We start from the raw sequence: 55,401 nt of genomic DNA on the forward strand, positions 1-55,401 counted from the left end.
CACAGGATCTGCGTCGCGCACAAAATTGATGAATGACGCGGTCAACGTAGGAGCTGAGCTTGCTCGCGAAGGCGCCCGCTCATCCCCCCTCATTCAACAGGTTTGCCGCTAGGGTTCGTTATCTTTGTCGTTTGAACCGGCCTCTTCGCTGGCAAGCCAGGCTCCCACAGGATCTGCGTCGCGCACAAAATTGATGAATGACGCGGTCAACGTAGGAGCTGAGCTTGCTCGCGAAGGCGCCCCCTCATTCAACAGGTTCGCCGCTAGGGCTCGATATCTTTGTCGTTTGAACCGGCCTCTTCGCTGGCAAGCCAGGCTCCCACAGTGACCGCGCCGATCACAAAATCTGTGTACGACGCAGAACACTGTGGGAGCCTGGCTTGCCAGCGATGGCGTCAGTTCAGTCACAGCCGATTTGGGCGAATGCCACTCGTAATCGTGCGGCACTCTCGCGCTGACAATTGAGCTGTACCCGCGCAAGCCCCAACCAATCCGCCATCCGCCGTAAATCCACCGCCAGCGCCAGCATCCCCGCCTCATCCAGCCCCGGCTCCTCCTCGTGCACCGCATGCACCGCCAACCGCCCCGCCGCCCGTTCGGCACGCAGATCAACCCGCGCCGCAATCCGTTCATTGTGCAAAAACGGCAACACGTAATAGCCGTAAACGCGCTTGTTTTGCGGCGTGTAAATCTCCAGCCAATAGCGGAAATCAAACAACCGCTCCGTCCTGCTGCGCTCCCAGATCAATGAATCGAATGGCGACAACAGCGCACTCGCCGTCACCTTACGTGGGACTTTCGGCTCGGGGAGGCAATAAGCGATCTGACGCCAACCAACCACTTCGCACATCTGCAACTGCCCCGCCTCGACCAGCTCAGCCAGTCGCGGACGCGCATCCGCCGGATTCAAACGAAAGTAATCGCGCAGGTCTTTCTCCGTACCCACGCCCAACGCCTGTGCTGCATGCAACAGCAAACCACGCTGCGCCTCAGCCTCATCGGGCAACGCTTGCTGCAGAATGGACGAAGGAATCACTCGCTCCGGCAAATCATACAAACGCTCAAACCCACGCCGCCCCGCCACCGTCACTTCACCGGCAGCAAACAACCACTCCAGCGCGTGCTTTTCCGCGCTCCAGTCCCACCATGGCCCGGCCTTGTCTTCGCGGGTCGACAGACTGCCGGCGCCGATTGCGCCCTGCTCTTCCACCGAACTCAACACGCGACGTACAACGTCTTGCTGCTCGCGACCAAACTTGGCCAGTTGCTGATAAATATCTTCGCCGCGCCTGGCGCGTTGCATGCGCCAGCCCATCAACGGATACATCGACAGCGGCAACAACGACGCCTCATGCCCCCAATATTCGAACAACGAACGACGACGCCCCGAACTCCAGGCAGCCTGGTCGAGCAAGTCAGAAGGATAGTTACCGAGACGTGAAAACAGCGGCAGATAGTGCGAGCGCACCACGGCGTTGACGGAATCAATTTGCAGCAAGCCCAGCCGTTCGATCAGCCGGTTGAGGTGAGCGGCCTTGACGGTCGGCGGCTGGCGCCCGTTGAACCCTTGGGCGGCCAGCGCCAGACGTCGCGCCTGTTTGAGGGAAAAGGCCAGTGTCGCGGGCATGAGCATCTCCTTGTCTGCTCGCAACCTACCTCACCTGAAAGTGTTTTGTGTAGCACTGGCGTCATCATTTATGCATCGGATCATCCCAGAACGGCCGCACAGACTCGTGTTCGACGTCGGCACGACTGACCCCGATGTCTTTCAACGCCTCGTCGCTCAGACTGGCGAGCAACTCGCGTTCACGGTGCAATTCATACCAGCGGCTAAACTTGTGCAGCAGGTCGGAAACGATATGGCCGTGGCCGTCAAATTTGTCTTCGCTTACATACTCTCTTTGACCTTTCATCGTGTTGCCCTCCATGTGGATGGCTCAAGTCTCGCGCCAGCGCTAAGATCAATCCAACGAATGTTTCTGATGGCATGCATCACGGAGATTCATCAATTGTCGGCCTACCCCAGTATCGATACCGATGTGTTGCGCACCTTTGTCGCGATTGCCGATCAGGGCGGTTTTACCCGCGCCGGTGAAATGGTCAACCGCACGCAATCGGCGGTGAGCATGCAGATGAAGCGTCTGGAAGAGGACGTGTTGCAGCGCCAATTGTTCGAGCGCGACGGCCGACAGGTACGCCTGACTGCCGAAGGCCAGGTGCTGCTCGGTTACGCGCGGCGCATCCTCAAGCTGCACAGCGAAGTGTTCAACACTCTGCGCGAACCGCACATGGTCGGCACGGTGCGCATTGGTACACCGGACGATTATGTGATGCGTTTTCTGCCGGGGATTCTGTCGCGATTCGCCCAGTTCTATCCGTTGATCCAGATCGAAGTGCATTGCGAGTCGACCAAACAACTGTTGCAGCGCACCGATCTGGATCTGTCGATCGTTACCCGCGAACCGGGCAACGAGATCGGCCAACTGCTGCGCAAGGAGCGTTTCGTCTGGGCCGAGGCGCAAAATTTCAGCGCCCATGAACAAACGCCGCTGCCGCTGGCGATGTTCAACAGTGATTGTTTCTGCCGCTTGTGGGCGTGCAATGCGCTGGACGCGATGGGCCGCGATTACCGCATCGCCTATAACAGCACCAGTTTGTCGGCGCTGATGGCCGTGGTGAGCGCGGGTCTGGCGATCACCGCGCAACTGGAAAGCCTGATCACCCCGGACATGCGCATTCTCGGCGCTGCCGAAGATCTGCCGCTGTTGCCCGAGGCCAGCATCATGCTGATCCGCAACCTGAACAACCCGTCGCCGATCACCGAGTGCCTGGCCGAGCACATCGTCGAAGGCTTCAAACTTTAAACGCGAGCATCACCGCACACAGCACCAGAAAGCCGCAGAACAACCCGCGCAGGAGTTTTTCCGGCATCGCGTGGGCGACTTTCACGCCCCAACTGATGCTGGCCAGCCCGCCAATGGCCAGCGGCAAACCGATCATCCAGTCCACCTCGTGATGCACTGCGTAGGTCACCAGGGTCACGCCGGTACTTGGCAGCGCCAGCGCCAGCGACAAACCCTGCGCGACGACTTGTGTGGTGCCGAACAGGCTGGTCAGCACTGGCGTCGCCACCACCGCCCCGCCGACACCAAACAATCCGCCCATGGTCCCGGACGCCGCGCCGAGCACACCCAGCCACGGCCACGAATAGCGCATTTCGGAAGTCGTAGCGGGTTGCTTGCCGAACATCTTCAACAGGTTGTAAGCCGACAACACCACAAGGAACGCAACGAAACCGATACGCATGGTTTGCGCATCGATGCCGACCGCCCAGATCGAACCGATCCAGGCAAAACAAAAGCCCATCAGCGCCAGTGGCAGCGCGTGGCGCAGTTCGATGCGATTGCGCTGGTGATAGCGCCACAGCGCGAGCATTACGTTGGGCACCACCATGACCAGCGCCGTGCCTTGAGCGATCTGTTGATCGAGGCCGAACCACACGCCCAGCAACGGAATCGCGATCAAACCGCCGCCGATGCCAAAAATGCCACCCAAGGTGCCGAGTGCGGCGCCAAACAGCAGGTACAACAAAAACTCCATCACAGCCCAATTCCTCTAACGTCAGGCAACTCATCCTACGCAGTCGCCGCTGGCGGGGAAACGCACAGCAACGCACAATGGCTATGCCGATTTCGCACAAACACCGGGCCGAACATGAATCCCAATCAATTGACCGACCAACTCGGGCTGTTTCTCGACGTGTTGGAGAGTGGCAGTTTTTCCGCCGCCTCGCGCCGTCATCCGCTGACGCCCTCAGCGGTCGCGCGGCGTATCGACAGCCTGGAAAATGCAGTGGGCAGCCAGTTGTTCATTCGCAGCACCCACGCCGTACTCGCCACGCCGGCCGGTCTGGCGTTCGCCGAGCGGGCGCGGCGCATCGTCGCCGAATTGCAACTGGCCCGGGCTGAAGCAGTGTCCTTGAGCAGCGCCCCCGAAGGCTTGATCCGCATCGATGCCCCGGCCGCGTTCGGGCGGCGACATCTGGCGCCGGTGATTGCCGACTTCCTCGTCCTCTATCCGGGGCTGGATGTGCAATTGCACCTGATCGACAGCTTCGTCGACATGGGCGGCTCGAATCTGGGCAAGGTTGATCTGGTGTTGCGCGCAGGGCAACTGGCCGATACGCGGCTGGTGGCCACGCCGTTGGCGAGCATGGTGCGCATTGCCTGCGCCAGCCCGGACTACCTCAAGCGTCGCGGCATCCCCAAGCATCCCGCACAGTTGAGCGAACATGACGGCCTGGATTGGGAAGGACTCGCCCCGCCCTTCGCCTGGCGATTCGAACAGGACGGTCAGATGCAATTGCACCGTCCGGCGCGGATCCGCATGAGCGCCAACAATGCCGAGGCGCTGGTATGTGGCGCATTGGCCGGGCTAGGCATCGCCCATTTACCCACTTGGCTGGCCAGCGAATACCTGCTGCGCGGCGAGTTACTGCCGCTGTTTTGCGAAAGTGGCCTGCCGAAGGCGGAATCCACGGGTATCTACGCACTGCGTATGGAGCAGCAAACCAACTCCCGCAGTCGCTTGCTGCTGGAGTATCTGAAGACGCGGTTCAGCCCGGTGCCCCCTTGGGATCTGGCGCTGCAGCGGGACCTGGGTCGTCATTAGCGCCGGCGAATTATCTGGCGCATTAAACATTCGGGCGCTAGATTCATGACCATTACCGATCAAGGCTTTGATATGACTTCCGACCGCAACACCCCCGACGTCTGCGAAGAACTGCTGCTGGACAATCAGGCGTGCTTCGCCCTGCACTCCACTTCGCTGATGATGACCAAGGTCTACAAGCCGCTGTTGCAGGCGCTGGGCCTGACGTATCCGCAGTACCTGGCGATGATGGTGCTGTGGGAAAAGGACGGTTTGACGGTCGGAGAGATCAGCACAAAGCTGCTGACTGATCCGGGTTCGCTGACGCCGCTGCTGAAACGGCTAGAGGGCGAAGGCCTGCTCAGCCGCACGCGCAGCCGAGAGGATGAGCGGGTAGTCATCGTCGAATTGACCGAACAGGGCCGAGCGCTAAAAGATCGGGCGCGCACGGTTCCCCCTTGCATCCTCGGCGCCAGCGGTTTCTCCATCGAGCGCCTGCAAAATCTGCAAGCAGAACTCCAGGCACTGCGCAGCCACCTGCAAAACAGCCTTTCCTGAATCCACCCTCCCCTTGTGGGCGCTGCGGCACGTTGCGATCTTTGGATTTTTGGCTTTTTCAAGATCAAAAGATCGCAGCGTGCCGCAGCTCCTACAAGTGTTTCAGTGCACCTATCACGAATAATTTTCCAAAATTATCTTGCGCGCAAGATATTTGCGCTATACATTTGCCTCGTACTTACTTAGCGCGCAAACAATTAGCGCAAACCATGACACCCAACGAGGCTCACATCATGCAAACGCTCTACACCGCAATCGCAACCTCCACTGGCGGCCGTGATGGTCGTGCGATCTCCAGCGACAATATTCTCGACGTCAAACTCGCCACCCCCAAAGAACTCGGCGGTGCTGGCGGCGCGGCGACCAACCCTGAGCAGCTGTTCGCAGCCGGTTACTCGGCCTGCTTCATCGGCGCGCTGAAATTCGTTGCCAGCCAGACCCAACGCAAAATCCCCGACAATGCCTCGATCACCGCCCACGTCGGCATTGGTCAGATCCCTGGCGGTTTTGGTCTGGACATCGATCTGCACATCAGCCTGCCCGGCCTGGAACAAGCCGACGCGCAATCGCTGGTCGACGCCGCTCACCAGGTTTGCCCGTACTCCAACGCCACCCGTGGCAACGTCGACGTACGCCTGCACGTCACTGTCTGAACAAAGCAAAAGATCGCAGCCTGCGGCAGCTCCTACAGGGGTACATATGTAGGAGCTGCCGCAGGCTGCGATCTTTTGATCTTACTGACAGGCACAAAAAAGCCCGACTCAATGGTCGGGCTTTTTCTTTCCGCAAAAAGCAGTGCTTATTTAGCACGGCCTTTGTAGGAACCGCCTTCGCGGGTGTCGATTTCGATCTTGTCACCGATTTCGATGAAGTCAGCAACCTGCAGCTCAGTACCGTTGGCCAGTTTGGCTGGCTTCATGACTTTGCCGGAAGTGTCGCCGCGAGCCGAACCTTCGGTGTAGTCAACTACACGTACGATGGTGGTCGGCAGCTCTACGGAAACCAGACGCTCTTCGAAGAAGATCGCTTCGCAAACATCGGTCATGCCTTCTTCAACGAAAGGCAGAACGGCTTCGATGTCTTCAGCGTTCAGCTCGTACATGGTGTAGTCGGTGGTGTCCATGAACGTGTAGGTGTCGCCGCTGATGAAGGACAGGGTCGCTTCTTTGCGGTCGAGGATTACGTCGTCCAGTTTGTCGTCAGCGCTGTAAACGATCTCGGTCTTGTAACCGGTCAGCAGGTTTTTCAGCTTGGTCTTCATGATCGCGCTGTTACGGCCCGATTTGGTGAATTCAGCTTTCTGAACCAGCCAAGGATCGTTTTCGAGACGGATCACGGTACCGGGTTTCAGTTCTTTACCAGTTTTCATTGCGAATATCCGAATTTGGATGGGATTTACAAAAATCTAGGCCGCGTATCATATCCAATTTAGGTAAAACTGTACCAGCGCTGCGGCAAGATCGGCCTGCAAGCCTTGTTCCAGACACCATTTTTCGGCATTTTCCTGCAGTTCGCGCCAGTGTTTGCGGCTTGCCAACCAGTGTTCACCGATCGGTTGCCCGGCACTCCAGGCTCGCCACAGACCGTTCATCGCCTCAGCGGCGGCCGGCGACAGGCCTTTGGTGTACAGCGCCAGAAAGGCGTCGAGCTTGTCCAGATGGATGTCTTCGTCCTGCTGATAGATGTGCCAGAGCATCGGCCGCCCCGCCCATTGCGCGCGAACGAAAGAATCCTCGCCGCGCACGGCGTTGAAATCGCAGCACCACAGCAGGTGATCATATTGATCCTGTCGGACGAACGGCAGCACCTGCACGGTCAATGACTGCCGTACATGGATCGCACCGACCGTCAGGGTTTCAACCCCGAGCCAGCGCGCAACATCGCCAAGAATGCGCCCTTCCGGCACCAACAGATGGGTTGGCGTGGCGTCCGCTGCCAATACGTCCAGCCAACTGGCCAGCCCGGCATTCTCGTAGGCAAATAACGAAATCAGCTGCGCCTCAGGCGCGCGATCAATGCCCAGGCCTTGCAGGAATTGTCGCTGCGCCTCGGGATCCAGCTGAAACTGCTGACGCTGTTCAAGCAATCCACGCTCACGCAGCAAGCCGCCAGTACCGGGCTGGAAGCCGGGGAAAAAGAAGATCTTCTGCACCGATTTGTATTTCACCGATGGCAGGCCGTGGCAACCGACCACCCAATCCTCGGCGCTGAGGTAGTCGAGGTTCATCCATAACGGTGGCTTTTCGCGCGCGGCCATGGCGTCCATGTAATCACTGGGCAACTGACAGGCGAACGCGGCGATGACCACATCCGCCGCGTCAGTCTGTGCCCACTCACTCGGCCAGAGGCGCACTTCGACGCCCTGCTGCGATTGCTGCGCAGCGTTGACGTCGATGTCCGGGCAGATCCGTTCGAACGCACGCAGGTCATCGACCCACAGGCGCACCGCCAAAGAGTGCTCGGCGACCAGTTGCCGGGCCAGGCGCCAGGTCACGCCAATGTCGCCATAGTTGTCGACCACGGTGCAGAAAATATCCCAGCGGGTGTTCACTTCCGGCATTCAAGACTCCCGTTGGCAAAAGCAGCGATTGTCCGCATAAATCACCTCGCGCAGAAGAGCCGACGGCGATTAATCTTCGTGCGACAATCGCCACTTGCCCGCAATCATCCGCCAGGAGGCAGCCATGCCCTATCGTCCCAACCCGCGTCGCCCCTTGCCTGTTCAGCTTAGCGCGCTGCACCTGACCGGCAGTATTGCCTTGGGCCTGTGGCTGGGGTTTCTCGCCATTGCGCTGACCTGCTGGCTGCTGTCGCGTTTTCTGTTCACCGAACAGTTGGCACCGGTTGCTCAGGCGGTGCAGCAACTGGCCAAGCCGCCGGTGACCGTCCAGGTGCAACCGGATATCCCGCCGCAAAGTCCGCTGTTCGACCAGTACGAAGAAAACCTGCGCAAGAACGAACAGCAGGTTCGACTCGATCAAGCGCGCAGCAGCTCGCGAAACCAATCCAACCCTAAATGCCAGTTCTGGCTGCAACAGGATCAGACCGCCCCGAGCGAAAAGAGCCGCGCCAACGTCCTACAATTCTGCGATTGATCATGAACAAGCACACGGTTCACCAACTGATTCTCGACAAGCTGCGCGTTGATCTCGACATCGCCGAACGCGCCGCGCAAACCGCCTACGAAACCGCGACTCACGAAGAGAACATCGCCGAAAACAAGTACGACACGCTGGGGCTTGAGGCGTCGTATCTGGCAGCGGGCCAAGCAAAACGCGTCGAGGAAATTCGTCAGTCACTGGCGCTGTGCCAGAACTTGACGCTGCGCGCCTATGATGAAAACCGTGGAATCGAGATAGGCGCCCTGCTCGGTCTGGAAGACGAAAAGGGTCGCGAGCAATGGCTGTTTCTGGCGCCGGATGCGGCCGGCCTGAAAGTCGATGTGGTGGGTCAGCCGATTACCGTCATCACCCCGCGCTCACCACTGGGCAAAAGCCTGCTGGGCAAGTTCGAAGGCGATGAGGTGGAGATTCTGGTGGCGGGCACCCGGCAACAGTTTGCTGTCACCGAAGTGCTTTAAGAGGGTTGCTTAGTGAACGGGCAGTTCGACGCCGTCGAACAGCTCTTCCAGCTCTTGCTTGTTGTGGCACTGAATGGCTTTGGCCATCACTTCGCGGGTCAGGTGCGGCGCAAACTTCTCGATGAAGTCGCACATGAAACCGCGCAGGAACGTGCCGCGACGGAAACCGATCTTGGTGATGCTCGATTCGAACAATTCGCTGGCATCCAGTACCACCAGATCGCTGTCGAGTTTAGTGTCGACCGCCATTTTCGCCACGATGCCCACGCCCAGACCCAGGCGCACGTAGGTTTTGATCACGTCGGCGTCGGCGGCGGTGAACACCACTTTCGGCGTCAGGCCACGATGGCTGAACGCTTCGTCGAGTTTCGAACGGCCGGTGAAACCGAACACGTAAGTCACGATCGGGTATTCAGCCAGCGCTTCGAGCGTCAGCTTCGGCAGTTTGGTCAGCGGGTGACCCTGCGGCACGACCACGCAGCGGTTCCAGCGGTAGCACGGCATCATCACCAGATCGCCGAACAGCTCCAGTGCTTCAGTGGCGATCGCAAAATCGACGGTGCCGTCTGCGGCCATCTCGGCGATCTGCATCGGCGAACCCTGGTGCATGTGCAGCGCCACGTCCGGGTATTGCTTGATGAAATTGCTGATCACCGGCGGCAGGGCATAACGCGCCTGGGTGTGCGTGGTGGCAATCGACAGGGTGCCCTTCTTCTCGTTGGAGAATTCCTGGGCGATCTGCTTGATGCTTTCTACCTTGCGCAGAATCTCACCGGCAGTGGTGATGATGCGCTCGCCGGCCGGGGTGACGCGGGTCAGGTGCTTGCCGCTGCGGGCAAACACTTCAACGCCGAGTTCGTCTTCCAGCAAGCGGATTTGTTTACTGATGCCCGGTTGCGAGGTGTACAGGCTTTGGGCTGTAGCGGAAACGTTGAGGTCGTGGTGCGCCACTTCCCAGATGTAGCGCAATTGTTGAAGCTTCATATGTATCCCTCAAAGCAAGTAGACGCCACGGGCATCAGCGACGGTATATAACTATATTAATGGTTTGAAGAATAAATCTAGAACTTTTTTATCAAAGTGCCATTATTCCCGCTTCAGCGATCTTCCCGCCGCCGGCGCTCCACCAACGGCACCAGATAAACCGGCACCTTGGCCAACTGCAGGACCCGAGCCGCCGTGCGCCCCAACGGCGTTTCCGCGCCCACCCCGTGACTGTGGCTACCTACGATCAGCAAATCGACCGAGAGTTTCTGCGCCTGGTCGAGAATCACCTGCGACGGATCGCCTTGCAGCACGCGCACCGCGCGAATGCGTTGCAGATCCTGCTCGCCGTCCTCGCCCAATTCTTCACGAAAGCTTTCCAGCACCCGCTGTTCAATATTGGCGATGACTGTTTTCAGACCCTGGCTGTGAAAATCGTTCAATGCCTGCTCGTCGAGATAGCTCTGCAACACCGATTCGGCGAACAGCCCCATCGGTTCTACCGCGTGCACCACATACAAGTCGGCATTGAACGTTCGCGCCAACGCCAGGGCATGCTGCATCACTAACGGTGCGTACAGACCGAGGTCAGTGGCATACAGCATCGAACGAATCATATGACCTCCTCGCAAGCCAACAATGGCGGAGATTTGATTCAGCTTAGCAGTGCCTTGGCGAGTACGACGTGCGGCGCAACGTCTTGAACCGTTTGGGCTTTAGACCGACGGTTCGTTGCTGATGCCGTGCGGCACATGGCCGGTGGCAACCACTTCGCGGGCGAGTTCGCAATGCCCCGCCTGATCGTCGAAGAACACGTCGGCTGCGAATGCTTCGAGAAACGCCGATTTGGTCAGACCACCGAGAAACAGTGATTCGTCGAGGCGAATATCCCACTCGCGCAAGGTGCGGATCACCCGCTCATGCGCAGGTGCCGAACGTGCGGTGACCAGCGCAGTGCGGATCGGGCAATCGTCGTCGGGAAACTCGCGCTGCAGCAGATTGAGCGCTGCGAGGAAGCCCTTGAACGGCCCGCCACGCAGCGGTTCGCGTGCAGATTCACGCTCCTTGGCCTGAAACGCTTCGAGCCCGCCGGATTGATAGACGCGCTCCGACTCGTCGGAGAAAATCACCGCGTCACCGTCGAATGCGATGCGCAATTCGTCGCTGGCCGCACGGCTGGCGCCACCGGACAAAATGGTCGCGGCGGCAAAACCGGCGTCCAGCGCCGCACGCACGTCTTCGGCATGGGTCGACAGAAACAGGTCGCAACCAAACGCTTTCAGATACGGATACGGACTGCGCCCGCCAACAAACGCCGCGCGGGAAATCGCCAGCCCGTAATGATGAATCGAGTTGAACACGCGCAGCCCGGTATCGGCGCTGTTGCGCGACACCAGAATCACCTCGACCCGCGCGCGGCCGAGGCGGCTGTTGAGTTTCAGGAGTTTTTCCACCAGCGGGAAGGCATCGCCGGGCGCCAAAATCTCGTCTTCGTGCTCGATCTGATATTGCCGATAGGCCTCGACGCCGCTCGACAGGTACACCTTGTGACTCTCGCTCAAGTCGAACAAGGCGCGCGACGAAATCGCCAGCACCAGTTTGTCATCGATGTTCTTGGCCATGCATTCCCCCAAAGCGACCGGCTTAAACGTTGCGTCGGTCGATAAAACGTAAAGTGCGATACAGCGCTTCGATGCGCGGCAACTGACAACCCGCCGCTTTTGCTGCCGCCAGTGGTCGAGCGTAGATCGCGTCCAGCTCCAGCGGTCGCTTATGTAGAAAGTCGTGGTACATGCTCGGCCAGTAGTCGGGCATTTTCTCGGTCATCGTGAACAGGAAATCGGCATAACCGGCCGGCACCTCCAGGCCACACGCCTTGGCGCCCTGCACGACCTCAGCCATCAACGCCTGAATCAGCGCGCGACTGTCGCCATCGGCCATCAGCGGCGTGGTACCCGCACCGAGGAGCACCGATAGGCCATTGTAGGGAATATTCCAGACCAGTTTCTGCCAGCGCGCCTGATGCAGATTGGGCATTGCCTGCGAATCGAGACCGGCGGCGCGGAACAGGCCAGCGCCTTCTTCAACGATGGCCATGCGCGCCACTTCATCAAGCGCCGGACCGCTGTGATAGCCGACGTTCACCGCCCCCAGGGCTTGATGGGTTATCAGCCCGGGCTCCTCGCGATGCACACAGATCAGACACAAGCCGCCGAGCAGATGGAGGGAATCGGGAAGCAGTTCACGCAGGCTGTCTTCGACATCAAGACCGTTTTGCAGAACCAGCACTTTCGCATCAGCCTTGGCCGCCTGAACGATTGCAGGCGCGAGGCCAGCGTTGCTGGTGGTTTTCGCGCCGACCAGCAGCCAGTCACACTTGGGCATGTCCTCGGCCGCTGAATAGGCTTGCACCGGATTCAGCGTCAGTTGACCGTGCACCGCACTATTTACCTGCAACCCGCGCTCGGCGACGGCCGAGAACTCGCTGCGCAACAGAAAGTGCACATCGAACCCGGCACGCGCCAGCATCAATCCGTAGAAACCACCAATTGCGCCGGTGCCAATAATCCCCACTTTCGGTTTATCAAAGCCTGGTTTATCCACTGTCCCGATCATGGCAACTCCTCTGCAATTCGACCCAGTGCCTGCGCCAACGCCGCGTTCAGCGCATCGGCCGTCAGGCGCGTGTGCAATGCCCCAAAGAACTCACCGTCGCGCACCACAAACAGCGCCGGCAAATGAAAGACCTGATAACGCTCGACCAACCCGCCGTTGTCACCGGCATCGATCCAGCACAGGCGATCGATGGCCAGTTCGAGCCCCGGCAACACTTCGCGGGCATAACGGCAACTGGCGCAGCCGACACTGGTGAAAATCACCAACGAAACGCCGCTCATCGCCAACAGCCGTTGGTCGGCGTCGAAATCGGTCAGTTCGGATTCGACCACTATACTGGGGGAAACAATGTCAAATGGCCGACACAGGGAGTCTGTGCTCATGGGACGTTTCATTCCTCATCCGGACGAGGTGCCGGTTGAATTAACCTTGCTCAAGCCTGAGTGTATTTCCAGGCAACAGCTGCACACTATCAGCCTCGGCGGCATCGCTTGCAATTACCACCGTGCCTGGCGCCATGGCACGGCGCTGCAAGTGCGCATGCCGACACTCAATGCCGACATCTGTTATCCGGGCTATGTGGCGTGGTGCCTGCGGCGCAAAAAGGGTTATCTGGTGGGGATCGCATTTACCGATGAACAGACGCTGTTCAGCGCGCGAATGGGTGAGCAGGTGTGTCAGATCGAGCGCTACTGCCGCATGCACGAAACCCACGATGACCTGCAAGAAATTCAGGCAGTGGCCCTGCAATGGGTCGAGCAACACGCCGACGAGTTCTCCCACGACAGCGTGCGCAAGGCTTTTGCGCAGCCAGCGCTGGACTAAAGCACCTTTTGCCCATTGTCTAGCAGGCGCTTTACGCGCTAAGGTTCCGCTCCCCGACGCGCTTAAATCTGCTGTGCTCCGCCGCGCGGGGATCGCTGGCGGCCGGCACCCGTGACCTGACGAGTAAACGATGGCTGATTTACCGATCAACGACCTAAACGTCGCCTCTAACGAGACCCTGATCACTCCTGATCAGCTCAAGCGTGATATCCCTCTGAGCGACTCCGCCCTGCGCACCGTCACCAAGGGCCGCGAAGTCATTCGCAACATTCTTGATGGCACTGACCACCGTCTGTTCGTAGTGATCGGCCCGTGCTCGATCCACGATATCAAGGCTGCCCACGAATACGCCGATCGCCTCAAGGTGCTGGCGGAGGAAGTCTCCGACACCCTGTATCTGGTCATGCGCGTGTATTTCGAGAAGCCACGCACCACCGTCGGCTGGAAAGGCCTGATCAACGATCCATACCTGGACGACTCGTTCAAGATTCAGGACGGCCTGCACATCGGTCGTCAGCTGCTGCTGGATCTGGCCGAAAAAGGCCTGCCGACCGCCACCGAAGCCCTCGACCCGATCTCCCCGCAGTATCTGCAGGACCTGATCAGCTGGTCGGCCATCGGCGCGCGCACCACTGAATCGCAGACTCACCGTGAAATGGCCTCTGGCCTGTCCTCGGCAGTCGGCTTCAAGAACGGCACCGACGGCGGCCTGACCGTGGCGATCAACGCCCTGCAGTCGGTCTCCAGCCCGCACCGTTTCCTCGGCATCAACCAGGAAGGTGGCGTGTCGATCGTCACCACCAAAGGCAACGCCTACGGTCACGTGGTGCTGCGCGGCGGTAACGGCAAGCCGAACTACGATTCGGTCAGCGTCGCCCTGTGCGAGCAGGCGCTGAACAAGGCCAAGATCAAGCCGAACATCATGGTCGATTGCAGCCACGCCAACTCCAACAAGGACCCGGCCCTGCAACCGCTGGTGATGGAAAACGTCGCCAACCAGATCCTCGAAGGCAACCAGTCGATCATCGGCCTGATGGTCGAAAGTCACCTGAACTGGGGCTGCCAGGCGATTCCCAAAGACCTCGCCGACCTGCAATACGGCGTGTCGATCACCGATGCCTGCATCGACTGGTCTGCCACCGAGAACACCTTGCGCAGCATGCACGCCAAGCTCAAGGATGTTCTGCCGAAACGTCAGCGCAACTGATTCAGCGTTTCGCAGGCATAAAAAAACGCCGGGCATTGCCCGGCGTTTTTGTGTGTGCGGTTCAGATCTTCGCGGCGCGGCGCTGATGACGCTCCATGTAGCGCTCGACGTAGGAGCACGACGGGATCACCGTGTAGCCCATTTCTTCGGCGTACTGCAGCGCGCTTTCGGTCAGCGCAGCGGCAATGCCACGCCCGCGCAGGGCGTTGGGCACAAACGTGCGGTAAATATCCAGGGTCTGTTTCCCCAGATCCATATAGGTCAGGTAGGCACGATGACCGTCCACATTGGTCTCGAACTGATGACCAGCCTGGTCATGGTGGATGGACAACGCCTCGCTCATCACTACTCCTCGCGGGTCTTGGATTCTGACCCCTACCTTACCGATGTTTTTCCGGCGAAGGAACATCTACGCCACCCCGTGCCTGTTGGACACCGAGAAGAGCCACACCGATCTCGCGCAACCGAGCACCTGATAAATAGTAGGCTCCATTGGCAAAAATGCTCAAGGTGCGCTCGTCATCAAGCCGGTTGACGGGGGTTGCTCCGATGGACGCAGGGGTGGAGGGGGAGAAGATCTTCCCAAGCCGCTCACCTGAACATTGCCGGATGTTGAGACTTAAGACGTGCAACCTTTTTTAAAGTCACCTCAACATGGACAAAAGATAAGCGAAGCAGCACGCAAAATCGGAACAAAAGTGTGGACGAATTCATCTAGAAAGACTTTAGCCAAGACTGCAAAAACAGCACATCGTAACGGGAACTTTTTCTGATTAACTCGCTCAGTGCGGGGCTTGCAGCTGGATATTTTTTATACAGTGCAGTTAAAAGTTGCTCGAAAAAGAATCAGCGCCTACAATTTTTTTTGCTTCTTGCGCTACGTCAGTTTACTTACTACAAGTAATGGGTAGTATGTACGCCGGCTATTTCCTCAATCGTGAGGAGACAGCCACTTAATTTGAAAGTCCTTGAAGGGGAACACGATGAACAACGTTCTGAAATTCTCTGCTCTGGCTCTGGCCGCAGTTCTGGCTACCGGTTGCAGCAGCGCATCGAAAGAAACCGAAGCACGTCTGACCGCTACTGAAGACGCAGCTGCTCGCTCCCAGGCTCGTGCAGACGAAGCTTACCGTAAAGCTGATGAAGCTCTGGCTGCTGCTCAAAAAGCACAACAGACTGCTGACGAAGCTAACGAGCGTGCTCTGCGCATGCTGGACAAAGCTAGCCGCAAGTAATAATCCCTCGGGATTGTTATCAAGCCGATCCGATGTCTGGGTCGGCTTTTTTGTGCCCGATGCTTTTGTCCAGGCAATAAAAAACCCGCCGGCGCGTGAAGCGTCGGCGGGTTTTTTATTGCCTTATTGCTGCAAATCGATTGGCGCACTCGAAACAATCGGTGCCGAGGTAGTCGGCGTGCCGATTTCCGTAGGCAGGCCATCTTCAGCCGCCACCACATCGCGCACCACATCCCAGTTCATGCGCAGGTTGTTGGTGACGTCTTCACGCTTGAGCATCGCGTTGATCACTGCAGTGTGCTTGTCGACTACCGACGGGTTGCCCTTGTCGTCGATCGGCGTGTGCGCTTCCAGATAAACCTTGCCGCCACTGCGACCGAACTTGTAGGCGTCGTTGAGGATGCGCACCGACGTGCCGACCGGCACCATGCTGGCCATCTCCAGCACATTGTTGTTGAACATGCGGAAGCAGCCGTGGCTGGTGCGCATGCCGATCCCGAATTTCTTGTTCGAACCGTGGATCAGATAACCCGGCGTGCCCAGCGTGAACTTGAACGGGCCCAATGGATTGTCCGGGCCGGCCGGCACTACGTTTGGCAGCGGATCACCGTCGGCGGCGTGTTCAGCCTTGATCGATGCGGGCGGTGTCCAGGTCGGATTTGGCGTCTTGGCGATGATCGAGGTGTGGGCGATCGGCGAACCCCAACCTTCACGACCGATACCCAGCGGGAACGTGTAAACCACGTTCTTGCCTTTCGGGAAGTAGTAGAGGCGGTACTCGGCGAGGTTGATCACGATGCCTTCGCGCGGGCCCGGCGGCAGTATGAAGCGGGTCGGCAAGACGATTTCAGTGCCGGCGCCCGGCAACCAGGCATCGACGCCCGGGTTGGCCGCGACCATTTCCGAATAACCCAGATCGTAGGTCGTGCCCAGATCGGCGAAGGTGTCTTCGTACTTGGCCTTGATCACCTGGACCTGGCCGATGATGTCTTCACCGGGCGGTGGCAGGGGGAACTCCAATGCAGCAACGGGACCGGCCACACACAGGGCGGCAAGTGACAGGCAGCGGGTGACGGCAGGAAAGCGCGGCAACATCCGGAAAATCCTTCGCATGATCAACAAGGGTATAAGAGCGCGATTGTACACCGCACTTTGAATATTCGGGGAGCCACGCCGATGGACCGTGCTGAATGCGAAAAGATCGCAGCCTTCGGCAGCTCCTACAGGTGTACGCCCTTCCTTGTAGGAGCTGCCGAAGGCTCGGGCCGCGATCGGACGATCTTTTGACCTTAAAGCTCGAATCGCAGCTCAGGCCAGATCGGCGAGGTGCCGCGCTTCTGCGATTCCAGAATCGCCCGGCACAGCGAACACAGGCGCTGATCCTGGAACACCCGGCGATCAACGCTCGACCAGCGCGGTTGCGCCGGGAGCAAGCTGCCGCACAGGGTGCGATCAGCCGAACCACCGAGTTCGAGTTGCCGGGTCACCAGATGCACCCGCACTTCCTGGCAGGCGAACAGATCCAGCTGCTCGTCAGGCTCGATCAGTTGGTAGGCAAACAGGGACCAGGCAGAACGCGACATCGGGGGCTCCAAATAAGGGGGCGCCACATTAGCCGAAAGCCTGCCCTTAGAAAAGCCTCATAACAGCGGTTTTAGCGTCGGCCAGACATTTTCCAGCAACTTGCCCTGAGCCCCGGCTGCCGGGTGCAGTCCATCGGCCTGCATCAAGTCCGGATGACCGCCGACGCCGTCGAGGAAAAACGGTACCAGCGGGATCTTTTTATCGTCGGCGAGTTTGCCGTAGACCTCAGCGAAAGCATCGGTGTAGCGCTTGCCGTAATTGGGCGGCAACTGCATGCCGAGCAGCAGGACCTTGGCGCCGCTCTGACGGGAGCTGTCGATCATCGAGGCAAGATTTTGTTGCAATTGAGTTGGCAGCATTCCGCGCAAGCCATCGTTGCCACCCAGTTCAAGGATCACCAGCGCCGGTTTATGCTCTGCAAGCAGCGCCGGCAGCCGCGCCTGGCCTCCGGCACTGGTGTCGCCGCTGATCGAGGCGTTGACCACTTTATCGTCGAAACCCTCCTGTTTGAGCCGTTGCTCCAGCAACGACACCCACCCCAAGCGGGTATCCAGGCCGAAACCGGCGCTGATACTATCGCCAACGATCAGGACAGTACCCGCCGCTGCGTTCTGGGCCATGCACATGACGGCCAGGCCAGCACTCAAAAACCATACACGCATCGGATTCTCCATGGGCGCAAGCATTCTCACCGCGAAGAACCTCAGCAAAGTGGTTCCCAGCGCGGAAGGTGAACTGACTATCCTGCACGAACTCAGCCTGGAACTGAACAAGGGCGACAGCCTGGCCATTGTGGGCGCGTCCGGTTCCGGCAAATCCACCCTCCTCGGCCTGCTCGCCGGCCTCGACCTGCCGAGCAGTGGCGAAGTCATCCTCGCCGGACAGAGCCTGAGCAATCTCGATGAAGACCAGCGCGCGCGCATTCGTGCCGAGCACGTCGGTTTCGTCTTTCAATCGTTTCAACTGCTCGACAGCCTCAATGCGCTGGAAAACGTCATGCTGCCGCTGGAGCTTGATGGCCGCAAAGACGCGCGCGAGCGTGCGACGGAACTGCTTCAGCGCGTCGGCCTCGGCCAGCGCCTGACGCACTCGCCGCGCCAGCTCTCCGGTGGCGAGCAACAACGTGTAGCGATTGCCCGAGCGTTTGCCGCCGAGCCCGATGTGCTGTTTGCCGATGAACCCACCGGCAACCTCGACAGCCACACCGGCGAGCGCATCAGCGACTTGCTCTTCGAACTGAACAAGGAACGCGGCACCACCCTGGTGCTGGTGACCCACGACGAACGCCTGGCCCATCGCTGCCGGCGCCTGATCCGTCTTGAAGCCGGGCTGTTGGTCGCCCCTCTGGAGCCTTGATGGCACGCTTGCCGCTGTTGCGTCTGTTCAGTCTCGCCATTCGCCAATTGATGCGCGATGCCCGCGCCGGGGAATTGCGGGTGTTGTTCTTCGCGTTGGTCGTGGCGGTGGCGGCGAGTACCGCCATCGGTTACTTCGGCGCCCGCCTCAACGGCGCGATGATGTTGCGCGCCACTGAGTTTCTCGGCGCCGATCTGGTCCTTGAAGGCAGCTCGCCGACCCGCGAAGAACAAATCAAGAGCGGCACCGAGTTGCGCCTGCAGCATGCACAGGTGGTGGAGTTCTCCAGCGTCATTGCCACTGACAACGGTATTCAGTTGTCGAGCATCAAGGCGGTCGACCGCACCTATCCGTTGCGCGGCGAACTTAAAAGCGCCCCGGCGCCCTTTGCTGCGGAAGACGTTGGCGGCGAGCCGCAACCCGGCGAAGCGTGGGTCGAAGCGCGCCTGCTGACGGCGCTCGATCTGAAGATCGGCGACAGTATCGATGTCGGCATGAAGACACTGAAGCTGGCCCGCGTGCTGACTTACGAGCCGGATCGCGCCGGTAACTTCTACAGCCTGACACCGCGGGTGATGATCAACCTCGACGACCTCGCTGCCACTGGCGTGGTGCAGCCCGGTAGCCGCGTGAGTTACCGCGAACTGTGGCGCGGCGAACCGCAGGCGCTGGAAACCTATCGGCAACTGATCAAACCAGGCCTTGCAGCCAACCAGCGGATTCAGGATGCCCGCGATGGCAACCGGCAGATTGGCGGTGCGCTGGGCAAGGCCGAACGTTATCTGAACATGGCCAGTCTGGTCGCTGTGTTGTTGGCCGGTGTAGCGGTAGCGTTGTCGGCGAACCGTTTTGCCAGCCGCCGTTTTGATGCCAGTGCGCTACTGCGTTGCCTGGGATTGTCGCGGCGGGAAACCATGCTGCTGTTCAGCATTCAACTGACGGTACTCGGTTTGCTCGCTGCCCTTAGCGGTGCGCTGCTCGGCTGGCTGGCGCAATTGGGCCTGTTTGCCCTGCTGCATGATCTGTTGCCAAGCGACGTTCCAGCGGGCGGTCTGTTCCCGGCGATCGCCGGGATCGGCACCGGGCTGGTCGCACTGGCCGGGTTTGCTTTGCCGCCTTTGGCAGCGTTGGGTCGTGTGCCGCCGCTGCGGGTTTTGCGTCGCGACATGTTGCCGATCCCATCGAGCACCTGGATGGTTTACGGGGCGGCGCTCGGCGCACTCGGTTTGATCATGTGGCGCCTGAGCCTGGATCTGCTGCTGACGTTCGCCTTGCTTGGCGGTGGCGTGATCGCCGCGCTGGTGCTCGGCGGCTTGCTGCTGTTGCTGCTCAATAGCCTGCGGCGAATGCTCGCCCGCGCTTCGTTGCCATGGCGGCTGGGCTTGGGTCAGTTGCTGCGTCATCCATTGGCCGCGGCGGGCCAATCGCTGGCATTCGGCCTGATCCTGTTGTCGATGGCCTTGATCGCCCTGCTGCGCGGCGAACTGCTCGACACCTGGCAAAACCAGTTGCCGAAAAACGCGCCCAACTATTTCGCCCTGAACATTCTGCCCGCAGACAAACAGGCCTTCACTGATCACCTTGTCAACGTGTCGGCTCAGGCGGCGCCGTTGTATCCGGTGGTGCCGGGCCGATTGATCAGCATCAATGGTGAAGCGGTGCAGCAAATCGTCAGCAAGGATTCCGCTGGCGACCGTGCAGTACAACGCGACCTGAGCCTGACCTGGGCCGCCGATCTGCCAGCGGGCAACAAACTGACGGCGGGCACGTGGTGGAGCGAACAACCAGCGGACGACGTTCCGGGTGTCTCGGTCGAAGGCAAAGTCGCCGAGAGCCTGAAACTGAAACTCGGCGACCACATGGTGTTCAGCGTCGGCGGGGTCAATCGTGAAGCGAGGGTCACCAGCCTGCGCGAGATCAACTGGGATAACTTCCAGCCGAACTTCTTCATGATCTTCCAGCCCGGCACCCTCAAGGACCTGCCGGCGACCTACCTGACCAGCTTCTACCTGGCGCCCGGTCACGACCAACAGATTGTCGAGCTGTCGCGCGCATTCCCGGCCGTGACCATTCTCCAGGTCGAAGCCCTGCTCGAACAACTGCGCAGCATCCTCGCCCAGGTCACCCTGGCCGTGGAATATGTGTTGTTGTTTGTGCTGGCGGCGGGAATGGCGGTGCTGTTCTCTGGCCTGCAAGCGACGCTGGATGAGCGCATCCGCCAAGGCGCGTTGCTGCGTGCGCTGGGCGCCGAGCGGCAATTGCTGATCAAGGCGCGGCGCATCGAGTTTGGTTTGCTTGGTGCAGTCAGCGGTTTGCTCGCAGCCATTGGCTCGGAAGTGGTCAGTCTGGTGCTCTATCGTTTCGCCTTCGACTTGCCATGGCATCCGCATCCCTGGTTGCTGGTGCTGCCATTGATTGGCGCTGTACTGATCGGTGGTGCGGGCGTATTCGGTACGCGTCGGGCGCTCAATGCAAGTCCACTGACAGTGTTGCGCGAGGGTTGATAGACTCCAGCGGTCTTAATCACAAGAAGTTGCCATGAGCCGTTATCGCCCTCCCCGCACCGCCGGCACCGCGCTGATCACCCCTGAAGGTGAAGCGCGGATGCGTGCCGAATTCCATGAGCTGTGGCATGTGCGTCGCCCGCAGGTCACGCAATCGGTCAGCGAGGCTGCAGCGCAAGGTGACCGTTCGGAAAACGCCGAATACACCTACGGCAAAAAGATGCTGCGCGAGATCGACAGCCGCGTGCGCTTTCTGACCAAACGTCTGGAAGCGCTCAAGGTGGTCAGCGAAAAGCCCAGCGATCCGAACAAGGTCTACTTCGGCGCCTGGGTGACCATCGAGGACGAAGACGGCAAGCAATCGCGCTACCGCATCGTCGGCCCCGATGAACTGGATCTTAAACTGGGTTTGATCAGCATCGATTCACCGCTGGCCCGCGCCTTGATCGGCAAGGCGCTGGATGCTGAAGTGCGGGTGCAGACGCCGACCGGCGAGCAATTCGTCTACATCGTCGCAATCGAATACCTCTGACACCGTCAGCGGCGGGTGATCAGACCTTGCCGCGCCACGCGGGTCAGCTGCTTGATCATTTCCGGGGCATCTTCCGTGCTTGGCGCCTGAATCACCGCCAGATCAAAGCTGTCACTGGCAAACCGCGCCAGTGACTCGCCGTCTTCAACGAACTGGATCAGGAACGCGGCAGGGCCGCCACTGCGACGTGGCCAGCCATCGAGATAACGCAACAGCGTCGGCTGATGTTTGCCGCCAAGCAGGATTTTCGGGTTGCGTTGAGTGATATGCGCAGTGATCGGCGCGGGACGTGCAGGAGGGCGTAGTGCATTCATTGGTCGTGTCTCTGCCTCAAAAGTCTGCATGGCAGGTGAGAGGCAACACCGAACCAGCGCTTTAGCGGTATTTCGAAGCCCTGTTCCGGCTTCTGACGGCAACTGATTGAGTCACCTGGCGCCCCGCAAGTAGCTGTTTAAATCGGCGCATGACCACATGCTAGATAACGTGACCGTACAGTGTCAAGAATCAGAAGCTATAAGCGCTGTCACCACTGCAAGGTGATACGGCTCTCGAATTCACGCGCCTCCCCAGTGACTGGATCAATGAAGCGCAGGCCCTGCGCCAACAGTTTCAGCGGATTGGCGTAATCATCCTCGACGTCCTTCAACACGTCCGGGTAAAACGGGTCGTTGCAAATGCTCGCGCCCAATGCGGTCATGTGCACACGCAGTTGATGTTTTTTGCCGGTGACCGGGTACAGGCCATAGCGCCACAGATCGCCACTTCTCTCGCGAACTTCCACGGCGGTTTCGGTATTGCTGACGCCCGGCCCTTCCTGCATGCGGAAAAACGGTTCGCCATCGACCAGGCGGCTCTTGTGTACCAAGGGGAAGTTCAGTTCAGGCAGTGCAGGCGCGATCGCCTCGTAGCGCTTGTCGATCTGCCGGGTCGGGAACAGTGACTGATACGCCGAACGGGTTTGCGGATTGGCCGAGAAAATCACCAGCCCGGCGGTGTGCCGGTCGATGCGGTGCAACGGCACCAGATGTGGATTGTCCAGACGCCGGATCAAACGGCGCAGCAACGTCTGTTCGACGTACTCGCCGGCCGGCGTCACCGGCAGGAAATGCGGTTTGTCCGCGACCACCAGATGCTCATCGGCATAAAGAATCGACTCGACCACCGGAATCGGTTTCTCGTCCGGCACTTCACGGAAGTAGTGAATGCGCAGGCCTTCCTTGTACGGCAGATCCACCGTGATCGGCTGACCATTGCCGTCCAGCACGCGACCACGAGCGATACGATCCAGCCACTGCTCGCGGCTGATGGCCCGGAAGTGCTCGCACAGGCAATCAAGCACTGTCTGCCAGGAGCCCGGTGGCAGATACAGGGTGCTGGCCTGATTGTGTGCCGCGGAAAATGTAGATGTGGACATACGAAAACTCTAACCCTCAATGCAGGCTGGCATTATCCAACACTGGGGGAAACGAACCTAGCGCAGAATCCTCAGGCCGGAATCGACTTGAGCGCCGCCGCCTCAGTGAATTCCTTGAGCCAGCGCAACACCTCGACCGCCTCCCAACGACCCGGGTCATACAAGGCGTAGAGCAATCCTTGATAACCGACCACGTCGAGTTGCTTGTGATAACCGGCACGCTGAAACAGCGCCTCGATCTCGGCAAAACACGTATTGAAATGGACTTTACTGAAGGGCGTCTTGCCTTCCGTGACCAAGCCGTCGAGACGCAATTCGGTAACGGCCTCGCGCACCACGTCAACCGACATCCGGTTTACGCTGTTCTTCAATTGTTCGACATTGACCACGGTTCATCCCTCTGACGTCCGGCTCACCTGCTCCACCCTGCAAAAAACCAGGATGCAACAGGTCAACCCAATTACTGTATGAACATACAGTAACCGAATAATCCGCAAAGTGCCAAGGAATGGATGCGCCGCCGCGACCGGCGGGATGTGGCAAAAAAACGCTTAACGAAGGAACGCCACCACCTGATCGGCATTGAACGGCCAGCCCAGTTCGGCACCGGTGTCGACGCGGCGCAACAGCGGAATACGCAGACTGTAAGCCTCGTACCACGACTCATCGTCAGCAATATCCACCAGTTCCACCAGCAGACCGTGCTCGACAAAAGGCATCAGCTCGGCTTCGGCCAATTCGCACAAATGGCATCCGAGGGTGCCGAACAGCTGACATTCAGGAGGCATGATCGCTCGACCACAAAAAGAGTGCGCCTATTCTAGGCCGCAGCGCAAAACCCGTCGACCCACCGCCGCTTAAAGGCTTGCGCGCGCCGACACGGCTTGTGCGCAAAACCCTGACGCACATCAGTCCAGCGAAAAACCAATTACGCGATCCTCCCGGTCTTTTTGCCTCTACGCTTGAACAGCCAGAGCCTGACATCGGAGTGTCCAGTGTTTGCCAACCTGTTGATCATCCTCGCCTCGTCCCTCGTGGTGATTGCCCTGTTCCGTCGCCTGCGCTTGCCACCGGTGCTGGGTTACCTGTGTGTGGGGCTGCTGGTCGGGCCGAGCGCATTCGACTGGGTGAACGAAAGTGAGCACCTGCCTGACGTGGCTGAACTGGGCGTGGTGTTCCTGTTGTTTTCGCTCGGGCTGGAATTCTCCCTGTCGAAGATGATTGCGTTGCGCCAAGTGGTGTTCCGGCTCGGCAGTCAGCAGGTGCTGATCAGTACGGCGCTGCTCGGTTCACTGCTGATGTTGCTGGGCATGCCGTTGACGCCCGCACTGTTGCTCGGTGCCGGGCTGTCATTGTCTTCCACGGCGATTGTCACCAAAGAACTCGGCAGCCTCGGCGAAGTGTTCAGCAGCCACGGTCAGAACGCGATCGGCGTGCTGCTGTTTCAGGACGTGGTCGCGGTGTTGCTGCTGACGCTGGTGCCGGTGTTCGCCGGGAGCAGCACGCAGGCCTGGTATTGGGCGCTGCCGCTGACGCTGGCGAAAACCGTGGTGTTGTTTGTCGGCCTGCTGCTCGCCAGCCGCTGGTTGCTGCCACGGCTGTTCCATGAGGTGGCGGCTTCGCGCTCGGCGGAATTGTTCGTGCTGCTGGCGCTGGTGATTGTGCTGCTGACGGCGTGGCTGACGCACTTGCTCGGTTTGTCCCCTGCCCTCGGCGCGTTTCTCGCCGGCATGTTGCTCGGCGAAAGCCACTACCGGCATCAGATCGAAGCCGATATCCGGCCGTTCCGCGACATTCTGCTCGGGGTGTTTTTCGTCAGCATCGGCATGCTGATCGACCTGCAGTTGTTTGTCAGTGACGGCGTGCTGATTCTCGGGCTTACCGTCGGTTTGATGGTGATCAAAGGCATCGTCGTCGCGCTGCTGGTGAAGTGGCGCGGCAGTGACAGCGAAACCGCGTGGCGCAGCGGTCTGGCCTTGGCTCAGGGCGGCGAGTTCTGCTTCGCGCTGATGGCGCAGATGCAACAAAACAGCCTGCTGCCGGCAAGGCTCGGCGCCTTGCTACTGGCGGCGACATTCTGCTCGATGTTGCTGACGCCGCTGTTGTTGCGCGCGGCGCCACGCATCGCTGCTGCCCTGCATCGCAAGCCCAATGAGGAAGCACAGATCGAAGAGATCAGCGCACTCAACGCCGACCTCGACCAGCACGTAGTGATCTGTGGTTATGGTCGTGTTGGCCAATCCATTGGCCGCTTCATGCGCAACGCCAGGCAAGCCTATATCGCGCTGGACAACGATCCGGTGCGTGTTCAAGAAGCCGCCTCTGGCGAGAGTGACGTGCATTACGGCGACTCCGCGCGCGGCGATCTGCTCACCGCCGTCGGTTTGTTGCGCGCCCGCCTACTGGTGATCGCCGTCGATCAAAGCGATGTCGCCCTGCGCATCCTCAAGGAAGCGCGGCGACTCAACACGCACATACCGATTCTGGTGCGCACCCGCGACGACAGCCAATGGAGCGAACTGAAAGCCGCCGGGGCCAGCGAAGTGGTGCCGGAATTACTGGAATCGAGCCTGATGCTCGCCTCGCATGCGTTGATCATGCTCGGCCTGCCGGCGCATCAGGTGCAGGAGCAAGTCGATCAGGTGCGCATCGACCGCTATCGCCTCCTGCACGGCTTTTATCCCGGAGCCGACGATGAAGAAACTTAGTCCTGACTCACCGCGCCGATCTTGTGCAGCGACAGATCGGCGCCGTAATACTCTTGTTCCTGACTGAGGCGCAGCCCATGCAGCGCCTTGATCGCGCCGTACACGACGAAGCCACCGATCAGCGCCACCGCGACGCCGAGCGCGCTGCCGAGCAACTGGCTGATCAGGCTGACGCCGCCCAGGCCACCGAGCGCGCTCTGGCCGAAGATGCCGCAGGCGATCCCGCCCCACACGCCGCACAAACCGTGCAAGGGCCACACACCCAGCACATCATCGATGCGCCATTTCACTTGCGCGGCGGTGAAGCACCAGACAAACAGTGCGCCAGCAATCGCGCCGGTGACCAACGCGCCCACCGGGTGCATCAAGTCCGAACCGGCGCAGATCGCCACCAGCCCGGCCAACGGGCCGTTGTGCAGGAAGCCCGGGTCGTTACGCCCGACGATCAATGCCGCCATGGTGCCGCCGACCATCGCCATCAACGAGTTGACCGCGACCAGGCCGCTGACACCTTGCAACGTCTGTGCGCTCATCACGTTGAAGCCGAACCAGCCGACAATCAAAATCCACGAGCCCAGCGCCAGAAACGGAATGCTCGACGGCGCGAAAGCCACCAATCGTCCATCGCGATAACGCCCGTTGCGCGGGCCGAGCAGCAGCACCGCCGCCAGCGCCAGCCAGCCGCCCATGGCGTGCACCACCACGGAACCGGCGAAGTCATGGAACGGCGCGCCGAACTGCGCCGCCAACCAGGCTTGCAGGCCATAGTTGCCGTTCCAGATCATTCCTTCAAAAAACGGATAAATAAACGCCACGATCAGCGCCGTCGCACACAACTGCGGAACGAAGCGCGCACGCTCGGCGATGCCCCCGGAAATAATGGCCGGGATCGCCGCCGCGAACGTCAGCAGGAAGAAGAACTTCACCAAGCCATAACCGTGATCGGCGTTCAGCACCGCCGCCGGTTGCATGAAGGTCACACCGTAGGAGATCCAATAGCCTATAAAGAAATAGGCCAGGGTCGAGACAGCGAAATCGCTGAGGATTTTCGACAGGGCGTTGACCTGGTTTTTCTGCCGGACCGTACCGACTTCCAGAAAGGCGAAACCGGCGTGCATCGCCAGCACCATCACCGCACCGATCAGAATGAACAACGTGTTGGAGCTGTGCACCAGGGTGTCCACAGCGCTTTGCAGATTTTCCATAAGCAGGCAGACCTAAAGGCGAAAAGGCACCAAAGCGGTTCGTGCGGGCATTTCATGCACCAAGTTGCGACCGCCGAGTCACTGAATCGAATGCCCAGTGAACTGCTTTGGCGCACGAGGTCGATGTCCTGACACGTACCGGGATTATTTGAGTTAAGGTTTTCAAGCATGCACGCCCGGCAACAGCGCACAGCGGCCGGGCGACGCACCACGACACAGCAAAAGTTGTACCAGTCATTTGTACTGAACCTTCGCGCAAGGCTCATACTCGAACGCTTCAGACGCCACTTACGGAGATCCACCCATGGCCAGCATCAAGGCAAAGACTGCTCAAGAAATCCTCATGAACGACTTCCAGACTTTGGTCGCCGACACCGAACGGTTGCTCGAGCACACCGCCACCCTGGCCGGCGATCAGGCAGATGAACTGCGCGAGCAGATCCACGACAGCCTGCTGCGCGCGCGCGAAACCCTGAAGCTGACCGAAGAGACCGTTCGCGAACGCGGTCAGGCGGCCGTGACCGCCACTGAAGATTATGTGTCGGCCAATCCTTGGCAATCGGTCGGCATCGCTGCCGGTGTCGGTTTCCTGATCGGCCTGCTGGCCACTCGGCGCTGATTATGTCGATCGGTGAATCCGGCCCGACTGCGGGCACCGCCTCCTCCACGCGGCGCCTGGGCGCCGCTGTTCTGGGTTTGCTGCACAGCCATGTCGAATTGTTCGGCATCGAATTGCAGGAGCAGAAATCCCGTACGGTCAGCCTGTTGCTGTTCGCAGGCCTGGCCTTGGTCTTTGCCCTGTTGTTGCTGGTGGGCTTATCGACTTTGGTGATGATCATCTTCTGGGACACCTATCGCCTTGCCGCGATCATTGGCCTTTGTGTGTTCTATACCTTGGCCTCGATCTTCTGCGGGCTGCGCCTCAAGGCAGCAATTTTCGATGAGTCCTCACCCTTCCACGGCACGCTCGAAGAGCTGGCCAACGACCGGGAGCGCCTGTTGCCATGAGCCTGCCTCAACTTCCACACAACGGTTCGCGCCGGGAAATGCGCAAGGCATTGATCCGTCTGCGCATGGAAATGCACCGTCAGGAAATCCGCCACGAAACCGCGCAAGTGCTGCAACCGTTGCAGCGCATGCGCGGGATGTCGCAGAACCTGCAGGGCGGCTTCGGCATAAAGCACGCGCCGCTGTGGGGCGTGGCCGCGGTGACGCTGCTGGGGTTCATCACGGGCAAAGGCGCGAAAAGCGGCGGCGCCGGTGGTCTGACCCGGCTGATCCGCCTCGGCACCAGCCTGGGACCATTGATCAAACTGGTCATGCAGAACTCGGGCAAGCGTTGAGCTGACGCATCTGGCTACATTCTTGCAATACCGACGGGATGAACCTCTTATCCAGAGGTTCAATCCTGCCTGCCTACCCGGTCGACAGGGTTCAACCAGAACAAGAACGACTAAGGAGGCCCCGTGATCGACGGGCAACCGCTCGCCTGCTTTCAGCCTTTCATCGACACCGCCACCGGACGCATCGCAGGCGTTGAAGCATTGGGTCGCCTGCGTCAGGCTGATGGTCAACTGAATTCTGTCGGGCCGCTTTTCGCCGACCCGCGCACGCCGGCCGTCGCCTTGCGCCGCCTCGACCGGCAAATCCGTGACAACGCCTTGAGCCGTCTGCATGAAGCGCCGGCCGACTGGTTCCTCAGTCTTAACATGTCGCCACGCTGGATCAGTCGTCTGCGTCCCGATCAAGCCCTGCCGAGCCTCAAGCAACTGGCCCGGCACGGTGTCGATGCGCAGCGCATCGTTTTCGAAATCACCGAACTGGGCGGCAATGATCAGCGCCTGGCCGAAGTGGTCGCGCGTTATCGTCAGGCGGGAGCGAGAATCGCGATTGATGATTTTGGCGCCGGCTATTCGCAGCTTGATCGCGTGCTGGCGCTGCAGCCGGATATCCTCAAACTCGATATGCGCCTGTTCCAGGCTGCCGCGTTGGGCGGGCCCAGTAGTGACGTGGTCAAAGCGCTTGCGCAGATGGCCGAGAAGACCGGCTGCTGGATCATTGCCGAAGGTGTCGAGACCGAAGCACAACTGAATTTTGCGTTGGAGTGCGGTTCACGTTATGTGCAGGGTTTTCTGTTCGCACGCGCCCAGCAAGATTTCTTCGCCGCCGATGCTTTCGTCCAACGCTTCGCTGAGCTGCGCCAACGTTATGTCCGGCAAAAACTCACCGAACGCGGGCGACTGATGCAGATGCGCCAGCAACTTGGCGAGCTGATGGCGATTCTGCAAGCCTGGGCTCAGGCCCGCGCCCCCTTGAGTGCATTGCCGCAACTGGATGCGTTTCCATGGCTGCTGCGTTTTTATCAATGCGACCGGCACGGCACGCAACTGACGCCGAACCTGGAATGGCGGCAGAACGGCTGGGTCGCTGACAACCGTTATCTGGGGCACAACTGGTCGTGGCGCCCGTACTTCTATCATCTGCTCGCCGAAGGCTGGGAAGAACGCCGCCTGACGCTATCGAACACCTACCGCGATGCCACCAGCAATCAGTATTGCCTCACGGCCGGACAGTTTTTCGATAATGGTGAACGGTTACTGCTGATCGATATTGATGCGGCCGGCCTGTAGTTCCGCTTGCAGGTGCAGGGCTGAACCGGGAAGCTAGGGCATCAGTCACCAGACGGAGAGAATCAGCCTTGGATTGGCAGACCCTGCTCAACCGCGAACGCCTCGGAAAGCCACTGCACAGCCCGCAAGAACTCGGCCGCAGCCCTTTTCACAAAGACCATGACCGCATCATTTTTTCCGGTGCGTTTCGGCGCCTGGGACGCAAGACCCAAGTGCACCCGGTCACCAGCAACGATCACATCCACACGCGCCTGACCCACTCACTGGAAGTCAGTTGCGTCGGCCGTTCGCTGGGCATGCGCGTCGGTGAAACCCTGCGCAGCGCCCTGCCCGAATGGTGCGATCCGGCCGATCTGGGCATGGTCGTGCAATCGGCTTGCCTGGCCCACGACATCGGCAATCCGCCTTTCGGCCATTCCGGCGAAGACGCGATCCGCCATTGGTTTCAACAGGCTGCCGGGCGCGGCTGGCTGGACGGCATGAGCGAAGCCGAGCGCGGCGATTTTCTTAATTTCGAAGGCAACGCTCAGGGATTCCGCGTACTCACGCAACTGGAGTATCACCAGTTCGACGGCGGTACGCGACTGACCTACGCCACCCTCGGCACTTACCTCAAGTACCCGTGGACCGCGCGCCACGCCGACTCCCTCGGCTACAAGAAACACAAGTTCGGCTGCTATCAGAGCGAACTGCCGTTGCTTGAGCAGATCGCCCACAAACTCGGCCTGCCGCAAATCGAAGACCAGCGCTGGGCGCGCCATCCGCTGGTGTACCTGATGGAGGCGGCTGACGACATCTGCTATGCACTGATCGACCTCGAAGACGGCCTCGAAATGGAGTTGCTGGAATACGCCGAAGTCGAATCGCTGCTGCTCGGCCTGGTGGGCGACGATCTGCCGGAAACCTACCGCCAGCTCGGCCCTCAGGATTCACGGCGGCGCAAACTGGCGATTCTGCGCGGCAAGGCCATCGAGCACCTGACCAACGCGGCGGCGCGCGCCTTTGTCGAACAGCAGGATGCCTTGCTCGCCGGCACGCTGCACGGCGATCTGGTGGAGCACATGCATGGCCCGGCCAAGCGTTGTGTATTGAACGCCAAGGACATCGCCCGCAAGAAGATCTTTCAGGACAAGCGCAAAACCCTGCACGAAATCGGCGCTTACACGACGCTGGAAATTCTGCTCAATTCGTTCTGTGGTGCCGCGCTGGAACAACACAATGGGCGTACGCCGTCGTTCAAAAGCCGGCGCATCCTCGATTTGCTGGGCAATAACGCCCCTGATCCACAGGGTTCGTTACACGCCTCGTTTCTGCGCATGATCGACTTTATCGCCGGCATGACCGACAGCTATGCCAGCGACATGGCGCTGGAAATGACCGGACGTTCCAGTCATTGACCTCTGGCACTCAACCGGCCTTGTGGCCGGTTGGGTGAACAAATAAAAAGCGCCTGTAGCAATAACATTAAACACACTTCACAGGCGCATCGAAGTCAAACTCTCGCAACGACGCCAATCCTCAAAAACAATTAAAAAAACCTGCACTTCCTTACATCAGACCTAATCGCCCGTAGTCCTCTTCCTCATTAATTGTAGGAATAATCCGATAACGCACCTTGAGCCATACCCACTCATACGAGCGCTCATACATCTGAGCTAAGGTGCGCGCTTTATTCGTGCTTGTATGGGATTTGATTATGAACTCCGTTTTTATTGTCGACGATCACCCGGTCATCCGTCTTGCTGTTCGAATGCTGCTGGAACATGAAGGCTACAAGGTCGTTGGCGAAACCGATAATGGGGTCGATGCCATGCAAATGGTGCGCGAATGCCTGCCCGACCTGATCATTCTCGACATCAGCATTCCCAAGCTCGATGGCCTCGAAGTCCTCGCCCGGTTCAACGCCATGGGTTCTTCGTTGAAAACCCTGGTTCTCACTGCGCAATGCCCAACCCTGTTCGGCATTCGTTGCATGCAGTCCGGTGCATCGGGGTATGTCTGTAAACAAGAGGACTTGAGTGAACTGGTCAGTGCAATCAAGGCAGTACTTTCCGGTTACAACTATTTCCCCAGCCAGGCTTTGAATCCGGTTCGTCCTGATGACATCCGCTACGCCGAACTCGAACTGTTCAAATCCGTCAATGACCGTGAACTTATGGTATTGCAGTTATTTGCCCAGGGGCGTACCAACAAGGAAATCGCCAAGGGCATGTTTCTGAGTAACAAGACCGTCAGCACCTACAAGAAACGCTTGATGCAAAAACTCAAAGCCAAATCCCTTGTAGAACTTATCGAGATGGCCAAACGTAACGCACTCGTGTGAGAGCCAGCATGCCCAGTCGTTTAACGCGCTATTTGATTGCCTTGAGTGCCGGTCTGTTGTTGAGCACCAGCGCCTTCGCCGTATTTACCACGTCGCCGCACTATGCGTTGCTCAGTCGCTCGGCAAGCGAACCCGTATCGGTGCCGCTGGAACCGTCGCAACACCAATGGCTGCAAACTCGTCGCGAACTGATACTGGGCACCTCCGCCCCCGATTACCCGCCCTTTGACATGACCGTCAGCGGCCGTGATTACGAGGGGCTGACCGCCGACTACGCGGGATTGCTGAGCAACGCCACCGGGCTGCCGATCCGCATTCAGCGCTTCCCCTCGCGGGACGCGGCGATTCGTGCGCTGGTCGACGGGCAAGTGGACATGCTCGGTACCGCCAACGGTTTCGAGGCCGGCAACGCCAACCTCGCACTGTCCGAACCCTATGCCATTGATCAACCTGTGCTCGTCACCCGCGAAGGCGAAACCCGCTCACTGAGCGAAGGCCTGGCAGGTCTGCGCCTGAGCATGGTCTATCACTACCTGCCGCTGGCCGAGGTCAAGGCGCTGTATCCCAAGGCGCTGATCACCTGCTACCCGTCCTACCAGAATGCGCTCAACGCCGTCGCGTTCGATCAGGCCGATGTGTTTCTCGGCGACACCCTCTCAACGCATTACATGATCAACAAGGGTTACCTGAACAACGTGCGCATGGCCAACTTCGGCAAGCAGGAAGCCCAAGGCTTCAGTTTCGCCGTACGCCGCAATAATCCGCAGTTGCTGGGCGTCATCAATTCCGTGCTCAAGGCGGTTCCGCGCAACGAACGCGAAAATATTGCCAAACGCTGGAGCGCCGGCAGCGACCTTTTGCTCACTGACCAGAAGTTGCAACTGAGTCAGCGCGAAGAGACCTGGATCAAACGCCATCCGGTGGTCAGCGTAGTGGTCAACGAGGCCTACGCGCCGCTGACATTCTTCGACAGCGACGGCAATTTTCGCGGCATCAGCGCCGACCTGCTCGAACTGATCCGCCTGCGCACCGGCCTGCGTTTCGAGGTCCGCCGTAGCCGCAACGATGCCGAGATGGTCAAACAGATCGACAACCATCAGGCCGACCTGATTGCCGCGCTGCTGCCAACCGCCGAGCGCGAAGAAACCCTGAATTTCAGTCGCCCCTACCTGGAAAACTCCTACGTTTTGCTGACCCGTAAAAGCGCCGACAGCCCCACCAATCTGGGTCAGCTCAAAGGCAAGCAACTGGCGATCGCGCAAGGCAATCCGATGGTCGAATACTTGCGCCGGGACTTTCCGCGCATTCACCTGATCGAAACGGCAGACACCTTCAGCGCGGTCTCGCTATTGGCCGAGGGTCATGTCGACGGCGCGGTGAACTCGCTGGTGATCGCCAATTACTTCATCTCGTCGCGCATTTTCGAACGCGCACTGCAAATCACCACCACCATCGGTACCGGTCAGGCAGCCTTTTCGCTGGCCACAGCGCGCGACAATACCGAGCTGGGCTCGATCATCAACAAAGCCTTGCTGAGCATCGCGCCTGAAGAACTCGGGGTGATCAACGGGCGTTGGCGCGGGTATGCAACCGCCTCGCAGAACACCTGGCGCAACTATCAGCGCCTGTTCTACCAAGTGATCATCGGCGCCTGCCTGCTCTTGCTGCTGTTGCTGGCCTGGAATGCCTACATGCGTCGGCAGATCAAACAGCGTCAGGCAGCTGAACGCGCGCTCAACGATCAATACGAATTCATGCGCTCACTGGTCAACGGCACACCGCATCCGATCTACGTTCGCGATCGCCAGGGCCTGCTGCAGAGCTGCAATGACAGCTACCTTGAAGCCTTCAATGCCAGACGCGAAGACGTCATCGGCAAAAGCGTGATGAATGGCTCTCTGAGCAACGCCTTCGAAGCGCAGGCGTTTCAGGCGGATTACCAGCGCGTGGTGGCCGAGGGCATTCCGCTGGTGCTCGACCGACCGCTGCACATCGGTAACCGGCGCCTGACGATCTATCACTGGATCCTGCCGTATCGCGACTCCAGCGGTGACGTACAAGGCATCATCGGCGGCTGGATCGACATCAGCGAACGCCGCCAATTGTTTGAAGAGCTGCGCACGGCCAAGGAACATGCGGATGATGCCAACCGTGCCAAGAGCACTTTTCTGGCGACGATGAGCCATGAGATCCGCACACCGATGAATGCCGTGATCGGCATGCTCGAGCTGACGCTCAAGCGCATGGATCAACAGCACCCGGACCGTTCTTCGATCGACACCGCCTACCACTCGGCCAAAGACCTGCTGGGCCTGATCGGCGACATTCTGGACATCGCGCGAATCGAGTCAGGACGCCTGAGCCTGTGCCCGGAGCGGGTCAATCTGGTGGAGACGGTGGCGTCTGTCACGCGAATCTTCGACGGCCTCGCCCGGCAGAAAAGCCTCTCACTGCACCTGGCCGTCAATCCGCCGGAGCTGGCGGTGGACATACATCTGGACCCTTTGCGTTTCAAGCAGGTGCTGTCGAATCTGATCAGCAACGCGATCAAGTTTACCGAGCTGGGGCAGATCAGAATCACCCTGGACCTGATGACCACCGACGACCCGGCACGCTCGCTCATGCAACTGAGCGTTCAGGACAGTGGCGTCGGCATCAGCGCCGAAGACCAACAGCGCCTGTTCGAACCCTTTGCCCAGGCGGAGAACAGCGGGCCACAAAGCCGCAGCGGCGCCGGCCTGGGCCTGGTGATCAGTCGCAACCTGTGCGAGATGATGGGTGGCAAGCTGCAACTGAGCAGCCATCCCGGCATCGGCACTCAAGTGTCTGTTTCGTTGCCACTGGAAACCTTGCCGGCCGAAGTCAGCACGCGAAAGACCGAGCCTGCCATCAAGACTTCGCTGACGCCGCTGAATGTCCTGGTGGTCGACGATCACCCGGCCAATCGCCTGTTGATGTGCCAGCAACTGGAGTTCCTCGGCCACCGCTTCAGTGTCGCCGAGAATGGCAGCAGCGGACTCGACCTGTGGAGGGATGGCCAATTTGATCTGGTGATCGTCGACTGCAACATGCCGTTGATGAACGGTTATGAACTGACTCGCGCAATTCGCCAGCATGAGCTGCAGAACCGCCGCACGCCCTGCGTGGTGCTGGGCTTCACGGCCAACGCGCAACCCGAAGAAATACAACGCTGCAAACAAGCAGGCATGGACGACTGCCTGTTCAAACCCTTGAGCCTGAGCCAATTGAGCCAATGGGTCGACAACGTCACGCCTGCAACGGCGTCAGCCGTGTTCAACCTGCAAAGCCTGAATATGCTGACCGGCGGCAACCCCGAGCAGAGCCGACGACTGCTGGCCGAACTGTTGAAAAGCAGCCGCCTGGATCGGGAGGAGCTGCTCGCGCTGTCGCCACACAATGATTGCCAGGCGTTAGCCTTGGTCGCGCACAAGATCAAGGGCGCTGCGCGCATCGCTCAAGCCTCGCGCGTGATCGAAAGTTGCGAAGCCCTTGAGCAAGCCTGTACGCAAGCGTTGGCCAAAGACGAGATCGCCCGACGGTGTGCGGCCAGCAACCGAGTGATGCTCGAACTGGAGCACGCCTTGCAGCAACAATTGGCATTGACCGACCAAGGCAGAATGACTTTGCCTTAACTATGCTTGGGCGCTGAGCAGTGAGTAAACATCATGGAGACGTCGAAATGCCCAGCCCACTGCGCCCGGAACGACACCCGGAACAACGCCGTTTCCCTCTGCATGTGCACATCAGCGTCATGTTCACCTTTCTGTTGTTGCTCACTGGGGTGATCCTCGGCCTGTTCAATTACCGGCAGACCACGCAGATCATCCTGTCGAGCAGCGAAAAGCTGTTCAACCGTATCGAACAGGATGTGCGGGTCGACCTGCACGCCACCTATCAACCGATCCGCCACCTGTTGAGCCTGCTGGCGGACAATCCGGCCACTCAGGCGCTGCACCTTGAGCAGCGCCTGCCGTTGCTCAAGCCGTTCAGCCAGTCGCTCACCGACAACCCCGACCTTGCCTCGCTGTACCTGGGTTATGCCAATGGCGATTTCTTCATGGTGCGCCCACTGCGCTCCGCCGCGCTGAAGACCCTGCTCAAGGCACCGGATGCAGCGGCTTATCAGGTCTGGAGCATCGAGCATGGCGCCGACGGCGAGGCGCACTCGCAATCGCTGTTCTTCGATCAGTCTCTGACCGCCCTCAGCCGTCTCGACAACCCCGGCGACACCTACGACCCACGCGGTCGCGCCTGGTTTACAAGTGCGCGCCAGCAAGCCGAGCAGATCACCACCGAACCCTACGTGTTTTTCTCGACTCACAACGTTGGCACCACCCTCGCCCGGCGCAGCGGCGAAAACGCCGTTATCGCCGCCGACCTGACACTTGAAGCACTGTCCGCCACCCTGACCAAACACGTGGTGACGCCGGCCACCGAAATCGCCCTGTTCGATGCTGATGGCAATGCCGTCGCCTACCCCGACAGCAGCCGATTGATTGTCGATGACCGTACCGCGCGGCTGGCCAAAGTGACTGACCTGAGCCCGAGCCTGCACGCGCTGTTGTCCGGCGCCCAGCAGGGCCGTCGTCTGCAGGCCGACGGTCGGCAATGGATCGTCGCCCGCAGCAGCATGCAGGAAGGCGGGCCGAAGGGCTTGCAACTGGCGCTGTTGGTGCCGGAAGACGAATTGCTGGTCGATGCTTACCGCATGCGCTGGCAAGGTGCGCTGATAACGCTGGCGACCTTGTTGCTGTGCCTGCCTCTGGGCTGGCTGATTTCACGGCTGCTGGTCAAACCCCTGCGCGCGCTGGTGAAAGAGGCCGACGCGATCCGCAGTTTCGATTTCAACTTTCCACTGGCGCGGCGTTCGCCAGTGCTTGAAGTCGATCAGTTGAGTGTGTCGATGGCGCGAATGAAAGACACCCTGGCCAGTTTCTTCCGCATTACCGACAGCCTGTGCGCCGAGACCCGCTTCGCGCCGTTGCTGCAACGGGTGCTGTTCGAAACCGTGCAGATCGCCCAGGCCCAGGCCGGGCTGATCTATTTGCGCGAAAGTGACGGCAATCGCATGGAGCCTTACGGGCTGGTGATTGACGGTACTGAGCAAACGCTTGAACCCTTCGACATTGCGGGCCGAGACCTGCAAGCGCCTGAGGGCCCGGCGTGGTTTCAGCAACTGGCCAGCGCCGACAATGTCGTGAGTAACCTGGGGTTCGAGCAGGCTGATGATCTGCAGAAAGTCCTGCTGGCGATGTCGTCGCCGCGCGTGCACCTGATCGGTATCCGCCTGCGTAATCGACACAACGAAACCATCGGCCTGTTGGTCCTGCTGGTGAACGACAGCGGCAACGCGGCCGATCTGGAAAAACTGCTGCCTGACCGTATCGCCTTTTTGCAAGCGGTGTCCGGCGCCGCGGCCGTCAGCATTGAAAGTCAGCGCTTGCAGGCCAAACAGAAACAGTTACTGGATGCGTTCATTCAATTGCTCGCCGGCGCCATCGACGCCAAAAGCCCCTACACCGGCGGACATTGCCAGCGAGTACCGGAACTGACGCTGATGCTTGCCCAAGCCGCTGCTGCCAGTCAGGCACCTGCGTTCAAGGCTTACCAGCCCAGTGAGGATGAATGGGAGGCGCTGCATATCGCCGCGTGGCTGCACGATTGCGGCAAGGTCACGACGCCGGAGTACGTGGTCGACAAAGCCACCAAACTGGAAACCATCAACGACCGCATCCATGAAATCCGCACCCGTTTCGAAGTCCTCAAGCGCGATGCCTGGATCAGCTATTGGCAAGCGCTGGCCAACGGCGGTGACGAGGCGCAACTGAGCGAACGGCGCGACGCCACGCTGACGGCACTGGACGAAGACTTCGCGTTTGTTGCGCGCTGCAATCTGGGCAGCGAGGCGATGGCCGAAGCCGATCTACTGCGACTCAATAAGCTGGCCCAACGCACCTGGATGCGTACCCTGGACGACCGTCTGGGTGTGTCATGGGAGGAAAACCGTCGTCAGGCACACACGCCGGCACCGACGTTGCCGGTCCGCGAAAACCTCCTGACGGACAAGCCCGAGCACCTGCTCGAACGCGATCCCGGCGAGGTGATTCCCGAAGACAATCCATGGGGTTTCAAACTGGATGTGCCGCGCTATAAATACAATCGTGGCGAGCTGTATAACCTGAGCATCAGTCGCGGCACGCTGACGCGCGAAGAACGCTACATCATCAATCACCACATGGTGCAGACGATCCTGATGCTCAGCCATTTGCCCTTCCCCGGGCACCTGGACAGCGTCGCCGAAATCGCCGGCGGTCATCACGAAAAAATGGACGGCAGCGGTTATCCAAAACGCTTGAAGCGCGAAGAGATGAGCCTGCCGGCGCGGATGATGGCGATTGCCGATATTTTCGAAGCGCTGACGGCGGCGGACCGGCCGTACAAGAAGGCCAAGTCCTTGAGCGAAGCGTTGAACATCATGGCGACGATGAGCCATGAGGCGCACATCGATGCCGAGCTGTTCGGGCTGTTCATCAACGAAGGCGTGTACCTGCAATACGCCACGCGCTTTCTCGATCCACAGCAGATCGATGCGGTGGAGCCGGCCGGCCTGCTACGCAAGGCTGGCCTTTCAAGGTGATCAGCAGTCGGTCAGGCGCAGGAAGATTGCGGCCAGTTGCTCGATACCGGCTTGGTCGTCGGCGCCGAAACGCGCCAGCTTCGGGCTGTCGAGGTCGAGTACACCGATCAGCCGACCGTCCTTGACCAGTGGCACCACCAGCTCGCTGTTCGACGCGCTGTCGCAGGCGATATGGCCGGCAAACGCGTGAACGTCTTCAACCCGTTGCGTTTGCAGGGTTGCAGCAGCAGCGCCACACACCCCACGACCGAACGGAATGCGCACACAGGCGATCTGCCCCTGAAACGGGCCGAGCACCAGTTCTTCATTGCGGTTGAGGTAGAAACCGGCCCAGTTCAGGTCATCGAGCTGGTTGAACAGGAACGCCGAAAACTGCGCGGCGTTGGCGATGAAATCGCGCTCGTCCGCCAGCAGCGATTCCAGTTGTGCGGCCAACATGCCATAGCCTTCGAGGCCCTGGCCGCTTTGTTGCAAATCAATCATGCCTTGTGCTCCAACAATTTCAGTCCCACCCAGTAACGGGCGAATTGGTACGCGCAACGTCCATTGCGATTGCCGCGGCCGGTGGCCCAACGCACGGCGAGGATGTCCAGCTCTTCGTCGCGCTGCCAGCTCAGGTTGGCTTTGGCAGCCAACTGGCCGATCCAGTGTTCAACAACGTCGAGGAAGTGTTCTTGAGTAAACGGGTAGAACGACAGCCACAGGCCAAAGCGATCCGACAGTGCGATTTTGTCTTCCACCGCTTCGCTGGGGTGCAATTCGCCGTCGACGCGTTTCCAGTTTTCGTTGTCGCTTTCCTTCTCCGGCACCAGGTGGCGGCGGTTCGAGGTGGCGTACAACAAGACGTTGTCCGGTGCCTGTTCCAGCGAGCCATCAAGCACGCTTTTCAATACGCGGTAATCGCCTTCGCCGGATTCAAACGACAGGTCATCGCAGAACAACACAAAGCGCTGCGGCAATTTGCCGATCTGCTCGACCACTCGCGGCAAGTCTGCCAGGTGATCGCGCTCGATCTCGATCAGGCGCAGGCCCGCCGCAGCGTGCTCGGCCAGCAGTGCGCGCACCAGCGAGGACTTCCCGGTGCCGCGCGAGCCCCACAGCAAGGCGTGGTTGGCCGGCATGCCGTCAAGGAATTGCTGGGTATTGCGGCCCAGTTGTTCGAGCTGACGGTCGACGCCGATCAGGTCGGACAGGCGCATGTCGAGGCTGACTTCCAGCGGCAGCAGATAACCGCTGCGGCCGTCACGCTGCCAGCGTGCGGCCAGGCAAGTGCCCCAGTCGATCACCGGACGGGGTGCCGGCAACAACGGTTCGATCCGCGCCAGGACCGACTCGGCGCGTTCAAGAAAAGCATTCAATCGGGAATCCACGTCTTCTCCTCGGGCACGTTCACAGTGATGATGGCGATCCAGCGACGTCACACAGACTTCAATCCACCGCCTCAGGCCTTGTTACAAGGCGATTCGGGAACCTCGGTAGCCCTACATGATCGACTATGCTTGAGCAGCGAAAGGAAACGGAAGTGGTTCAACACCCCATGGATATCAAATTCACCCACCGGCTGTCATACAAGCAAGCCAAGCTCACTGTGCTGGTCGGGTTCATTCTGGGCACGCTGCTCAGCCTGCTGCAAATCGGCATCGATTATGCCAGCGAAGACGCCTCCATCAACCGTGAAATCCTGTCTTTGCTGGAAATCAGCCACAATCCGGCGTCACGCATCGCCTACAACATCGACGCTGAACTGGCGCAGGAGCTCACGCTCGGCCTGCTGCGCTCACCGGCGATCATCTCCGCGCAACTGACCGACAACAACAATACCGTGCTGGCCAGCGTCAAACGCCCGGAATTGCAAAGCGGCTATCGGGTGATCAGCGATTTTCTGTTCGGCGCCAAGCGCCAGTTCGAGGACCGCCTCTATCTCGATCACTTGCCTGCCGAATCACTGGGTGTCTTGAGCCTGGAAGTCGACACGTATGCTTTCGGCAGTCGCTTTTTGCGCCGTGCGGAAATCACCCTGCTCAACGGTTTTGCCCGCAGCCTGATCCTCACCGGCATTCTGCTCGCGTTGTTCTATGTGATGCTGACCAAGCCGCTGGTGCGGGTGATCCGCGAGCTCAGCGGGCGCGACCCGCGCAGTGCCGAGCCGACCACGCTGGAATGCCCGGGCGGGCACGCCAACGACGAGATTGGCGTGCTGGTCAAGGTCGCCAATCAACAGTTCGAAAACATTGCCACGGAAATCCAGCAGCGGCGCAACGCCGAAAACCGTCTGACCGACTATCTCGGCCAACTGGAAAACATCGTGTCCTCGCGGACCGCCGAACTGAAAGCCATCAATGCCCGGCTCAGCCAGTCCAATCAGGAACTGGAAGTCGCGCGTAGCACCGCGCTCGACATGGCCGAAGCGCGTTCGGCGTTTCTGGCCAACATGAGCCATGAGATCCGTACGCCGCTCAACGGCTTGCTGGGGATGATCGCGCTGTCGCTGGATGGCCCGTTGAATGCCGAGCAGCAGCAACAACTGTCGATTGCCCATGACTCGGGCAAAGTGCTGGTGGAGTTGCTCAACGATATTCTCGACCTGTCGAAATTCGACGCCGGGCAACTGGAGCTTGAGCACATTCCATTCGATCTTGGCTCACTGGTCGAGGACACCGCCAATCTGCTGTCGCAGAACGCGGCGCCGAGTGTCGAACTGACCTGCCTGGTCGATCCGCAATTTCCTGCGCTGGTGCTGGGCGATCCGACCCGGGTGCGGCAGATCGTCAGCAACCTGCTGTCCAACGCGTTGAAATTCACCCGTTTCGGGCGAGTCGACGTGCGTTTGTCAGCGATCAAGGACGGCGTGCGCATCGAAGTCTGCGACACCGGGATCGGCATCGCGCAGGACGCCCAGGTGAAAATCTTCCAGCCGTTCACTCAGGCCGGCGCCGGCATTACCCGTCAGTACGGTGGCACCGGGTTGGGTCTGGCGCTGACCTATAACCTCTGCGAAGCCATGCAGGGGCGGCTGACGATCAGTTCCGAAGCGGGTTTCGGCAGCCAGTTTTGCGCCGAACTGCCGCTGCCCTGCCACACGCGCGCCGTCGCGCCGGCACCGCTGCACGGCAAAGTCCTCGCGATCACTGCGGGCAGCAGTGGCCTGGCCGAGCTACTCAAGAGCTTGTTGCCGGCGTGGGGGCTGGAATATGAGCAGCGCACGATTGACGACTCGCTGCTCGGCCTGAGCCCGGACGTGCTGATCACCGACTGCCCGGAATGCCTGTTCGGCCTGCGCCCGACCCTGAGCGCGCCGATTCTGCTGGTCACGGCCTACGGCAGCTTCCTGCCCAGCGAAGAAGCCGCAGCGCTCGCACCGTTGCAACAACAGGCGCGACCGCTGGCACGCAACGCGCTGTATCAGAACCTGCGCAGAACATTGCAACCGGACGTCACCACGATCAACGACGCGCGCCTTGAAACCTCGCCATCACTGCGACGCGGGCGGGTGCTGCTGGTCGAGGACAACCCGGTCAATCAACTGGTCGCCAAAGGCATGCTCGGCAAACTCGGCTGCGATGTCGTGGTTGCAGCCCACGGTGCCGAAGCGCTGGATCAACTGGAGTTTCACCCATTCGACCTGGTGCTGATGGACTGCAACATGCCGGTGATGGACGGCTACGAAGCCAGCCGGCAGATCCGCCAGAGCGGGCGCTGGCCGAATCTGCCGATTGTCGCGCTGACCGCCAACGCCATGTCCGAGGAGCGCGAGCGTTGCCGGGCCGCCGGCATGAGCGACTACCTGGCCAAACCGTTTCGCCGCGAAGAACTGGCGGCGCTGCTCGATCTGTGGATCCCGACTACGACAGCGCTTTGATTTGCCCCAGCAGATGATCGAGGCCGTCGCGCAAATCGTTGAGCCGATCCAGATCGACGCCGCTGTCACACAGCAATCGGGCCTTGAGCGGCCCGACCTGCTCGCGCAGTGCAAGCCCCGCCGATGTCAGGCTCAGATGCACTTCTCGCTCGTCACGCAGCGAGCGTTGACGCTGCACCAGTTGCAACTGTTGCAGCCGCTTGAGCAGCGGCGTCAGCGTGCCGGAATCCAGCGCCAGCCGCTCGCCCAAGGCCTTGACCGTCGGTTGCCCGGGCGCGCTGTCCTGCCATTCCCACAACACCAGCATCGCCAGGTATTGCGGATAGGTCAGGCCGAGTTGATCGAGCATCGGCTTGTAGGCACGAATTACCGCGCGGGAGGCGGCGTACAACTTGAAGCACAACTGGCTGTCGAGCTTCATTGAATCGACCGACAGGCTGTTCATTTGAGCAGGGCTTCGATCTCGCGACTCAGGTCCTGCGGCTTGGTGGTCGGGGCGAAGCGCTTGACCAACTGGCCGTCCTTGCCGATCAGGAACTTGGTGAAGTTCCACTTGATGCCCTGGGAGCCGAGCACGCCCGGTGCGCGTTTTTTCAGTTGCACAAACAGCGGATGCGCGTCGGCACCGTTGACGTCGATTTTCTTGAACAGCGGGAAGCTGACGCCGAAATTCAGCTCGCAGAATTCACTGATCGCGCCTTCGTTACCTGGTTCCTGCTTGCCGAACTGATTGCACGGAAAGCCCAGCACCATCAGGCCTTGATCCTTGTAGGTCTGCCACAGTTGTTCAAGACCTTTGTATTGCGGGGTGAAACCGCACTTGCTCGCGGTGTTGACGACCAGCACCGCTTTGCCGGCGAAGTCGGCCAGAGTCTTTTGCTCACCCTTGATGGTGGTGCACGGGATGTTCAGCAGGTTGTCGCTCATGGCGTGGTGCTCCGCGTAAAAATCGGGAAAAGCCAAACATAGCGAGCAATTAAATTGTGTGCAATTTAATTAATCAAATCCCCCCCCTGTAGGAGCTGCCGAAGGCTGCGATTTGTTGATCTTGTCTTAAAAACAACATCAACAGATCGCAGCCTTCGGCAGTTCCTACAGGGGATACCGGTTATTCGCGTGGTTCGAGGTTCAGGCACACCGAATTGATGCAATAACGCAGGCCGGTCGGCGGTGGGCCGTCCGGGAAGACGTGGCCCAGGTGCGCATTGCAGCGGGCGCACTTCACTTCCGTGCGGATCATGCCGTGGGTGGTGTCACGGATTTCGGTCATGGCGCTCTCGCCGATCGGCGCGTAGAAGCTCGGCCAGCCACAACCGGAGTCGAACTTGGTCGTGGAATCGAACAACGGTTCATTGCAGCAGATACAGTGATAGACACCGTCGGTTTTGGTGGCGTTGTATTTGCCGGAGAACGGTCGCTCGGTCGCACTGAGGCGGCAAACCTCGTATTGCTGCGGGTCGAGCATGGCTTTCCATTCTTCCAGGGTTTTTTCCAACTTTTCCATCATCACACCTCAGCGGCTGAAAAAGCCCGATCTGTACCTTTTCCACGGATCGGGCGGCACGTATGATTGCGCCTCGTCACGTGCCAGTCTGGCAGCCAGACCGGGCGCATTCAAACGGATTCTGGGCGCTGCGGCTCAAGACCTCCGCCTGTGGCAAGACACAGGAATCCCAGTACGGTTGTCCATCCGCCGTCTGGATCGTTCATTTTCGGGATCACATCGCCATGCAGTTCAGCAAATCGAACAAGCTCGCCAACGTCTGCTACGACATTCGCGGCCCGGTGCTCAAGCACGCCAAACGACTGGAAGAGGAAGGCCAGCGCATCCTCAAGCTGAATATCGGCAACCCGGCGCCGTTTGGTTTCGAGGCGCCGGAGGAAATTCTTCAGGACGTGATCCGCAACCTGCCGACCGCGCAAGGCTACAGCGACTCCAAAGGCCTGTTCAGCGCGCGCAAGGCGGTGATGCAGTACTACCAGCAGAAAAATGTCGAAGGTGTCGGCATCGAAGACATTTACCTGGGCAACGGCGTGTCCGAGCTGATCGTGATGTCGCTGCAGGCGCTGCTCAACAACGGCGACGAAGTACTGGTGCCAGCCCCGGATTATCCGTTGTGGACCGCAGCGGTAAGCCTGGCCGGTGGTAACGCCGTGCATTACCTGTGCGACGAAGGCGCCGACTGGTTCCCGGACCTGGCCGACATCAAGGCCAAGATCACTCCGAACACCAAAGCCATGGTGATCATCAACCCGAACAACCCGACCGGTGCGGTGTATTCGAAGGAAGTGCTGCTGGGCATGCTGGAAATCGCCCGCGCGCACAACCTGGTGGTGTTCTCGGATGAAATCTACGACAAGATTCTCTACGACGATGCCGTGCACATCTGCACCGCGTCGCTGGCGCCGGACCTGCTGTGCCTGACCTTCAACGGCCTGTCGAAGTCCTACCGCGTGGCGGGTTTCCGCTCCGGCTGGATCGCCATCTCCGGGCCGAAACACAATGCCCAGAGCTACATCGAAGGCATCGACATGCTGGCCAACATGCGCCTGTGCGCCAACGTGCCGAGCCAGCATGCGATCCAGACCGCACTCGGCGGCTACCAGAGCATCAATGACCTGGTACTGCCGCAGGGGCGTTTGCTGGAACAGCGCAACCGCACATGGGAATTGCTCAACGACATTCCAGGCGTCAGCTGCGTCAAGCCGATGGGCGCGCTGTATGCGTTCCCACGGATTGACCCGAAGGTCTGCCCGATCCACAACGACGAAAAATTCGTCCTCGACCTGCTGCTCTCCGAGAAGCTGCTGGTGGTGCAAGGCACCGCGTTCAACTGGCCGTGGCCGGATCACTTCCGCGTAGTCACCCTGCCGCGCGTCGATGACCTGGAAATGGCCATCGGCCGCATCGGCAACTTCCTCAAGTCGTACCGCCAGTAATTGGCCAGCAGTGCGCAACGGCCCGAACGTTGCGCACTGTCTGATTCAGCAACACATCTACCTCCCCCGCCCTCACCCGCCTTCTACACTTGCGATTCATACCGCCCACAAACGTCTGACGTAATGGCGGCGGGTCGCGGCTATCTGTCGTCCCTGTCCGTGTCAGCTGTGGGAAATCCACCGCGCAGCGCAGAATCCGCTGTAGGACACAGTTTGAAATAGTCACTCAGTTGAATAGCCCGGTGCAGCACCTTATATACCCCGCAGTACGCTACATCTTTAGCTTGAGGAGATTTCTACAACCATGATGCGCATCCTGCTGTTTTTGGCCACTAACCTGGCGGTCGTGCTGATAGCCAGCATCACCCTGAGCCTGTTCGGCTTCAACGGGTTCATGGCGGCCAACGGGATTGATCTCAATCTCAATCAGCTGCTGGTTTTCTGTGCGGTCTTTGGTTTCGCCGGTTCGTTGTTCTCGCTGTTCATCTCCAAGTGGATGGCGAAGATGAGCACCAGCACTCAGATCATCAGCCAGCCACGGACCCGGCATGAGCAATGGCTGTTGCAAACCGTTGAGCAACTGTCCCGCGAAGCCGGGATCAAGATGCCCGAAGTGGGTATTTTCCCGGCCTACGAGGCCAACGCCTTTGCGACCGGCTGGAACAAGAACGACGCGTTGGTCGCGGTCAGCCAGGGCCTGCTCGAGCGTTTCTCGCCCGATGAAGTGAAAGCCGTGCTGGCCCACGAAATCGGCCACGTCGCCAACGGTGACATGGTTACCCTGGCGCTGATCCAGGGTGTGGTGAACACCTTCGTGATGTTCTTCGCGCGAATCATCGGCAATTTTGTCGACAAGGTGATCTTCAAGAACGAAGAGGGTCAGGGCATTGCCTACTACGTGGCGACCATCTTCGCCGAACTGGTACTGGGCATACTGGCCAGTGCGATCGTCATGTGGTTCTCGCGCAAACGCGAATTCCGCGCTGACGAAGCCGGTGCCCGCCTGGCCGGCACCAGCGCAATGATCGGCGCACTGCAACGCCTGCGCGCTGAACAGGGTCTGCCGGTGCACATGCCCGACACCCTGAATGCGTTCGGCATCAACGGTGGCATCAAGCAGGGTTTCGCTCGCATGTTCATGAGCCACCCGCCGCTGGAAGCGCGTATCGATGCCCTGCGTCGCCGCGGTTGATCTGACGGCGGCAATATCACACAGCAGAAAAACAAAAATGCCCGTATCTCGCGATACGGGCATTTTTTTGTCTGAAGCTGCGGATCAACCAGCGATGGCGCGATCCACCGAGAGTTTGCCAGCGCCTTCGATCAGCACCGCAAGGCTGCCGCCGAGCAGGGCCAGGGCGAATTCGTAACCGTTGTTGGCCATGAACAGACCGTTACCGATGTGCACGGTGAAAATGGCCACCAGCGAAAGAAAGGTCAAACCCAATGCTGCCGGGCGAACCAGCAGGCCGATGATCAGCGCCAGACCGGCAAAGAACTCGGTACCGCCGGCCAGCGTGGCCATGACGTAACCCGGGTGCAGACCGATGCTGTCCATGTATTGCGCGGTCCCCGCCAGACCGTAACCACCGAACAGGCCGAAGAGTTTCTGCGAGCCGTGGGCGGCGAAGATCACGCCGACGGCGATGCGCAGAATGGTCAGACCGTAGCCGGCGCGGGTGAACAGAACCTTGTTGATCAGAGAGCTCATGGGGCATTCCTTGTTTTGCGAGAAGTGATGTGTGTTGGTTGGCCGCTATATTAATCAGTTATTTTCATGTTAAAAGCGCAAATATTCCGCCATAACAATCAGTTTATTTGATCATTTGCGTGAGACAACTTTCTGTCCCCGGGGCTCCAACGACTCTCGCTCCCGGTCGAACGCCAAATAGTATTTGTTCACGCTATTAACATAGCTGACGGCGCCCATTCCCACCTGCTCCATGGCGATGCGCTCGACCTGGAAAAACCATTGATTAGGGTTCAGCCCACGCCTGCGGGCTTCGGCGCGCATGCCCTGGACCCGCTCCGGCCCGATGTTGTACGCGGCCAGGGTGAAGGCCATGCGCTCGCGTTCATTGAGTTTGGGGCTGTTGAAGAACTTGCGCCGGATCATCGCCAGGTATTTGGCCCCGGCCTGCACATTCGCATCGAGATTCTGGATATTGTTGACGCCGACCCGCTGCGCCGCAGACGGAGTGATCTGCATCAGCCCGGTCGGGCCACTGCCGCTGCGCGCATTGGGTTGCAGCGCCGACTCCTTGAACGCCAGCGCCGCCAGGTTGAGCCAGTCCATGTTCTGTGCATCGGCATGTTTTTGCAGGGTCGGGCGCAGTTTTTCCAGACGCTGGCGGTCAGCCTTGGCCAAGGGATAGTGCACCTGATAGAGACGCCGATAGATGCGCAAAAACGCCGCATCTTCGTTGGAAGGCTTTTTGTAGCCGGTCAGGAAGCGGTCGATGCTTGCCCGCAGCATCGACGCATCGCGGCGCACAAACCAGTACTCCTCGCCCGGCTCGCTGATCATCACTTGTCGGTCAAATCGCAATTTCGGCAGGATCTTGCCCCAACGCTCGGCAATCGGTTGCTCGACGATGGTCAGGTGGAAAATACCGCCCTGCACCATCTCCAGGACATCCTCGACCGCCAGCGTCGGGTCGACCCATTCGATCTTGATCGGCGCCAGCTTGTGCAGCGCCAGCTTCTGGTTGATCTGACTGACCGCCTCCCCCGCCGCGCTGCCCGTTGGCAACGCAAGGGTCTTGCCGGCCAATTGTTCGACCTTGGTGTAACGGCGCTCGCCTTTGATGCCCACCAGTACCAACGGCACGTTGCTGGCAATCGGCTCACTGCTGGCCACGGCGAAACCCGCTTGCAGGTCGAGCAATTCACCCGGTGCAACCAGGTCGCCCTCGCCGCGTTGCAGCGCACCGAGCAGTTGATCCTTGGCTTTGGGAATGATCTTGAGGGTGATTTCCTGGCCATCGCGGGCGTGGCCATTGAGGTATTGCTCGAAGGCGCGCAGGCGATGGTATTCGACACCGATGGCCTGGCCCTGGACTTCGCCGGAGCTGTTGCGGCTCTGGTTGACCAGCACGCGCAGGACGCGGCTGCTGCGAATCTCCGAAAGATCACGGACCTTGGTGGCCGGTACTGCCTGCAGCGGCCCGGGCAGGCGCGCAACCGCCGTCATCGGCAGCAGCAACGATCCACACAACAGCAACAAAACCGAGGGACGAATCATCCACTCTCCGGAAAGAATACGGGGTGAGCCCACCGCTGAACGGCGTCAATCACCGACGAAAACAGAGCGCCTGAGCGCTGGCAAAGTGCGAGAGACTGGCACAGTGATGGCAGTTTTGCCAAACCGGGCTGCGTCGCGGCATCAAAAGACAGCTATAACTCGTTGTAGTTCTTGGCTTTTCTTATGAATCTACAGCTCTGGTATGCTTTCCGGCCTTCGGCCCGAGGTAGCAACCATGCAACTCATCGATATCGGCGTCAACCTGACCAACCCAAGTTTCGCCGACAAACACCAGGCCGTGCTTGATCGCGCCTATGCCGCCGAGGTCTGCCAACTGGTGTTGACCGGCACCAGCGTCGAGGGCAGCGAACAGGCGCTGGAGCTGTGTCAGCAACTGGACGACTCTGCACAGCGACTGTTCGCCACTGCCGGTATTCATCCGCATTCGGCCAGTGACTGGAACGCGGACAGTGCCCGGCGTCTGCGCAGTTTGCTGAAGGAAACCAACGTGGTCGCGGTGGGCGAATGCGGGCTGGATTTCAACCGCGATTTCTCGCCGCGCGCGCAGCAGGAAAAGGTTCTTGAAGAACACCTGGCCATGGCCGTCGAACTGCAAATGCCGGTGTTCCTGCACGAGCGCGACGCCAGCCAGCGTCTGCTGGAGATACTCAAAGACTTCCGCGATCAATTGCCGGCCGCTGTGGTGCATTGCTTTACCGGCGAGCAAAAGGCGTTGTTCAGCTACCTCGATCTGGATCTGCACATCGGCATCACCGGCTGGATCTGCGATGAGCGCCGAGGCACGCATTTGCACCCGCTGGTCAAAGAGATCAAGCGTGGGCGATTGATGCTGGAAAGCGATGCGCCGTATTTGCTGCCGCGCACGTTGCGGCCGAAGCCGAAAAACGGTCGCAATGAGCCGGCGTATTTGACTGAAGTGCTGCGTGAGGTGGCCTTGCATCGGGGTGAATCCGAAGCCGATCTGGCGGCGCACACCACTGCTTGCGCTCGCGCGTTTTACAACCTCCCCGTACTCCCCTGACACACCAGAAACTGAATGTCGGAGTGAGCCTGCTCGCGATGGCGGCAGCTCATTCAACATCGCAGTGACTGATCCATCGCCATCGCGAGCAGGCTCACTCCTACAGTGGCAGGATGGGGGTCTTTTGATGTGCATCAAGTTCTTCATATCTGGATAGCGGCACAATGCTGGCACCTTGCCAATGCTGTTTCCGCTATCAGAGAAGACCTCCATGGGTGCCTGGCTTAGCAATATCTCGCTGAAATACAAATTCTGGGCGGTCAACGCGGTCGCCTTTGTCACGACTCTGCTGCTGGTGCTGTACGCCGTGCAGCTCGAGCAGCAGGCGCGCAGTCACGCCTCCAAAGCCTCGGCTCAAGCCCAGGCGCAAATACTCATGGCCTGGCCAGCCGGGCAAGCGTTGCCCAAGGCCGATCACGTGCTGACGTTCAAGCACGGTGAAGCGCCGCGCCTCAACGATCAGCCGCTGCTGGAGATCACCGACAGCCATGGCTGGAACGACATCAACCCAATGCCAGTGTTGGGCGAAAATCCGCTGATGGGCGCTGAAGTGTTCAGCCGCGCCGACGGCCAGCAAGTCGCGGTGATCGCCTATGGCCCAAGCCTGACGCAGGTCTTCGGCGAGCGATTTGCCAACTACGCGGTGGCGGTGTTCATTCTGATGCTGGCGATGCTCGGCGCTTCGCAGTTGCTGATCCGTTTTCTGCTCAGCCAGCTCAACACCTTGAAAGACGTGATGCTGCACGTTGAAAAGAGCGGCGACCTCTCCGCCCGCGTCCCCTTGGTCGGCAAAGATGAGGTCGGGCAGATGGCCAATGCGTTCAACGCGATGCAGGCCGGTTATCAACGCGTGGTCAGCACCGTCGCCAACACGGCGCGGCAACTGGATGTCGGCGCCGCGCGGCTGGCGTCGAGCATGAACGAGGTGCGCCACGGCATGCTCGGCCAGCAAAGTGAAACCGATCAGGCCGCCACAGCGATCAATGAAATGACCGCCACGGTTTACCACATCGCCCAACACGCGGGCGCCACTCGGGATTTGTCGCAGACCGCCGATGGCCTCGCCGGCAGCGGCCAGCAAGTGGTGGCGCGGGTGCAGCATTCGATTGCCGGGCTCTCCAGCGGCGTGCAGCAGACCGCCGAAATGATCCAGCGCCTTGCCGAAGACAGTCAGAAGATCAACGGTGTGGTCGGCGTGATTCACAGCATCGCCGAGCAGACCAACCTTCTGGCCCTCAACGCCGCCATCGAAGCCGCCCGCGCGGGTGAAATGGGCCGTGGTTTTGCCGTGGTCGCCGATGAAGTGCGCAACCTGGCGAAACGCGTGCAGGCCTCGACCGATGAAATCACCACGATGGTGTCGGCATTGCAGGCCGGTACGCGTGATGCGGTGGACTTCATGCAGGAGAGTTCGTACAAGGCCGACGACTGCGTGCAGCAAGCGCAGGAGGCTGGCGCAGCACTGGCGGAAATCACTGGGGCGGTGGCGCAGATGCGCGAAAGCAACACGCAGATTGCCGTCGCGGCAGAGCAGCAGAGCCAGGTCGCCGAGGAAATGAATCGGGCGGTGGTGAGTATTCGTGATGTGACCGAGAACACCGTGCAGCAGACGGTCGATTCGGCGACCACCAGTAATGAACTGGCGACGTTGGCGGGGGAGTTGAGCAAGGCGATTGGGCAGCTGAAACTCTGACGGCCTCATCGCGGGCAAGCCCGCTCCCACAGGTTTCATGGGTGTTCACACAACCGGTGTTCACTGGAGATCACTGTGGGAGCGGGCTTGCCCGCGATGGCGGCATTTGAAACGACATCAAATCCTGCGATGACGCCTATCGCTTCAATAGCCAACCTTGATTCGCCGCCCTCCTTGCCCGGGCCTATTCTTCAGCCATGTGTTCAACAAGGATCGAGGAGTAGTCAACATGGGCAAACGTCACCCCAACCTTCCCGCGTGGCAATGGCGCGCGTACCCGGGCAATCATCAGCATCCGACCAATCTGGTCTTGCACCTGATTGCCGTGCCGCTGTTCATCGTGGCGTTTCTACTGATCGTGTCCGGGGTGTTCAGCCTGAGCCTGGCCAGTGTCGCCATCGGCGTGATCGGTATCGTTGCGGCGCTGGGTCTGCAGCGCCACGGCCACAGCCTGGAGGCGCAAGCCTCCGAGCCGTTCAGTGATCGCAAAGATGCCATATCACGCTTGTTGGTCGAACAGTTTCTGACCTTTCCACGGTTCTTGCTCAGCGGCGGCTGGTGGCGCGCCTGGCGTGAACGTCATCGCCGGCATTGATTCAGGCGAAGATCGTGACAGTCTGGCGGCTCATGGCGATCAACTCGCCTTGCGCACTCCACAGTTTCGCGGCGGCATGTCCGTAGCCGTCAGCGGCGTACTCGGTTTCAACGCGGTACTTGCACCAGTCCAGCGTGTTCAACTCACGTAACGGCTGAACGAATTCGATGGTCCAGGTCAGCGTGCTGCCCATGGCCGGTTTCTTCAGGTGCGGCAGCAACGACGGCGGCCACGCGTCCACCAACGCCAGAATGTGCGACTCGGTGACCGGTTCTTCCTTCACATCCCCACGCAATCGTACCCAACCGCCCATCTCCCGCGACGGATTACCGGTAAACGGCAGACCGCCGATGGTCCAGCGCATGCCCAGGTGACGCATGAATTCCGGCAGCACGCCTTTGATATAGGGCAGTTCCTGACAGTCGTCCCAATGCTTCATCTCAGGGGCCGGCTCTGCGGCAATCGCCACTTCCGAGGGGCGCGAGGCGCCAAAACTGCCTTGTACCAGCGTGACCACCTGGCCGTTCTGCATGGCGCGGCCCAGCACCTGGCTGACCGCTTTGCCTTCGCGCAACACGTCCACTTCAAAACTGACCGGGACTTCGGGCTCGACCGGGCCGACAAAAGTGATCGCCAGCGAACGCACCGGTCGATCCGCCGGCACTCTGGCGCGCATGGCTTCGTATTGCAGCGCGGCGACCAGGCCACCGAAACTGGCACGACCCTGCGCCCATTCGGCGGGAATCGTCACGTGCGGATCACGGCGGACGGCATCGAGCAGATCGCAAAAGCGCATGGCAACCTCAGAAAGCGAGAAAGGAATGCAGGGATCTTAACCAGCCCGGCACAGCACCGCAGCGTCTATTCCGGTCAAATGCGCTGACAGATCAGACACCCTCCCTGTAGGAGCTGCCGAAGGCTGCGATCTTTTGATGTGGTTTTTCAAAGACAAAATCAAAAGATCGCAGCCTTCGGCAGCTCCTACAGGGGTGGAGGTTGCTCAGGATTTGAAGCTGGTGCTGATGAGTTTTTCGAGCACGCGGTCGGCTTTGATTTCGGCCTTGATCATGGTTGCCTGCCATGTCGCGACGCAAGGCTCGAGATCCGCTTCGTGTTCGGCTTTCGCCAGCCACTGCCAGCAGTCGTGCCAGTCGCCCAACGCACCTTGCGCGGACTTCAAGCGTGGCAACGCCGCCTCAGGCAGACGATCAAGCTCAGGATAGGCTTCGATGCCGTAGCGCACGCGCTTGATCAACAGGCGCAGGCGATGACGGTCGTGGGCGGGATCGTGCAAGGCCGCGTCGAGTTTTTTCCATTGTTTGCCGAGGCGTTTTTCGATGCGTTTATCCAGGCCCTTGAGCAAACCCTGGCGCTGCGAGGCGCGCAGAAAGCGTGGAAAGGCGTCGAGAATCATCAACAGCGACGCCACCTCGGCACTCGCCGCCAGCGCCGGGTAGGCCTCGGCCATCTGCACCATGCGCCGTTGCGCGGCTTCGGGCTGACCGTGCTCGAGCAGGTACGCGGCCAGCACTTCACGATCGCGCCACGGCGTGGTCAATTGACCCACCGCCGACGCCGCGTCCTCCAATTGCTCGACACCCGGCAAACCGCGCAATGGCCGCAACAGACTGCGCAGGCGCCGCACCGTGGTGCGCAGATCGTGCAGCGCCTCAGGATCAGTGCGCGCCGTCATCCGCGCCTGACAAGCCAGCAGTCGCACCTCCAGGCTCAGGACATGAGCCACCAAACGGTCAACCAACGCAGACATCACATGCTCCTGATTCAAATGCCCTGGGGGATGAGTCTGGCGGTTCGACCGCGCAGCATCCTTGCTTCAGGTCAGCAGCTTAGCGTCCGGCGCGGGATTCGCGAATGTAGAAGCGCGCCTTCTCGGCTTTACTGCTGCAACCTTCAAAACCCTCGAATTGCTGCTGGGTCTTGGCCGCCGTCAACAACGACAGCGCCTTGGAATAGCTGACGGTGCCGGCAAAACCCTCAGCCTTGGCCAGGTCCAGTTCATGCCAGGCGGCGTCGAGCTGGCTGCCGCAGCTGTCGCGGTACGCGGTCTTGCCGGCGCAACCGGCCAATGCCAGGGCCATCAACGGCACACAGATCCAGGCTTTCATCACTTACACCTCAACGTTAGGTCAACAGTCGTGCAGGTAAGACGGTCAGGCCGGGAAAAAGTGCCTTGCCCGCATGTGAAACTGCGTTGGCGAAAGGATAGCGCTGAAGGGTCACGCCGTTGCGAAAAAACGACGTCACTGGCGCACTGAACGACCTCGGCGATTGAGCCTGCCCGTCGATGGGTGCATTGTGGAACCTTGTCGGGAGGAAGCTGGATGAAAAAGCGTGTCGCACTGGTGCTGGGCTCCGGTGGTGCCCGGGGCTATGCCCATATCGGGGTGATTGAAGAGATTGAAAAACGCGGTTACGACATCGCCTGCATTGCCGGTTGTTCGATGGGCGCAGTGGTCGGCGGGATCTATGCCGCCGGCAAGCTCGACGAATACCGAAACTGGATCGAGAGCCTCGATTACCTCGACGTGTTGCGCCTGGTGGATGTGAGCTTTCGCCTGGGTGCCATTCGTGGCGAAAAGGTCTTCGGGCAGATCCGCAAGATCGTCGGCGAGATCAACATCGAAGACCTGCGCATCCCCTACACCGCCGTCGCCGCCGACCTCACCAATCAGCAGGAAATCTGGTTTCAGGAAGGTTGTCTGCATCAGGCCATGCGCGCCTCGGCGGCAATCCCCAGCCTGTTCACCCCGGTGATGCAAGGCAACCGCATGCTGGTCGATGGCGGCATTCTCAACCCACTGCCGATTGTGCCGGTGGTGTCCAGCCACTGTGACCTGATCATCGCGGTCAACCTCAACTCGACCAACCAGCGCCATTACAAACTGCCGGTGATCCAGCGCCCCGCCGCGTTCCGTTCACGCTTTGACAGCCTGATCAGTTCGCTCGGTTCGAAGATGCCGTTTCGCCGTACACAGGCCGAGCAGTTGCTGAAGCTCGAACAGGAAGCGCTTCGCGCCGAGGCGGCGGACATCAACCCGTGGCTGGAGGGTGTCGAACCGGAAAACCAGCAACCGGCCGCCGCGCCCGAGCGTGAAGGCGCACCGAAATCCGCCACCGGCTCCTTCATTATCGATAACGTCGGACCGGCCTCGTTGCTGGACCTGATCAACCAGAGTTTCGAGGTCATGCAGACATCGCTGGCGCAGTACAAGATCGCAGGGTATCCGCCGGATATCCTGATCAACGTGCCGAAGCGGGTATGCCGGTTTTTCGAGTTCTACAAGGCGCCGGAGTTGATCGCGCTGGGGCGCGAGATTGCCAGCGATACGCTGGATCGGTATGAGAGTGAGCAGGGTTGATACTGCCAACCCTGCGCCAGCGATTGGCGCAGGGCTTTGATGCTTGAATCTTAGCTGCCGGACTTGTAGTAGCTTTGAA

Annotated in this window: 58 protein-coding genes (1 of these 58 cut by a window edge); 28 read left to right on the top strand and 30 right to left on the bottom strand. The window is 59.9% G+C overall.

The genetic code is table 11. The features are described 5' to 3' along the window. Window positions 1–400: 400 nt before the first annotated feature. Window positions 401–1,627 (bottom strand): winged helix-turn-helix domain-containing protein, encoded by a 1,227-nt coding sequence (locus tag ACQ4MY_RS21710; protein WP_440096427.1) that lies wholly within the window; start codon window positions 1,625–1,627, stop codon window positions 401–403. A gap of 64 nt (window positions 1,628–1,691) precedes the next feature. Next, the gene (locus ACQ4MY_RS21715) at window positions 1,692–1,913 is read right to left on the bottom strand and encodes a DUF1127 domain-containing protein (protein WP_008088246.1); all 222 of its coding nucleotides are present in this window, start codon (window positions 1,911–1,913) and stop codon (window positions 1,692–1,694) included. Between the two features lie 96 nt (window positions 1,914–2,009). On the opposite strand from ACQ4MY_RS21715, the gene ACQ4MY_RS21720 reads away from it, so the two are divergent. Further along, on the top strand, window positions 2,010–2,864 hold the full coding sequence (locus ACQ4MY_RS21720) for a LysR substrate-binding domain-containing protein (RefSeq protein WP_026000633.1): 855 nt from the start codon (window positions 2,010–2,012) through the stop codon (window positions 2,862–2,864). On the opposite strand, the gene ACQ4MY_RS21725 is transcribed toward ACQ4MY_RS21720, so the two are convergent. Beyond that, the gene (locus ACQ4MY_RS21725) at window positions 2,854–3,603 is read right to left on the bottom strand and encodes a sulfite exporter TauE/SafE family protein (RefSeq protein ID WP_177323345.1); all 750 of its coding nucleotides are present in this window, start codon (window positions 3,601–3,603) and stop codon (window positions 2,854–2,856) included. The two genes, ACQ4MY_RS21720 and ACQ4MY_RS21725, sit on opposite strands and share 11 nt — an antisense overlap. 111 nt (window positions 3,604–3,714) lie before the next feature. On the opposite strand from ACQ4MY_RS21725, the gene ACQ4MY_RS21730 reads away from it, so the two are divergent. The 3 genes from ACQ4MY_RS21730 (at window position 3,715) to ACQ4MY_RS21740 (ending at window position 5,861) form a co-directional block, all read left to right on the top strand. After that, on the top strand, window positions 3,715–4,671 hold the full coding sequence (locus tag ACQ4MY_RS21730; RefSeq protein ID WP_440096428.1) for a LysR family transcriptional regulator: 957 nt from the start codon (window positions 3,715–3,717) through the stop codon (window positions 4,669–4,671). Window positions 4,672–4,716: 45 nt separating this feature from the next. Further along, entirely contained in the window at window positions 4,717–5,208 is a 492-nt protein-coding gene (locus tag ACQ4MY_RS21735; RefSeq protein ID WP_440096429.1) for a MarR family winged helix-turn-helix transcriptional regulator, read from the top strand. Between the two features lie 233 nt (window positions 5,209–5,441). Then, window positions 5,442–5,861 (top strand): organic hydroperoxide resistance protein, encoded by a 420-nt coding sequence (locus ACQ4MY_RS21740; RefSeq protein ID WP_008079954.1) that lies wholly within the window; start codon window positions 5,442–5,444, stop codon window positions 5,859–5,861. A 146-nt stretch (window positions 5,862–6,007) separates the two neighbouring features. On the opposite strand, the gene ACQ4MY_RS21745 is transcribed toward ACQ4MY_RS21740, so the two are convergent. Then, on the bottom strand, window positions 6,008–6,577 hold the full coding sequence (locus tag ACQ4MY_RS21745; protein ID WP_007908599.1) for an elongation factor P: 570 nt from the start codon (window positions 6,575–6,577) through the stop codon (window positions 6,008–6,010). 48 nt (window positions 6,578–6,625) lie between these two features. Then, entirely contained in the window at window positions 6,626–7,768 is a 1,143-nt protein-coding gene (gene earP, locus ACQ4MY_RS21750; RefSeq protein ID WP_440096430.1) for an elongation factor P maturation arginine rhamnosyltransferase EarP, read from the bottom strand. 124 nt (window positions 7,769–7,892) lie between these two features. Here earP and ACQ4MY_RS21755 point away from each other — a divergent pair, with 124 nt between their 5' ends. Further along, the gene (locus ACQ4MY_RS21755) at window positions 7,893–8,303 is read left to right on the top strand and encodes a hypothetical protein (RefSeq protein ID WP_008079951.1); all 411 of its coding nucleotides are present in this window, start codon (window positions 7,893–7,895) and stop codon (window positions 8,301–8,303) included. Between the two features lie 2 nt (window positions 8,304–8,305). Continuing rightward, window positions 8,306–8,788, top strand: a complete 483-nt coding sequence (locus tag ACQ4MY_RS21760; protein WP_003226791.1) for a GreA/GreB family elongation factor — start codon at window positions 8,306–8,308, stop codon at window positions 8,786–8,788. Window positions 8,789–8,797: 9 nt separating this feature from the next. Here ACQ4MY_RS21760 and cysB read toward each other — a convergent pair whose 3' ends face one another. From cysB to ACQ4MY_RS21785, 5 genes are all read right to left on the bottom strand, one after another. Beyond that, window positions 8,798–9,772: an HTH-type transcriptional regulator CysB gene (cysB, locus tag ACQ4MY_RS21765; RefSeq protein ID WP_008079948.1), complete on the bottom strand. Its 975-nt coding sequence runs from the start codon at window positions 9,770–9,772 to the stop codon at window positions 8,798–8,800. Window positions 9,773–9,885: 113 nt separating this feature from the next. Continuing rightward, window positions 9,886–10,389 carry a universal stress protein gene (locus tag ACQ4MY_RS21770; RefSeq protein ID WP_008079946.1) on the bottom strand — a complete coding sequence of 168 codons (504 nt, stop codon included), beginning with the start codon at window positions 10,387–10,389 and terminating at the stop codon, window positions 9,886–9,888. A gap of 99 nt (window positions 10,390–10,488) precedes the next feature. Further along, a complete protein-coding gene (locus tag ACQ4MY_RS21775; protein WP_008079944.1) occupies window positions 10,489–11,394 on the bottom strand; it encodes a 5'-nucleotidase in 906 nt (301 codons plus the stop codon). A gap of 22 nt (window positions 11,395–11,416) precedes the next feature. Then, window positions 11,417–12,388 (bottom strand): putative 2-dehydropantoate 2-reductase, encoded by a 972-nt coding sequence (locus ACQ4MY_RS21780; RefSeq protein ID WP_158831677.1) that lies wholly within the window; start codon window positions 12,386–12,388, stop codon window positions 11,417–11,419. Next, the gene (locus ACQ4MY_RS21785) at window positions 12,385–12,771 is read right to left on the bottom strand and encodes a thioredoxin family protein (protein WP_045123065.1); all 387 of its coding nucleotides are present in this window, start codon (window positions 12,769–12,771) and stop codon (window positions 12,385–12,387) included. The genes ACQ4MY_RS21780 and ACQ4MY_RS21785 overlap by 4 nt, the downstream gene beginning before the upstream one ends. Here ACQ4MY_RS21785 and ACQ4MY_RS21790 point away from each other — a divergent pair. Further along, a complete protein-coding gene (locus ACQ4MY_RS21790; RefSeq protein ID WP_064120260.1) occupies window positions 12,770–13,213 on the top strand; it encodes a PilZ domain-containing protein in 444 nt (147 codons plus the stop codon). The two genes, ACQ4MY_RS21785 and ACQ4MY_RS21790, sit on opposite strands and share 2 nt — an antisense overlap. A gap of 130 nt (window positions 13,214–13,343) precedes the next feature. Further along, on the top strand, window positions 13,344–14,420 hold the full coding sequence (locus tag ACQ4MY_RS21795) for a 3-deoxy-7-phosphoheptulonate synthase (RefSeq protein ID WP_440096431.1): 1,077 nt from the start codon (window positions 13,344–13,346) through the stop codon (window positions 14,418–14,420). A gap of 61 nt (window positions 14,421–14,481) precedes the next feature. Here ACQ4MY_RS21795 and ACQ4MY_RS21800 read toward each other — a convergent pair whose 3' ends face one another. Further along, on the bottom strand, window positions 14,482–14,763 hold the full coding sequence (locus ACQ4MY_RS21800) for a GNAT family N-acetyltransferase (RefSeq protein ID WP_003226804.1): 282 nt from the start codon (window positions 14,761–14,763) through the stop codon (window positions 14,482–14,484). A 640-nt stretch (window positions 14,764–15,403) separates the two neighbouring features. On the opposite strand from ACQ4MY_RS21800, the gene oprI reads away from it, so the two are divergent. Further along, entirely contained in the window at window positions 15,404–15,655 is a 252-nt protein-coding gene (gene oprI / locus ACQ4MY_RS21805; protein ID WP_003199355.1) for an outer membrane lipoprotei OprI, read from the top strand. Window positions 15,656–15,778: 123 nt separating this feature from the next. Here oprI and ACQ4MY_RS21810 read toward each other — a convergent pair whose 3' ends face one another. The 3 genes from ACQ4MY_RS21810 to ACQ4MY_RS21820 all read right to left on the bottom strand — a co-directional run bounded on the left by ACQ4MY_RS21810 (window position 15,779) and on the right by ACQ4MY_RS21820 (window position 17,901). Next, window positions 15,779–16,750: a L,D-transpeptidase family protein gene (locus ACQ4MY_RS21810; RefSeq protein ID WP_008079925.1), complete on the bottom strand. Its 972-nt coding sequence runs from the start codon at window positions 16,748–16,750 to the stop codon at window positions 15,779–15,781. Between the two features lie 194 nt (window positions 16,751–16,944). Beyond that, window positions 16,945–17,238 (bottom strand): hypothetical protein, encoded by a 294-nt coding sequence (locus ACQ4MY_RS21815; protein WP_007908575.1) that lies wholly within the window; start codon window positions 17,236–17,238, stop codon window positions 16,945–16,947. Window positions 17,239–17,295: 57 nt separating this feature from the next. Then, window positions 17,296–17,901: an arylesterase gene (locus ACQ4MY_RS21820; RefSeq protein ID WP_008079924.1), complete on the bottom strand. Its 606-nt coding sequence runs from the start codon at window positions 17,899–17,901 to the stop codon at window positions 17,296–17,298. Window positions 17,902–17,911: 10 nt separating this feature from the next. On the opposite strand from ACQ4MY_RS21820, the gene ACQ4MY_RS21825 reads away from it, so the two are divergent. From ACQ4MY_RS21825 to greB, 3 genes are read left to right on the top strand one after another with little or no spacing between them, the layout of a single operon-like run. Then, a complete protein-coding gene (locus ACQ4MY_RS21825; protein WP_008079923.1) occupies window positions 17,912–18,595 on the top strand; it encodes an ABC transporter ATP-binding protein in 684 nt (227 codons plus the stop codon). Beyond that, on the top strand, window positions 18,595–21,099 hold the full coding sequence (locus ACQ4MY_RS21830; RefSeq protein ID WP_440096432.1) for an ABC transporter permease: 2,505 nt from the start codon (window positions 18,595–18,597) through the stop codon (window positions 21,097–21,099). The genes ACQ4MY_RS21825 and ACQ4MY_RS21830 overlap by 1 nt, the downstream gene beginning before the upstream one ends. A 34-nt stretch (window positions 21,100–21,133) precedes the next feature. Further along, on the top strand, window positions 21,134–21,631 hold the full coding sequence (greB, locus tag ACQ4MY_RS21835) for a transcription elongation factor GreB (protein WP_008079921.1): 498 nt from the start codon (window positions 21,134–21,136) through the stop codon (window positions 21,629–21,631). A gap of 5 nt (window positions 21,632–21,636) precedes the next feature. Here greB and ACQ4MY_RS21840 read toward each other — a convergent pair whose 3' ends face one another. From ACQ4MY_RS21840 to ACQ4MY_RS21855, 4 genes are all read right to left on the bottom strand, one after another. Then, window positions 21,637–21,945: a hypothetical protein gene (locus tag ACQ4MY_RS21840; RefSeq protein WP_008079920.1), complete on the bottom strand. Its 309-nt coding sequence runs from the start codon at window positions 21,943–21,945 to the stop codon at window positions 21,637–21,639. A gap of 209 nt (window positions 21,946–22,154) precedes the next feature. Beyond that, complete coding sequence (locus ACQ4MY_RS21845) at window positions 22,155–23,045, bottom strand: pseudouridine synthase (protein WP_440096433.1); 891 nt, start codon at window positions 23,043–23,045, stop codon at window positions 22,155–22,157. Between the two features lie 71 nt (window positions 23,046–23,116). Then, complete coding sequence (locus ACQ4MY_RS21850; RefSeq protein WP_008079918.1) at window positions 23,117–23,434, bottom strand: hypothetical protein; 318 nt, start codon at window positions 23,432–23,434, stop codon at window positions 23,117–23,119. A 162-nt stretch (window positions 23,435–23,596) separates the two neighbouring features. Then, on the bottom strand, window positions 23,597–23,833 hold the full coding sequence (locus ACQ4MY_RS21855) for a glutaredoxin family protein (RefSeq protein WP_440096434.1): 237 nt from the start codon (window positions 23,831–23,833) through the stop codon (window positions 23,597–23,599). A 207-nt stretch (window positions 23,834–24,040) separates the two neighbouring features. On the opposite strand from ACQ4MY_RS21855, the gene ACQ4MY_RS21860 reads away from it, so the two are divergent. Then, window positions 24,041–25,753 (top strand): cation:proton antiporter, encoded by a 1,713-nt coding sequence (locus tag ACQ4MY_RS21860; protein WP_008079912.1) that lies wholly within the window; start codon window positions 24,041–24,043, stop codon window positions 25,751–25,753. Here the strand turns inward: ACQ4MY_RS21860 and ACQ4MY_RS21865 are convergent. Next, entirely contained in the window at window positions 25,750–26,958 is a 1,209-nt protein-coding gene (locus ACQ4MY_RS21865; protein ID WP_008079911.1) for an ammonium transporter, read from the bottom strand. The two genes, ACQ4MY_RS21860 and ACQ4MY_RS21865, sit on opposite strands and share 4 nt — an antisense overlap. A gap of 304 nt (window positions 26,959–27,262) precedes the next feature. On the opposite strand from ACQ4MY_RS21865, the gene ACQ4MY_RS21870 reads away from it, so the two are divergent. The 8 genes from ACQ4MY_RS21870 (at window position 27,263) to ACQ4MY_RS21905 (ending at window position 38,569) form a co-directional block, all read left to right on the top strand. Beyond that, the gene (locus ACQ4MY_RS21870) at window positions 27,263–27,577 is read left to right on the top strand and encodes a DUF883 family protein (protein ID WP_008079910.1); all 315 of its coding nucleotides are present in this window, start codon (window positions 27,263–27,265) and stop codon (window positions 27,575–27,577) included. A gap of 2 nt (window positions 27,578–27,579) precedes the next feature. After that, a complete protein-coding gene (locus ACQ4MY_RS21875; protein WP_008079909.1) occupies window positions 27,580–27,966 on the top strand; it encodes a phage holin family protein in 387 nt (128 codons plus the stop codon). Next, window positions 27,963–28,301: a hypothetical protein gene (locus ACQ4MY_RS21880; RefSeq protein ID WP_008079908.1), complete on the top strand. Its 339-nt coding sequence runs from the start codon at window positions 27,963–27,965 to the stop codon at window positions 28,299–28,301. Before ACQ4MY_RS21875 ends, ACQ4MY_RS21880 begins: the two co-directional genes overlap by 4 nt. Window positions 28,302–28,424: 123 nt before the next feature. Continuing rightward, on the top strand, window positions 28,425–29,588 hold the full coding sequence (locus ACQ4MY_RS21885; RefSeq protein WP_440096435.1) for an EAL domain-containing protein: 1,164 nt from the start codon (window positions 28,425–28,427) through the stop codon (window positions 29,586–29,588). Between the two features lie 68 nt (window positions 29,589–29,656). Continuing rightward, the gene (locus ACQ4MY_RS21890; RefSeq protein WP_440096436.1) at window positions 29,657–30,985 is read left to right on the top strand and encodes a deoxyguanosinetriphosphate triphosphohydrolase; all 1,329 of its coding nucleotides are present in this window, start codon (window positions 29,657–29,659) and stop codon (window positions 30,983–30,985) included. 299 nt (window positions 30,986–31,284) lie between these two features. Continuing rightward, entirely contained in the window at window positions 31,285–31,911 is a 627-nt protein-coding gene (locus ACQ4MY_RS21895; RefSeq protein WP_008079905.1) for a response regulator transcription factor, read from the top strand. A gap of 8 nt (window positions 31,912–31,919) precedes the next feature. Further along, window positions 31,920–35,564, top strand: a complete 3,645-nt coding sequence (locus ACQ4MY_RS21900) for a transporter substrate-binding domain-containing protein (RefSeq protein WP_440096437.1) — start codon at window positions 31,920–31,922, stop codon at window positions 35,562–35,564. Between the two features lie 47 nt (window positions 35,565–35,611). Beyond that, a complete protein-coding gene (locus tag ACQ4MY_RS21905; protein ID WP_440096438.1) occupies window positions 35,612–38,569 on the top strand; it encodes an HD domain-containing phosphohydrolase in 2,958 nt (985 codons plus the stop codon). Here the strand turns inward: ACQ4MY_RS21905 and ACQ4MY_RS21910 are convergent, their stop codons facing one another. Together ACQ4MY_RS21910 and ACQ4MY_RS21915 are read right to left on the bottom strand one after the other, a co-directional pair. Then, on the bottom strand, window positions 38,570–39,052 hold the full coding sequence (locus ACQ4MY_RS21910) for a GAF domain-containing protein (RefSeq protein WP_158831697.1): 483 nt from the start codon (window positions 39,050–39,052) through the stop codon (window positions 38,570–38,572). It abuts the gene before it with no gap. Next, window positions 39,049–39,939 (bottom strand): ATP-binding protein, encoded by an 891-nt coding sequence (locus tag ACQ4MY_RS21915; protein ID WP_008079900.1) that lies wholly within the window; start codon window positions 39,937–39,939, stop codon window positions 39,049–39,051. Before ACQ4MY_RS21915 ends, ACQ4MY_RS21910 begins: the two co-directional genes overlap by 4 nt. Window positions 39,940–40,106: 167 nt before the next feature. Between ACQ4MY_RS21915 and ACQ4MY_RS21920 the strand changes: the two genes are divergently transcribed. Then, window positions 40,107–42,428 carry a response regulator gene (locus ACQ4MY_RS21920; RefSeq protein WP_440096439.1) on the top strand — a complete coding sequence of 774 codons (2,322 nt, stop codon included), beginning with the start codon at window positions 40,107–40,109 and terminating at the stop codon, window positions 42,426–42,428. Here the strand turns inward: ACQ4MY_RS21920 and ACQ4MY_RS21925 are convergent. The 3 genes from ACQ4MY_RS21925 to msrB form a co-directional block, all read right to left on the bottom strand. Further along, entirely contained in the window at window positions 42,412–42,873 is a 462-nt protein-coding gene (locus ACQ4MY_RS21925) for a MarR family winged helix-turn-helix transcriptional regulator (RefSeq protein ID WP_440096440.1), read from the bottom strand. The genes ACQ4MY_RS21920 and ACQ4MY_RS21925 overlap by 17 nt on opposite strands. Next, complete coding sequence (locus ACQ4MY_RS21930) at window positions 42,870–43,355, bottom strand: glutathione peroxidase (RefSeq protein ID WP_440096441.1); 486 nt, start codon at window positions 43,353–43,355, stop codon at window positions 42,870–42,872. Before ACQ4MY_RS21930 ends, ACQ4MY_RS21925 begins: the two co-directional genes overlap by 4 nt. A gap of 181 nt (window positions 43,356–43,536) precedes the next feature. Further along, a complete protein-coding gene (gene msrB / locus ACQ4MY_RS21935) occupies window positions 43,537–43,932 on the bottom strand; it encodes a peptide-methionine (R)-S-oxide reductase MsrB (RefSeq protein WP_440096442.1) in 396 nt (131 codons plus the stop codon). A 224-nt stretch (window positions 43,933–44,156) separates the two neighbouring features. Here msrB and ACQ4MY_RS21940 point away from each other — a divergent pair, with 224 nt between their 5' ends. Together ACQ4MY_RS21940 and htpX are read left to right on the top strand one after the other, a co-directional pair. Next, the gene (locus ACQ4MY_RS21940; RefSeq protein WP_008079895.1) at window positions 44,157–45,368 is read left to right on the top strand and encodes a pyridoxal phosphate-dependent aminotransferase; all 1,212 of its coding nucleotides are present in this window, start codon (window positions 44,157–44,159) and stop codon (window positions 45,366–45,368) included. 304 nt (window positions 45,369–45,672) lie between these two features. Beyond that, window positions 45,673–46,560 carry a protease HtpX gene (gene htpX / locus ACQ4MY_RS21945; protein ID WP_008079894.1) on the top strand — a complete coding sequence of 296 codons (888 nt, stop codon included), beginning with the start codon at window positions 45,673–45,675 and terminating at the stop codon, window positions 46,558–46,560. A gap of 84 nt (window positions 46,561–46,644) precedes the next feature. On the opposite strand, the gene ACQ4MY_RS21950 is transcribed toward htpX, so the two are convergent. Together ACQ4MY_RS21950 and ACQ4MY_RS21955 are read right to left on the bottom strand one after the other, a co-directional pair. Continuing rightward, window positions 46,645–47,079 (bottom strand): DoxX family protein, encoded by a 435-nt coding sequence (locus ACQ4MY_RS21950; protein ID WP_008079893.1) that lies wholly within the window; start codon window positions 47,077–47,079, stop codon window positions 46,645–46,647. 111 nt (window positions 47,080–47,190) lie between these two features. Further along, complete coding sequence (locus tag ACQ4MY_RS21955; RefSeq protein ID WP_008079892.1) at window positions 47,191–48,612, bottom strand: transglycosylase SLT domain-containing protein; 1,422 nt, start codon at window positions 48,610–48,612, stop codon at window positions 47,191–47,193. Between the two features lie 235 nt (window positions 48,613–48,847). On the opposite strand from ACQ4MY_RS21955, the gene ACQ4MY_RS21960 reads away from it, so the two are divergent. From ACQ4MY_RS21960 to ACQ4MY_RS21970, 3 genes are all read left to right on the top strand, one after another. Beyond that, complete coding sequence (locus tag ACQ4MY_RS21960; RefSeq protein ID WP_440096443.1) at window positions 48,848–49,654, top strand: TatD family hydrolase; 807 nt, start codon at window positions 48,848–48,850, stop codon at window positions 49,652–49,654. A 211-nt stretch (window positions 49,655–49,865) separates the two neighbouring features. Further along, on the top strand, window positions 49,866–51,347 hold the full coding sequence (locus ACQ4MY_RS21965) for a methyl-accepting chemotaxis protein (RefSeq protein WP_008079890.1): 1,482 nt from the start codon (window positions 49,866–49,868) through the stop codon (window positions 51,345–51,347). A 229-nt stretch (window positions 51,348–51,576) separates the two neighbouring features. Continuing rightward, a complete protein-coding gene (locus ACQ4MY_RS21970; protein ID WP_440096444.1) occupies window positions 51,577–51,942 on the top strand; it encodes a terminase in 366 nt (121 codons plus the stop codon). 1 nt (window position 51,943) lies between these two features. Here ACQ4MY_RS21970 and ACQ4MY_RS21975 read toward each other — a convergent pair whose 3' ends face one another. The 3 genes from ACQ4MY_RS21975 to ACQ4MY_RS21985 form a co-directional block, all read right to left on the bottom strand. Continuing rightward, the gene (locus tag ACQ4MY_RS21975) at window positions 51,944–52,738 is read right to left on the bottom strand and encodes an acyl-CoA thioesterase (RefSeq protein WP_440096445.1); all 795 of its coding nucleotides are present in this window, start codon (window positions 52,736–52,738) and stop codon (window positions 51,944–51,946) included. Window positions 52,739–52,942: 204 nt separating this feature from the next. Beyond that, on the bottom strand, window positions 52,943–53,710 hold the full coding sequence (locus tag ACQ4MY_RS21980) for a CHAD domain-containing protein (RefSeq protein ID WP_440096446.1): 768 nt from the start codon (window positions 53,708–53,710) through the stop codon (window positions 52,943–52,945). A 79-nt stretch (window positions 53,711–53,789) separates the two neighbouring features. Beyond that, window positions 53,790–54,068, bottom strand: coding sequence for a hypothetical protein (locus ACQ4MY_RS21985; protein ID WP_008079886.1), 279 nt, complete (start codon window positions 54,066–54,068; stop codon window positions 53,790–53,792). A gap of 216 nt (window positions 54,069–54,284) precedes the next feature. Here ACQ4MY_RS21985 and ACQ4MY_RS21990 point away from each other — a divergent pair, with 216 nt between their 5' ends. After that, window positions 54,285–55,322 (top strand): patatin-like phospholipase family protein, encoded by a 1,038-nt coding sequence (locus tag ACQ4MY_RS21990; protein WP_008079885.1) that lies wholly within the window; start codon window positions 54,285–54,287, stop codon window positions 55,320–55,322. 50 nt (window positions 55,323–55,372) lie between these two features. On the opposite strand, the gene ACQ4MY_RS21995 is transcribed toward ACQ4MY_RS21990, so the two are convergent. Continuing rightward, window positions 55,373–55,401, bottom strand: partial view of a hypothetical protein gene (locus ACQ4MY_RS21995; protein WP_440096447.1) — the 3' end only. The gene runs 286 nt beyond the window's last position; the window shows 29 of its 315 coding nt (coding positions 287–315); its start codon lies beyond the right edge, outside the window; it ends in the stop codon at window positions 55,373–55,375.

It is taken from the genome of Pseudomonas sp. SM4, assembly GCF_051913165.1.
Lineage (GTDB): Bacteria > Pseudomonadota > Gammaproteobacteria > Pseudomonadales > Pseudomonadaceae > Aquipseudomonas.

Coding starts and splice junctions, on each gene's coding strand:
- ACQ4MY_RS21975 (WP_440096445.1), bottom strand. CDS start 52,738: ATGCGCTTTTGCGATCTGCTCGATGCCGTCCGCCGTGATCCGCACGTG.
- ACQ4MY_RS21960 (WP_440096443.1), top strand. CDS start 48,848: ATGCAACTCATCGATATCGGCGTCAACCTGACCAACCCAAGTTTCGCC.
- ACQ4MY_RS21770 (WP_008079946.1), bottom strand. CDS start 10,389: ATGATTCGTTCGATGCTGTATGCCACTGACCTCGGTCTGTACGCACCG.
- ACQ4MY_RS21800 (WP_003226804.1), bottom strand. CDS start 14,763: ATGAGCGAGGCGTTGTCCATCCACCATGACCAGGCTGGTCATCAGTTC.
- ACQ4MY_RS21985 (WP_008079886.1), bottom strand. CDS start 54,068: ATGAAAGCCTGGATCTGTGTGCCGTTGATGGCCCTGGCATTGGCCGGT.
- ACQ4MY_RS21745 (WP_007908599.1), bottom strand. CDS start 6,577: ATGAAAACTGGTAAAGAACTGAAACCCGGTACCGTGATCCGTCTCGAA.
- ACQ4MY_RS21760 (WP_003226791.1), top strand. CDS start 8,306: ATGAACAAGCACACGGTTCACCAACTGATTCTCGACAAGCTGCGCGTT.
- ACQ4MY_RS21980 (WP_440096446.1), bottom strand. CDS start 53,710: ATGTCTGCGTTGGTTGACCGTTTGGTGGCTCATGTCCTGAGCCTGGAG.
- earP (WP_440096430.1), bottom strand. CDS start 7,768: ATGCCGGAAGTGAACACCCGCTGGGATATTTTCTGCACCGTGGTCGAC.
- ACQ4MY_RS21830 (WP_440096432.1), top strand. CDS start 18,595: ATGGCACGCTTGCCGCTGTTGCGTCTGTTCAGTCTCGCCATTCGCCAA.
- ACQ4MY_RS21730 (WP_440096428.1), top strand. CDS start 3,715: ATGAATCCCAATCAATTGACCGACCAACTCGGGCTGTTTCTCGACGTG.
- ACQ4MY_RS21955 (WP_008079892.1), bottom strand. CDS start 48,612: ATGATTCGTCCCTCGGTTTTGTTGCTGTTGTGTGGATCGTTGCTGCTG.
- ACQ4MY_RS21905 (WP_440096438.1), top strand. CDS start 35,612: ATGCCCAGCCCACTGCGCCCGGAACGACACCCGGAACAACGCCGTTTC.
- ACQ4MY_RS21925 (WP_440096440.1), bottom strand. CDS start 42,873: ATGAACAGCCTGTCGGTCGATTCAATGAAGCTCGACAGCCAGTTGTGC.
- ACQ4MY_RS21910 (WP_158831697.1), bottom strand. CDS start 39,052: ATGATTGATTTGCAACAAAGCGGCCAGGGCCTCGAAGGCTATGGCATG.
- ACQ4MY_RS21840 (WP_008079920.1), bottom strand. CDS start 21,945: ATGAATGCACTACGCCCTCCTGCACGTCCCGCGCCGATCACTGCGCAT.
- greB (WP_008079921.1), top strand. CDS start 21,134: ATGAGCCGTTATCGCCCTCCCCGCACCGCCGGCACCGCGCTGATCACC.
- ACQ4MY_RS21965 (WP_008079890.1), top strand. CDS start 49,866: ATGGGTGCCTGGCTTAGCAATATCTCGCTGAAATACAAATTCTGGGCG.
- ACQ4MY_RS21820 (WP_008079924.1), bottom strand. CDS start 17,901: ATGCGTGTATGGTTTTTGAGTGCTGGCCTGGCCGTCATGTGCATGGCC.
- ACQ4MY_RS21855 (WP_440096434.1), bottom strand. CDS start 23,833: ATGCCTCCTGAATGTCAGCTGTTCGGCACCCTCGGATGCCATTTGTGC.
- ACQ4MY_RS21900 (WP_440096437.1), top strand. CDS start 31,920: ATGCCCAGTCGTTTAACGCGCTATTTGATTGCCTTGAGTGCCGGTCTG.
- ACQ4MY_RS21780 (WP_158831677.1), bottom strand. CDS start 12,388: ATGATCGGGACAGTGGATAAACCAGGCTTTGATAAACCGAAAGTGGGG.
- ACQ4MY_RS21875 (WP_008079909.1), top strand. CDS start 27,580: ATGTCGATCGGTGAATCCGGCCCGACTGCGGGCACCGCCTCCTCCACG.
- ACQ4MY_RS21865 (WP_008079911.1), bottom strand. CDS start 26,958: ATGGAAAATCTGCAAAGCGCTGTGGACACCCTGGTGCACAGCTCCAAC.
- ACQ4MY_RS21815 (WP_007908575.1), bottom strand. CDS start 17,238: ATGTCGCGTTCTGCCTGGTCCCTGTTTGCCTACCAACTGATCGAGCCT.
- oprI (WP_003199355.1), top strand. CDS start 15,404: ATGAACAACGTTCTGAAATTCTCTGCTCTGGCTCTGGCCGCAGTTCTG.
- ACQ4MY_RS21715 (WP_008088246.1), bottom strand. CDS start 1,913: ATGAAAGGTCAAAGAGAGTATGTAAGCGAAGACAAATTTGACGGCCAC.
- ACQ4MY_RS21735 (WP_440096429.1), top strand. CDS start 4,717: ATGACCATTACCGATCAAGGCTTTGATATGACTTCCGACCGCAACACC.
- ACQ4MY_RS21895 (WP_008079905.1), top strand. CDS start 31,285: ATGAACTCCGTTTTTATTGTCGACGATCACCCGGTCATCCGTCTTGCT.
- ACQ4MY_RS21930 (WP_440096441.1), bottom strand. CDS start 43,355: ATGAGCGACAACCTGCTGAACATCCCGTGCACCACCATCAAGGGTGAG.
- ACQ4MY_RS21970 (WP_440096444.1), top strand. CDS start 51,577: ATGGGCAAACGTCACCCCAACCTTCCCGCGTGGCAATGGCGCGCGTAC.
- ACQ4MY_RS21825 (WP_008079923.1), top strand. CDS start 17,912: ATGGGCGCAAGCATTCTCACCGCGAAGAACCTCAGCAAAGTGGTTCCC.
- ACQ4MY_RS21810 (WP_008079925.1), bottom strand. CDS start 16,750: ATGTTGCCGCGCTTTCCTGCCGTCACCCGCTGCCTGTCACTTGCCGCC.
- ACQ4MY_RS21950 (WP_008079893.1), bottom strand. CDS start 47,079: ATGAGCTCTCTGATCAACAAGGTTCTGTTCACCCGCGCCGGCTACGGT.
- ACQ4MY_RS21785 (WP_045123065.1), bottom strand. CDS start 12,771: ATGAGCACAGACTCCCTGTGTCGGCCATTTGACATTGTTTCCCCCAGT.
- ACQ4MY_RS21790 (WP_064120260.1), top strand. CDS start 12,770: ATGGGACGTTTCATTCCTCATCCGGACGAGGTGCCGGTTGAATTAACC.
- ACQ4MY_RS21870 (WP_008079910.1), top strand. CDS start 27,263: ATGGCCAGCATCAAGGCAAAGACTGCTCAAGAAATCCTCATGAACGAC.
- ACQ4MY_RS21795 (WP_440096431.1), top strand. CDS start 13,344: ATGGCTGATTTACCGATCAACGACCTAAACGTCGCCTCTAACGAGACC.
- ACQ4MY_RS21775 (WP_008079944.1), bottom strand. CDS start 11,394: ATGGCCAAGAACATCGATGACAAACTGGTGCTGGCGATTTCGTCGCGC.
- ACQ4MY_RS21940 (WP_008079895.1), top strand. CDS start 44,157: ATGCAGTTCAGCAAATCGAACAAGCTCGCCAACGTCTGCTACGACATT.
- htpX (WP_008079894.1), top strand. CDS start 45,673: ATGATGCGCATCCTGCTGTTTTTGGCCACTAACCTGGCGGTCGTGCTG.
- ACQ4MY_RS21920 (WP_440096439.1), top strand. CDS start 40,107: ATGGATATCAAATTCACCCACCGGCTGTCATACAAGCAAGCCAAGCTC.
- cysB (WP_008079948.1), bottom strand. CDS start 9,772: ATGAAGCTTCAACAATTGCGCTACATCTGGGAAGTGGCGCACCACGAC.
- ACQ4MY_RS21755 (WP_008079951.1), top strand. CDS start 7,893: ATGCCCTATCGTCCCAACCCGCGTCGCCCCTTGCCTGTTCAGCTTAGC.
- ACQ4MY_RS21990 (WP_008079885.1), top strand. CDS start 54,285: ATGAAAAAGCGTGTCGCACTGGTGCTGGGCTCCGGTGGTGCCCGGGGC.
- ACQ4MY_RS21710 (WP_440096427.1), bottom strand. CDS start 1,627: ATGCCCGCGACACTGGCCTTTTCCCTCAAACAGGCGCGACGTCTGGCG.
- ACQ4MY_RS21880 (WP_008079908.1), top strand. CDS start 27,963: ATGAGCCTGCCTCAACTTCCACACAACGGTTCGCGCCGGGAAATGCGC.
- ACQ4MY_RS21845 (WP_440096433.1), bottom strand. CDS start 23,045: ATGTCCACATCTACATTTTCCGCGGCACACAATCAGGCCAGCACCCTG.
- ACQ4MY_RS21740 (WP_008079954.1), top strand. CDS start 5,442: ATGCAAACGCTCTACACCGCAATCGCAACCTCCACTGGCGGCCGTGAT.
- msrB (WP_440096442.1), bottom strand. CDS start 43,932: ATGGAAAAGTTGGAAAAAACCCTGGAAGAATGGAAAGCCATGCTCGAC.